This window comes from Sediminivirga luteola (genome assembly GCF_014639315.1).
GTDB lineage: Bacteria > Actinomycetota > Actinomycetes > Actinomycetales > Brevibacteriaceae > Sediminivirga > Sediminivirga luteola.
Genome location: NZ_BMFY01000012.1, coordinates 57,672 through 114,808 on the forward strand (window position 1 = coordinate 57,672; position 57,137 = coordinate 114,808).

51 protein-coding genes, 1 tRNA gene and 1 riboswitch (2 of these 53 cut by a window edge) are annotated in these 57,137 nt (G+C 68.1%); of the genes, 14 read left to right on the plus strand and 38 right to left on the minus strand.

The genetic code is table 11. The annotated features are described in order from the left end of the window. From IEW13_RS12925 to IEW13_RS12955, 7 genes are all read right to left on the minus strand, one after another. Positions 1-312: the 5' portion of an HXXEE domain-containing protein gene (locus IEW13_RS12925; RefSeq protein WP_188551338.1), read on the minus strand. It extends 210 nt beyond the left edge of the window; the window shows 312 of its 522 coding nt (coding positions 1-312); the start codon lies at positions 310-312; its stop codon lies beyond the left edge, outside the window. A gap of 151 nt (positions 313-463) precedes the next feature. Further along, the gene (locus IEW13_RS12930; RefSeq protein ID WP_188551339.1) at positions 464-1,945 is read right to left on the minus strand and encodes a sodium:solute symporter family protein; all 1,482 of its coding nucleotides are present in this window, start codon (positions 1,943-1,945) and stop codon (positions 464-466) included. Then, positions 1,942-2,115 (minus strand): hypothetical protein, encoded by a 174-nt coding sequence (locus IEW13_RS12935; protein WP_188551340.1) that lies wholly within the window; start codon positions 2,113-2,115, stop codon positions 1,942-1,944. The genes IEW13_RS12930 and IEW13_RS12935 overlap by 4 nt, the downstream gene beginning before the upstream one ends. 65 nt (positions 2,116-2,180) lie before the next feature. Then, positions 2,181-3,485, minus strand: coding sequence for a CobW family GTP-binding protein (locus IEW13_RS12940; protein WP_188551341.1), 1,305 nt, complete (start codon positions 3,483-3,485; stop codon positions 2,181-2,183). Then, on the minus strand, positions 3,485-5,161 hold the full coding sequence (locus IEW13_RS12945; RefSeq protein WP_188551342.1) for an amidohydrolase: 1,677 nt from the start codon (positions 5,159-5,161) through the stop codon (positions 3,485-3,487). Before IEW13_RS12945 ends, IEW13_RS12940 begins: the two co-directional genes overlap by 1 nt. A gap of 437 nt (positions 5,162-5,598) precedes the next feature. After that, a complete protein-coding gene (locus IEW13_RS12950; protein WP_188551343.1) occupies positions 5,599-6,519 on the minus strand; it encodes a LysR family transcriptional regulator in 921 nt (306 codons plus the stop codon). Between the two features lie 189 nt (positions 6,520-6,708). Then, positions 6,709-6,799, minus strand: a tRNA-Ser gene (locus tag IEW13_RS12955). Between the two features lie 117 nt (positions 6,800-6,916). Here IEW13_RS12955 and IEW13_RS12960 point away from each other — a divergent pair. Next, positions 6,917-7,636, plus strand: a complete 720-nt coding sequence (locus IEW13_RS12960) for a FadR/GntR family transcriptional regulator (RefSeq protein ID WP_188551344.1) — start codon at positions 6,917-6,919, stop codon at positions 7,634-7,636. Positions 7,637-7,689: 53 nt separating this feature from the next. On the opposite strand, the gene IEW13_RS12965 is transcribed toward IEW13_RS12960, so the two are convergent. From IEW13_RS12965 to IEW13_RS13010, 10 genes are all read right to left on the minus strand, one after another. After that, complete coding sequence (locus tag IEW13_RS12965) at positions 7,690-8,499, minus strand: SDR family NAD(P)-dependent oxidoreductase (protein WP_188551345.1); 810 nt, start codon at positions 8,497-8,499, stop codon at positions 7,690-7,692. Beyond that, positions 8,496-9,518 carry an alpha-ketoacid dehydrogenase subunit beta gene (locus IEW13_RS12970; RefSeq protein WP_188551346.1) on the minus strand — a complete coding sequence of 341 codons (1,023 nt, stop codon included), beginning with the start codon at positions 9,516-9,518 and terminating at the stop codon, positions 8,496-8,498. The genes IEW13_RS12965 and IEW13_RS12970 overlap by 4 nt, the downstream gene beginning before the upstream one ends. Next, positions 9,515-10,495: a thiamine pyrophosphate-dependent dehydrogenase E1 component subunit alpha gene (locus IEW13_RS12975; protein WP_188551347.1), complete on the minus strand. Its 981-nt coding sequence runs from the start codon at positions 10,493-10,495 to the stop codon at positions 9,515-9,517. The genes IEW13_RS12970 and IEW13_RS12975 overlap by 4 nt, the downstream gene beginning before the upstream one ends. 3 nt (positions 10,496-10,498) lie before the next feature. Then, entirely contained in the window at positions 10,499-10,729 is a 231-nt protein-coding gene (locus IEW13_RS12980; protein WP_188551348.1) for a biotin/lipoyl-containing protein, read from the minus strand. A gap of 58 nt (positions 10,730-10,787) precedes the next feature. Further along, complete coding sequence (locus tag IEW13_RS12985) at positions 10,788-11,684, minus strand: PCC domain-containing protein (RefSeq protein WP_188551349.1); 897 nt, start codon at positions 11,682-11,684, stop codon at positions 10,788-10,790. Positions 11,685-11,785: 101 nt separating this feature from the next. After that, complete coding sequence (locus IEW13_RS12990; protein ID WP_188551350.1) at positions 11,786-12,547, minus strand: SDR family NAD(P)-dependent oxidoreductase; 762 nt, start codon at positions 12,545-12,547, stop codon at positions 11,786-11,788. A gap of 4 nt (positions 12,548-12,551) precedes the next feature. Next, positions 12,552-14,030, minus strand: coding sequence for a TRAP transporter large permease (locus IEW13_RS12995; RefSeq protein WP_188551351.1), 1,479 nt, complete (start codon positions 14,028-14,030; stop codon positions 12,552-12,554). Next, on the minus strand, positions 14,027-14,509 hold the full coding sequence (locus IEW13_RS13000; protein WP_188551352.1) for a TRAP transporter small permease: 483 nt from the start codon (positions 14,507-14,509) through the stop codon (positions 14,027-14,029). The genes IEW13_RS12995 and IEW13_RS13000 overlap by 4 nt, the downstream gene beginning before the upstream one ends. 3 nt (positions 14,510-14,512) lie before the next feature. Then, a complete protein-coding gene (locus IEW13_RS13005; protein WP_188551353.1) occupies positions 14,513-15,508 on the minus strand; it encodes a DctP family TRAP transporter solute-binding subunit in 996 nt (331 codons plus the stop codon). A gap of 316 nt (positions 15,509-15,824) precedes the next feature. Further along, the gene (locus IEW13_RS13010) at positions 15,825-16,784 is read right to left on the minus strand and encodes an ornithine cyclodeaminase family protein (RefSeq protein ID WP_188551354.1); all 960 of its coding nucleotides are present in this window, start codon (positions 16,782-16,784) and stop codon (positions 15,825-15,827) included. Between the two features lie 316 nt (positions 16,785-17,100). On the opposite strand from IEW13_RS13010, the gene IEW13_RS13015 reads away from it, so the two are divergent. Further along, the gene (locus tag IEW13_RS13015; RefSeq protein ID WP_188551355.1) at positions 17,101-18,048 is read left to right on the plus strand and encodes a 3-hydroxyacyl-CoA dehydrogenase family protein; all 948 of its coding nucleotides are present in this window, start codon (positions 17,101-17,103) and stop codon (positions 18,046-18,048) included. Positions 18,049-18,320: 272 nt separating this feature from the next. Continuing rightward, the gene (locus IEW13_RS13020) at positions 18,321-18,959 is read left to right on the plus strand and encodes a TetR/AcrR family transcriptional regulator (RefSeq protein ID WP_188551356.1); all 639 of its coding nucleotides are present in this window, start codon (positions 18,321-18,323) and stop codon (positions 18,957-18,959) included. Between the two features lie 43 nt (positions 18,960-19,002). On the opposite strand, the gene IEW13_RS13025 is transcribed toward IEW13_RS13020, so the two are convergent. From IEW13_RS13025 to IEW13_RS13045, 5 genes are read right to left on the minus strand one after another with little or no spacing between them, the layout of a single operon-like run. Continuing rightward, positions 19,003-20,505 (minus strand): tripartite tricarboxylate transporter permease, encoded by a 1,503-nt coding sequence (locus tag IEW13_RS13025; protein WP_188551357.1) that lies wholly within the window; start codon positions 20,503-20,505, stop codon positions 19,003-19,005. A gap of 42 nt (positions 20,506-20,547) precedes the next feature. Then, positions 20,548-21,036 carry a tripartite tricarboxylate transporter TctB family protein gene (locus IEW13_RS13030; protein ID WP_188551358.1) on the minus strand — a complete coding sequence of 163 codons (489 nt, stop codon included), beginning with the start codon at positions 21,034-21,036 and terminating at the stop codon, positions 20,548-20,550. 2 nt (positions 21,037-21,038) lie between these two features. Further along, positions 21,039-22,004, minus strand: coding sequence for a tripartite tricarboxylate transporter substrate binding protein (locus IEW13_RS13035; protein WP_188551359.1), 966 nt, complete (start codon positions 22,002-22,004; stop codon positions 21,039-21,041). 53 nt (positions 22,005-22,057) lie between these two features. After that, positions 22,058-23,560: a flavin-containing monooxygenase gene (locus tag IEW13_RS13040; protein WP_188551360.1), complete on the minus strand. Its 1,503-nt coding sequence runs from the start codon at positions 23,558-23,560 to the stop codon at positions 22,058-22,060. Between the two features lie 16 nt (positions 23,561-23,576). Beyond that, entirely contained in the window at positions 23,577-24,332 is a 756-nt protein-coding gene (locus IEW13_RS13045; RefSeq protein WP_188551361.1) for an alpha/beta fold hydrolase, read from the minus strand. A 500-nt stretch (positions 24,333-24,832) separates the two neighbouring features. Here IEW13_RS13045 and IEW13_RS13050 point away from each other — a divergent pair, with 500 nt between their 5' ends. The 3 genes from IEW13_RS13050 to IEW13_RS13060 are packed head-to-tail and all read left to right on the plus strand — an operon-like array spanning position 24,833 to position 27,866. Next, positions 24,833-25,531 carry an SDR family oxidoreductase gene (locus IEW13_RS13050; protein WP_188551362.1) on the plus strand — a complete coding sequence of 233 codons (699 nt, stop codon included), beginning with the start codon at positions 24,833-24,835 and terminating at the stop codon, positions 25,529-25,531. Positions 25,532-25,542: 11 nt separating this feature from the next. Further along, positions 25,543-26,922 carry an MmgE/PrpD family protein gene (locus IEW13_RS13055; protein ID WP_188551363.1) on the plus strand — a complete coding sequence of 460 codons (1,380 nt, stop codon included), beginning with the start codon at positions 25,543-25,545 and terminating at the stop codon, positions 26,920-26,922. Beyond that, positions 26,919-27,866 carry an NADP-dependent oxidoreductase gene (locus tag IEW13_RS13060; protein ID WP_229745159.1) on the plus strand — a complete coding sequence of 316 codons (948 nt, stop codon included), beginning with the start codon at positions 26,919-26,921 and terminating at the stop codon, positions 27,864-27,866. The genes IEW13_RS13055 and IEW13_RS13060 overlap by 4 nt, the downstream gene beginning before the upstream one ends. A 164-nt stretch (positions 27,867-28,030) precedes the next feature. Here the strand turns inward: IEW13_RS13060 and IEW13_RS13065 are convergent, their stop codons facing one another. The 4 genes from IEW13_RS13065 to IEW13_RS13080 form a co-directional block, all read right to left on the minus strand. Then, positions 28,031-28,702, minus strand: a complete 672-nt coding sequence (locus IEW13_RS13065; protein WP_188551364.1) for an IclR family transcriptional regulator — start codon at positions 28,700-28,702, stop codon at positions 28,031-28,033. Positions 28,703-28,790: 88 nt separating this feature from the next. After that, positions 28,791-30,329, minus strand: coding sequence for a tripartite tricarboxylate transporter permease (locus IEW13_RS13070; protein WP_188551365.1), 1,539 nt, complete (start codon positions 30,327-30,329; stop codon positions 28,791-28,793). A 9-nt stretch (positions 30,330-30,338) separates the two neighbouring features. Beyond that, entirely contained in the window at positions 30,339-31,037 is a 699-nt protein-coding gene (locus tag IEW13_RS13075) for a tripartite tricarboxylate transporter TctB family protein (RefSeq protein WP_188551366.1), read from the minus strand. Then, positions 31,034-32,044 (minus strand): Bug family tripartite tricarboxylate transporter substrate binding protein, encoded by a 1,011-nt coding sequence (locus IEW13_RS13080; RefSeq protein ID WP_188551367.1) that lies wholly within the window; start codon positions 32,042-32,044, stop codon positions 31,034-31,036. Before IEW13_RS13080 ends, IEW13_RS13075 begins: the two co-directional genes overlap by 4 nt. Before the next feature lie 275 nt (positions 32,045-32,319). Here IEW13_RS13080 and IEW13_RS13085 point away from each other — a divergent pair, with 275 nt between their 5' ends. Then, positions 32,320-33,285, plus strand: coding sequence for a hydroxymethylglutaryl-CoA lyase (locus IEW13_RS13085; protein ID WP_188551368.1), 966 nt, complete (start codon positions 32,320-32,322; stop codon positions 33,283-33,285). Beyond that, positions 33,282-34,484, plus strand: a complete 1,203-nt coding sequence (locus IEW13_RS13090) for a CaiB/BaiF CoA transferase family protein (protein WP_188551369.1) — start codon at positions 33,282-33,284, stop codon at positions 34,482-34,484. The genes IEW13_RS13085 and IEW13_RS13090 overlap by 4 nt, the downstream gene beginning before the upstream one ends. A 235-nt stretch (positions 34,485-34,719) precedes the next feature. Here IEW13_RS13090 and IEW13_RS13095 read toward each other — a convergent pair whose 3' ends face one another. Then, a complete protein-coding gene (locus IEW13_RS13095; RefSeq protein ID WP_188551370.1) occupies positions 34,720-35,763 on the minus strand; it encodes an Fpg/Nei family DNA glycosylase in 1,044 nt (347 codons plus the stop codon). 102 nt (positions 35,764-35,865) lie between these two features. Between IEW13_RS13095 and IEW13_RS13100 the strand changes: the two genes are divergently transcribed. Both IEW13_RS13100 and IEW13_RS13105 read left to right on the plus strand, forming a co-directional pair. Then, complete coding sequence (locus IEW13_RS13100; protein ID WP_188551371.1) at positions 35,866-37,080, plus strand: acyl-CoA dehydrogenase family protein; 1,215 nt, start codon at positions 35,866-35,868, stop codon at positions 37,078-37,080. A 36-nt stretch (positions 37,081-37,116) separates the two neighbouring features. Continuing rightward, entirely contained in the window at positions 37,117-40,227 is a 3,111-nt protein-coding gene (locus IEW13_RS13105) for an FAD-binding and (Fe-S)-binding domain-containing protein (protein WP_188551372.1), read from the plus strand. A gap of 249 nt (positions 40,228-40,476) precedes the next feature. Here the strand turns inward: IEW13_RS13105 and IEW13_RS13110 are convergent, their stop codons facing one another. The 7 genes from IEW13_RS13110 to IEW13_RS13140 all read right to left on the minus strand — a co-directional run bounded on the left by IEW13_RS13110 (position 40,477) and on the right by IEW13_RS13140 (position 48,606). Next, positions 40,477-41,577, minus strand: coding sequence for an NAD(P)-dependent alcohol dehydrogenase (locus tag IEW13_RS13110; protein ID WP_188551373.1), 1,101 nt, complete (start codon positions 41,575-41,577; stop codon positions 40,477-40,479). 205 nt (positions 41,578-41,782) lie between these two features. Then, complete coding sequence (locus IEW13_RS13115; RefSeq protein WP_188551374.1) at positions 41,783-42,808, minus strand: C40 family peptidase; 1,026 nt, start codon at positions 42,806-42,808, stop codon at positions 41,783-41,785. Next, positions 42,805-43,935 (minus strand): dipeptide epimerase, encoded by a 1,131-nt coding sequence (locus tag IEW13_RS13120; RefSeq protein WP_188551375.1) that lies wholly within the window; start codon positions 43,933-43,935, stop codon positions 42,805-42,807. The genes IEW13_RS13115 and IEW13_RS13120 overlap by 4 nt, the downstream gene beginning before the upstream one ends. Then, positions 43,936-45,090 (minus strand): DUF819 family protein, encoded by a 1,155-nt coding sequence (locus IEW13_RS13125; protein WP_188551404.1) that lies wholly within the window; start codon positions 45,088-45,090, stop codon positions 43,936-43,938. 199 nt (positions 45,091-45,289) lie between these two features. Next, positions 45,290-45,607 (minus strand): DUF3870 domain-containing protein, encoded by a 318-nt coding sequence (locus IEW13_RS13130; protein ID WP_188551376.1) that lies wholly within the window; start codon positions 45,605-45,607, stop codon positions 45,290-45,292. Positions 45,608-45,695: 88 nt separating this feature from the next. Continuing rightward, positions 45,696-47,177, minus strand: coding sequence for a serine hydrolase domain-containing protein (locus IEW13_RS13135; RefSeq protein WP_188551377.1), 1,482 nt, complete (start codon positions 47,175-47,177; stop codon positions 45,696-45,698). 4 nt (positions 47,178-47,181) lie between these two features. Next, positions 47,182-48,606 carry an APC family permease gene (locus tag IEW13_RS13140; protein WP_188551378.1) on the minus strand — a complete coding sequence of 475 codons (1,425 nt, stop codon included), beginning with the start codon at positions 48,604-48,606 and terminating at the stop codon, positions 47,182-47,184. 469 nt (positions 48,607-49,075) lie between these two features. After that, positions 49,076-49,200, plus strand: a riboswitch (FMN riboswitch). 95 nt (positions 49,201-49,295) lie between these two features. On the opposite strand from IEW13_RS13140, the gene IEW13_RS13145 reads away from it, so the two are divergent. The 4 genes from IEW13_RS13145 (at position 49,296) to IEW13_RS13160 (ending at position 53,741) form a co-directional block, all read left to right on the plus strand. After that, positions 49,296-50,192 carry a riboflavin synthase gene (locus tag IEW13_RS13145; RefSeq protein WP_188551379.1) on the plus strand — a complete coding sequence of 299 codons (897 nt, stop codon included), beginning with the start codon at positions 49,296-49,298 and terminating at the stop codon, positions 50,190-50,192. Continuing rightward, the gene (gene ribB / locus IEW13_RS13150) at positions 50,189-51,583 is read left to right on the plus strand and encodes a 3,4-dihydroxy-2-butanone-4-phosphate synthase (RefSeq protein ID WP_188551380.1); all 1,395 of its coding nucleotides are present in this window, start codon (positions 50,189-50,191) and stop codon (positions 51,581-51,583) included. Before IEW13_RS13145 ends, ribB begins: the two co-directional genes overlap by 4 nt. Before the next feature lie 145 nt (positions 51,584-51,728). Further along, positions 51,729-52,199, plus strand: coding sequence for a 6,7-dimethyl-8-ribityllumazine synthase (ribH, locus tag IEW13_RS13155; protein WP_188551381.1), 471 nt, complete (start codon positions 51,729-51,731; stop codon positions 52,197-52,199). 234 nt (positions 52,200-52,433) lie between these two features. After that, positions 52,434-53,741: an MFS transporter gene (locus IEW13_RS13160; protein WP_188551382.1), complete on the plus strand. Its 1,308-nt coding sequence runs from the start codon at positions 52,434-52,436 to the stop codon at positions 53,739-53,741. Positions 53,742-54,077: 336 nt separating this feature from the next. Here the strand turns inward: IEW13_RS13160 and IEW13_RS13165 are convergent, their stop codons facing one another. The 4 genes from IEW13_RS13165 to IEW13_RS13180 form a co-directional block, all read right to left on the minus strand. Beyond that, positions 54,078-55,295, minus strand: coding sequence for an acyl-CoA dehydrogenase family protein (locus IEW13_RS13165; protein ID WP_188551383.1), 1,218 nt, complete (start codon positions 55,293-55,295; stop codon positions 54,078-54,080). Positions 55,296-55,405: 110 nt separating this feature from the next. Continuing rightward, positions 55,406-55,846 carry a heat shock protein transcriptional repressor HspR gene (locus tag IEW13_RS13170; protein WP_188551384.1) on the minus strand — a complete coding sequence of 147 codons (441 nt, stop codon included), beginning with the start codon at positions 55,844-55,846 and terminating at the stop codon, positions 55,406-55,408. A gap of 73 nt (positions 55,847-55,919) precedes the next feature. Next, the gene (locus tag IEW13_RS13175; RefSeq protein WP_188551385.1) at positions 55,920-56,927 is read right to left on the minus strand and encodes a DnaJ C-terminal domain-containing protein; all 1,008 of its coding nucleotides are present in this window, start codon (positions 56,925-56,927) and stop codon (positions 55,920-55,922) included. 156 nt (positions 56,928-57,083) lie between these two features. Further along, positions 57,084-57,137, minus strand: the final stretch of a protein-coding gene (locus IEW13_RS13180) for a nucleotide exchange factor GrpE (RefSeq protein ID WP_188551386.1). 750 nt of this gene lie beyond the right edge of the window; only the last 54 of its 804 coding nucleotides appear in the window; its start codon lies off the right edge, out of view; its stop codon occupies positions 57,084-57,086.

The following is a 57,137-nucleotide window of genomic DNA, read 5'->3' on the forward strand; positions in this document are numbered from 1 at the left end:
GTTGTACCGGCGTTCGGCGGCGGCCCGGCCGATGTGCACCAGTGCGTTCGCGCCCAGCGCTCCGGCTGCCGCAGCGTGCAAGGCCGTGGCACCGGGTCGCCGGGACGATAGCACGGCGGCGACTGCACCAGTGAGGGCGAGCATGACGGGAGCCAGGCGACGCCGCCCGTAGAGGCCCTCCAGGCGAGGGAACCGCGCCGCGAGTGCGGGCGGGAGCATGCCTCCTCGGTTGAGGAACGTCAGCTCCTCGGCGTTGTGCACCACGAAGACGGCGGCCAGCAGACCGCGTGAGGCGTTCGAGCCCAGCTCCATACCGTCAGCGTAGCCCCGCGCCCCGGGGAGATGGCTGACGTCCGCCCAGGACGGACCGAAGCCAGCGGGAGCCGCAGCAGGCCGGTCCCGCCGCCGAAGCACCGGCGGCGGGACCGGACACAGGCGCACTCGGTGCCGGGAGGGGAACCCCTTACCGGGCCGGATCCTCCGCAGCCGTCTTCTCGTCGGCGGAGAAGAACCGGGCCAGGGTCTCCTTAGAGACCGGCTTGGTCAGCAGCGAGACGATGATGAAGCAGGGGATGTTGACCGCCAGGCCCCAGATGCCCGCGTGGATGCCCAGCGGGTGGACGAACACGAAGGAGAAGAGCGTCGTGACGACGGCGCCGGCGACGAGCCCGACGATCGCACCGGCAGCGGTGGCGCGGGGCCAGAAGAAGATCCCGACCATGATGGCGAACGCCTGGCCGGTGAAGCCGTAGCCGATGAGCAGGATGTATACCAGACTCGCCGGTTCCATGATGGAGATGGGCGCGATGATCAGCGCCATGATCGGGAAGATGAGCCACCGCGTGAGCTTCCCGGTCCTCTCGTCGGAGAGCTTGAAGAGCGGCTGGATGACGTCCTTGCTGTAGGTCAGCGCGGTGGCGTGGATGTTCGGCTCGCTCGACGACATGGACGCCGCGAGCGTTCCGGCTCCCAGCAGGCCCGCGACGATGATGGGCATATTGTCCACCGCCATCTGGATCGCCACCTGGTCCGAATTGGCGATGTCCGGGTAGGCGAAGATGCCGATGAAGCCGACCACGATCATCGGGATCAGAACCAGGTAGTACAGCGGGAGATACGTGACCGCCCGCTTGAGGCTCCGCGCCGACTTCGCGCCCATCCAGGCGATCCAGTGCGACTGCCAGATGGAGAAGAACGAGATGAGGATGGAGGTGGTCCAGAACGCGTAGCTCATATCGTCCAGGGCACCCGGGAGGGTCAGGAACTCCGGGGCCTCCGCGCGGAGCCGCTCGAAGATGGGCGCCGCGTTGAAGCCGCCGGTGAACCAGTTCACGGCCCACAGTCCCACCATCCAGGCGACGACGAACATCAGGGCGCCCTGGAACGCGTTGGTGAAGCCGATCGCCCGCAGGCCGCTGCGGTACAGGTAGATGGCGATGACGCTGAGGGCGATGATCACGCCCAGCCACGTGGGGATCAGGCCGAAGCTCATGACGTTGAGGATGTAGGCGGCGCCGATGGTCTGGATGACGGCGAAGGCGAGCCCGCCCACGGAGCCGACGATGGCGGTCAGCCCGCCCAGGAGCTTGCTCTCGTACCGGTCGGCGATGGCAGTGGACTGGGTGACGTGACCGTACTTGGCTCCCAGGTTCCACACCTTCGGCCCGATGTACCAGGCGACGATCGCCATATAGGCGAGGTAGACGACGACGTAGAGCGCGGGCACGCCCTTGTCGTGCGCCCAGCCCGGTGAGCCCATGAACGTGTAGGCGCTCACGCCGCCGGCCGCCACCAAGAGGTAGACGACGATCGAGTTCATGCTGCGGCCGCCGGCACCCCAGCCTTCGACCGTGCGCATGTTATGTCCGCGGCCCGCGCCCCAGCCGATGATGATCGCGATGAGCAGGTAGGAAGCGGTGATGATGAAGGGAACGTACTGGCTCATCCGCGATCACCCGTGATGACGTTGATGATCACCATCGCCGCCGTGGTGGCGAACAGGATGAAGATCGACCACAGCATGAGGGCGGGAATGCCCAGCGGCAGCGCGGTGGTGTTGAACAGCGCGATGACGGGCCACAGGCCGATGATCAGGACGACGAGGATGATGCCCACGCTTATCCAGCCCCGGGCCGTACGTGGACCTCTGAAACGCATATCCATGGAAGTGGTTCTCCTTCTTACTGTGCGGTGCGACTGTGGCGGGGGTGGACGGGAGTCGGGGAGTCCGCAGGGTGCGGGACATCGGCAGCGGGGCCATCGGCAGGTGTGACGCCAGGGGTGCCGGCGGTGCGCGGGGCGGCGCCGCGTGCGAATCTTGCGGCCGCGTCGTTTGCAAGGCCGGGGGCGACGCCGCTTGCGAGACCGGGGACCGCGCCGGCACCATCGGCGGTGGCTTTCCCCGCGCCCGCCGAGCTGTGAGTGCACGCGTTGGCGCGGAGGGCGTCGGCCACGAAGCGCAGCTTCTGCTCCGCGTGGGGTCCGGCGGCGATGAGGACCAGGGACGACTCCGGATCCTTGGGCTCCGGGAGACCGTCGGGCGCCGGGCGGTCCGCGCGGTCTCCGGAGACCGGTTCTGTCGTGACGACGTCGCCGGCGAGCTGGATGCGGCTCCAGCCGCCCTCGTCGTTCTCGATGATGCCTTTGGCGCGGACGAGCGCCGAGCGGTGGTCCCGCAGCGCCGCCACGATCCGCTGGACAGCGTTCAGGCCGGGCAGCGCCACAGTGAGCGACGCGTGCGCGGAGGCATGCTCGGAACGATCCGCCTCGTGCTGAGTGTCCGGCGCGCTCGGGTCCCTGGATCCAGACCTGCTCGCCGATGCGTCTTGACCCGGCTCGGGGTGCGGGTTGCCCTGAACGGGCGGGGCTGCCGGCTCGCCCTTGGCGCGCTCCGTGAGTTCGCGGATGACTGCCTCCGTTCCTGCGGCATCGCCCGGGCCGGCCTGGTGCACGGAGGCCTCCGGGGCCAGCTGGGCGCACCACCGCAGGCTCGCCTCGCGCTGCGCCGGCGTGGCCAGATCGGTCTTGGTGATCACCAGGATGTCCGCGGCTGCGATCTGCCGGGTGACGATGTCCGCGACGTACTCGTCCGCCAGCCGCCGGGGAGTCACCGCCGCGTCCACGCAGATCACCACCGGTCCGGGACGGAAACCCGGGTAGCTGCGCCAGCTGCCCAGCCGGGCGGGGTCACCGATCCCGCTGAGCTCGCAGACGACGTGGTCGATGTCCTCGCGTGCCGCCAGCGCCGACATGGTGCGCTGGACGTCATCGGTGATCTGGCAGCAGATGCACCCGTTGGTCAGCTCCAGGGTGTCCGCGCCGGCCGAGCTGATCAGGGACGCATCGACGTTCACCGAGCCGAAGTCGTTGACGACGACGGCCACGCGCCCGTAACTCCCTGCGGAGAGGATGTGGTTGACCAGCGTGGTCTTGCCGGTGCCCAGGTAGCCGCCGATCAGGGTGAGCGGCTTTCCAGTCCGGCCCATCAGGACGACCCGACGTTGCTCCGGAAATGCCGGCCGCCGACCACGGTGCCGTGAACGCGGATGTCCCCGATCTCGGCGGGATCGACCGCGAGCGGATCATCGGCGAGCACCGCCATGTCGGCGAACTTGCCGGGTTCGATGGAGCCGATCTCGTCGTCGCGTTTGAGCATGAAAGCGGAGCCGAGGGTGATCGCCTCCAGCGCGTCCTGGGCGCTGATCCTCTCGTTCTCGCCCATGACGCGCCCGGACTGAGTGAGCCTGGTGACGGCGTGCTTGACCGTCTTGAGCGGGCCCAGCGGGGTGACGGGCGAATCCGAGTGGAGGCTGATGGGCACGCCGTGGCGCAGCGCCGTGGCGGCGGCGTTGTTCCGGCGTGCGCGGTCCGGACCCATGGTGAGGTCGAGGTGCTGGTCTCCCCACTGCCAGATGTGGTTGGCGAAGAGGTTCGCGCACGCCCCCAGCGCCTTCATCCGCCGGAACTGCGCCGGGGTCGTCATCTGCGAGTGCGTGCAGGTGTGCCGGTGATCCGGGCGGGGGTGGGCGACGAGGACCTGCTCCAGGGTGTCGAGGAACAGCTGCGTCGCCTGGTCCCCGTTGCAATGGACGTGGATGAGCAGACCCGCCCGGTGGAAGATCTCGAAGGCACGGTGATACTCCTCCGGGCTGACGTTCCACATGCCGTTGGGCTGATCGCCGTAGTAGCCCGGCTCGCGCACCCGGGCGGTGAAGCCCTGCAGGGTGCCGTCGAGCATGAGCTTGACGTTCCCGAAGGTCAGCCGGTCGGTGGAGAGGTCTCGCAGTTCGACCAGGCGCTGGGCGTCCTCGGCGAGGCTGCCGGACACCGGGCCGATCCCGGCGCCGAAGTGGAAGACGTTCAGCCGCGCGGGAAAGCCGTCGCCGACGGTGCCGCGGTACAGTTCGACGCCTTCCTCGCCCATCAGGCGGGTGGTGCCCAGATCCGTGAGCGTGGTGGTCCCCGTGTTCACCGCGTCCTGGCCGAAGCGTTCCAGGGCGGCGCGGTCGACGCTGAGCACGTCGTTCCCGGCGGAGAGTTCCTGCACCAGGCTCATCGCCGCGAACTCGTGGAGTTCCCCGTTCGGCTGCCCGTCGTCGCCGAGGTGGACGCCCTCGACGTGCGACGCCTCGGCCACCCGGCATCGGCGGATGGCGGCGGAGTTGACGGTGCAGGCGTGGCCGCTGGCATGTCCGATGTAGATGGGGCGCTCCGTGGACACCCGGTCCAGGTCCCGTGCGGTCAGATGACGGTCCTGGAAGAAGATCGGGTCGAATCCCCAGGCGATCATCGGCTGGCCGGGGTCGCCGATCTTGCGTTCCTCCCGCTGCAGGCGGGCGATGACGTCGTCGATGGAACGGCAGCCGGGCCAGTGGCGACCCTCCGGGTCTACCCGGTCGACGTACCCGATGTACGTTCCCTTCCAGGTGGTGCCAGTGCCCGCGTGGCTGTGCGCCTCAACGAAGCCGGGGAGGAGGACATCGTCGGCGTAGCGGTCGTCGACGACGGCGCCAGGGTAGGAGAGCAGTTCGTCCACGGTCCCCACCGCCCGGAAGCGGTCGCCCCGCACGGCCACTGCCTCAGCGGTCGGGCAGCTCGCGTTCATGGTGCGGACCAGCCGCGCTGGATAGACGATGGTGGGTTCCGGGGTCTGCCCTGGCATACGTATCTGTCTCCCTTACTTCATCACTTCATCGGAATCCGTGCTCGTCCACGGCATCCGCTGCAAGCCAGCTCGTGCGCCTGGACCGGCGAAGCGCGACGCCCTTCCCGGTGGCCGCCGCGCAGTCCGGCATCGGCGTGAGGAGCCGCCAGGCCAGGCCGGGCGGAGCCGGGACGGCCTGCCGTGTCTCATCCTGGTCTGGAGTTGTTTCGGCTGGACGTTCCTCACGGTTGCGTTCCCGATAACAGCTATTGATTGTTGTGGCGTCCGGCATCACGGCAGTCGATGACAGCCCTTCTAGTCTGGTGGCTCAGGTCACATGCGTCCAATGCATTTATCTGGCGGAGCTCATCACGAGAGTCGATGGCGAGGGTGACAGGGCGATGCCCATCACCGCAGCGGCGGTGCCGGATGCGCCGGACGCCGAGGCCTAAATCTCAGCCGGCGTCGGGACGGATGGCGCGGTACAGCCCCTCGCACACCTCGGCGAAGGCCTGAGCCCTCCGGGTCAGACGAGCACGTTCGGGCCAGGCGAGCACGACGTCGATGCCGGGGACGTCATCGGCGATCCCCAGCGCCGCTGTGCTGCCGCCGGCGGAGGTCGTGGCGGCGACCCGCTGATTGAGCACCGTGTATCCGTGCCCCTGACCGACGAACGACCTCACCGTCTCGTATCCGTAGAACCGGTGCCGGATATACGGGGTCACCCCCGCCGCCCGGAACACCTCCTCGTAGTACTGCTGCGAATACGGCAGGGCGAGCTGGATCATCGGCTCGCTCGCGAAGTCCCGCAGGTGGACGGGCGCGGACCGGCCGGCGGCGGGATGATCGGCGGCGACGAGGACATGCGGGGCGATGGTGTCGACAAGGCGGGTCTCGAACCCGGGGCCGAGACCCAGGGCGTACGTGAGCGCCATCTCGCATTCACCCGCGTAGAGCGCCTTCTGCAGGGTCGCCAGGTCCGCCTCCAGGAACTGCACATGGACGTGCGGATAGCGGGCTTCGAACTCGGCGAGGATATGCGGCAGCCGGAACGGCGCGATCGGCGCGAAGATCCCGACGCTCAACGGCCCGGACAGCGACTCCCCCACGCCTTGCGCCGACTCACGCAGGGCATCGGCATGCTCCAGGAAGACGCCGACATCGGCGGCGAGCCGGCGACCGGCGGCGGAGAGCACCACCGAGCGGTTGCGCTGCCTGATGAACAGCTGCACGCCGAGCGCGCGCTCAAGCTGCGCCATCGCGGTGGAGACCGCCGACTGGGAGACGTTGAGACGCGCCGCGGCCTCGGTCATGCTCTCATGCCGGGCGACGGCCTGGAAGTAGCTCAGCTGCGTCAAGGTGAAGGGATGCGGCACGGCTGATATCGTCTCACGCGCTCCCTCGGCGGCCCACCGGCACAGGTCCGGCGGATCGGGCCCAGCGGGGGCTCAGGCCAGGCCCATGGCGGGCGGACCCGGAGCGGGCACGGGCGGGCGGCCCCGCGACAGACGCGAAGAGGCCCGTTTCCCTGGTCTCACCTGGGAAAACGGGCCTCTTGAGAAACGCGGAGCCGGTGGGATTTGAACCCACGGTCCCGAATAATCGGGACTCCACCTTAGCAGGGTGGTGCACTAGACCAGACTATGCGACGACTCCAGACACATCAGCAGTGCGAGTACCAGGGTATCGCCTCGGCTCACAGTGAGCAAAGCGCCCTGCGGCGCCGCCGGCCGGCTCAGGCGCGCACGCCCCGGCGGCAGCTACGATCGGGGAATGGACCCCGCACCGGACGAGCCGCGCAGCCGCAGCAGTGAGCGGTTCTCCGCCGCACATTTCGGCGACCGCGTTCTCGGTGACCTGGTGGAACTCGTCGGGACGAAACAGCCGGGTGACCGGCTTCCCAGCGAACGGGAGCTCGCCGAGCGGCTCGGCGTGTCCCGCACCGCGCTGCGCGATCGGATCGGCCGCCTGGAGTCGCTCGGGATCCTGGAGCGCCGGGAGCGCGAAGGGACGATCTACACCGGCCTGCAGCCCGAGCGGATGGGCGAGGTCCTGATCCTCGGGTTGATCTCCTCCGAGATCCACGTCGAGTCCCTGGTCTCGGTGCGGCACGCGCTGGAGCGCCAGGCGGCGATCCTGGCCAGCACCCAGCCGATGGACGGCGGTCTGGCAGTGATGCGCGAGGCCGTCACCCGGATGCACGAGACCGATGACGGCACCGAGCTGTACCGGGCCGACAACGACTTCCACCGCGGGCTCTTCCTGGCGTCGAACTCCTCGGCGCTGATCTTCTTCTCCCGCGTGCTTCGTGTCCCACTGACCGGCACCCTGCGGCACCTGACCCTCGCGGCCGAGCGGGACACGCTCCGCATCATCCACAGCGATCTGCTGCACGCCGTCGAGGCCGGGGATCCCGGGCGCACCGGCGCGGCCGTCGACGCCCACTTCGACTGGCTCGACGAGTTGTTCGAGAAGGAGTCGCGGCAGCGATGAGCGCGCCGCCGGCCTCGCAAACGCGACGCCGGCGGCCGCGGCGCACAGGGACGTCAGGGCGCGGTCGGCGGGTTCACCTGGTGGATCAGCCCACCGTCGACCGGCAGGCACACGCCGTTGACGTACCTGGCCGCCTTGGAGGCGAGGAAAAGTGCGGCGGCGGCGACGTCCCCCGGCTCCCCCATCGATCCGGTCGGAGAAAGCCGCTCCCGGTCGGCGCGCATCGCCTCCGGCGAGTCATAGGCCCCGGCGATCTGCCGGTACATCATGGGGGAGGCGATGTACCCCGGCGATATCGCATTGGCCCGCACGCCACGGCGCCCGTACTGGATCGCCAGGCTCTTCGTGAACTCGATCAGACCCGCCTTCGAGGCCGCGTACGCGGGGTAGTCGTAGCCGATGTAGCGCATGCCGCCGACGGAGGCGATGTTCACGATGCTCCCACCGCCCTGCTCGAGCATCACCGGCAGCACGTGTTTGGCCGTGATGAACGCGCTGGTGAGGTTCACCCGGAACGTGCGCTCCCATGCTTCGACGCTCATTTCCAGCGGTCCACCCATCGGGGCGATGCCGACGTTGTTGTGCAGCACGTCGATGCGGCCGAACGACTCCAGGCAGACACGCACGGCGGCGGCCACCGACCCGGAGTCGGTCACGTCGGCCGTGACGGCGAGCACCTCCGCGTCCGGCACCTGCTCCCGCACTGTCTGCCGGGCGCGTTCCGCTCCGGCGGCGTCGATGTCGGCGATCACCACGTTCGCTCCGGCGCCGGCATAGGCGAGGCCGCTGGCCAGGCCGTTGGTGATCTCCCCCGAGGACGAGCCGCCGCCGAACACGACGGCCGTCTCCCCCGTAAGCATCATGCGGGTGTCCCCGCCTCTGCCATGGTGGCACCGCGAACGGCTCGCACTGCGGCGATCATCTCGTCCCGGCCCGGTGTCACGGTACGCTCGAGCGGCTCGCTGTACGGGATGGGCGTGCGCGCGCCGCCGATGCGGCGAGGCGCGGCATCGAGCAGATCCCACGCCTCCTCGGCCACCTGCGCGACGAACTCCGCTCCCCAGCCGTAGTCCCGGACGGCCTCATGACCGACGATCAGGTGCCGTGTCTTCCGGATCGAACCGATGACCGTCTCCATATCGAAGGGGTACAACGTGCGCGGGTCGATGATCTCCGCCTCGATACCTTCCTCCGCGAGCTGGTCGGCGGCCGCGAGCGCGGCGTGCAGCACCTGCTGCGTGGCCACGACCGTCACGTCCGTGCCCGGCCGGGCGATCCGCGCCTGACCGAACGCGACCGGCTGGAAGTCCACCTCTCCCTTGTCATAGTACAGGTTCTTGTGTTCCAGGAAGATGGTCGGATTGTCCGTGCGCACAGCCTGGACCAGTAACCCGTACGCGTCGCCGGGCGTCGCCGGCACTGCGACCTCCAGGCCCGGGACATGCGCGAAGATCGTCTCGAGGGACTGCGAGTGCTGGGCCGCCTTGCCGATTCCCGATCCGCCATTGGTCCTGATCACCAGTGGCACATCAAACTGGCCACCGAACATGTAGCGCGCCTTGGCCGCCTGGTTGATGATCCCGTCGAAGCCGAGCAGGGAAAAGTCGGAGTACATGATCTCCAGGATCGGCCGGGTCCCACGGGCGGCTGCGGCACCGACGGCCGCCAGGAGCACCTCTTCGCTGATGGGGGTGTCACGCACCCGCCCGGGGCCATAGACGTCGACGAGCTTGCGTGTCACGCCGTAGATGCCGCCGCCGGTGCCCCAGGTGGTGATGTCCTCTCCCAGCACGAACGCCTCGGGGATGTCCGCGAGGATGTCATGGAGGGCGGAGTTCAGTGCCCGCCAGGTGGTGAGGTTCTTCGGTGTCTTCTCCGTCATCGTCCTGCCCATCCTTGCGTCGCGTAGACATCGGTGTGCGCGCTGGCCGGGTCCGGCAGCGCCGAGGCCCGGGCGTACCGTTCGGCTTCGTCGATCTCCGCGGTGATCTGTTCCTGGGTGCGCTCCCACTCCCCGGCTGCGAGGATCCCGGACTCCTCCAGCCGGGTCCGCAACCGGGTGAGGGGGTCACGCGTGTGCCATTCCCGGACCTCGTCCTTGCTGCGGTAGATCTCCGTGTCCCCGGCCATATGGCCCAGGTAGCGGTAGGTGTCGGCGACGATCATGCTCGGTCCTTCGCCGGCGCGGGCTCTCGCGACGGCGGTCTCGGCGGCGTCGTACACCGCCGGCAGGTCCATTCCGTCGACGGCAATGGCAGGTACCCCGTACGCCTCGCCCCGGCGGGTGAAGTCGGGCTGGGCGACCATCTGCTCGATCGCCGCGGACTGTGCGTAGTGATTGTTCTCCAGCACGAAGAGCACCGGCAGCGACCAGATCGCCGCCAGGTTGAGGGCCTCGGCCAGGACGCCCTGGTTGGCGCCGCCGTCGCCGAAGTACGCCACCGCGACGCTGCCGTCGCCGCTCACCTGCGCGGCGAGGGCGGCGCCGGTGGCGATGCCGATGCCGGCGCCGACGATGCCGTTGGTGCCCAGCACGCCCAGTTCGGCGACGCCGATGTGCATCGAGCCGCCCTTGCCGCCGCAGTAGCCGTCCCTGCGCCCCAGGATCTCCGCCATCGTGCGGCCGAAATCGGCCCCCTTGGCGAGGGTGTGGGCGTGTCCCCGGTGGTTGCTGGCGATGGCATCGCGGGCCTCGAGGTTCATCGAGACGCCCACTGCGACGGCCTCCATCCCCACCGAGGGATGGGTCGAGCCGCGGATGAGCCCCTCCTGGGAGAGCGCCGGCAGCCGCTGCTCGAATTCCCTGATCTTGGCCATCAGGCGAAGCCCCTTCAGGCCGTGCTCATGCAGATCGAACATCGCTCACTCCTCCACGACGGCGATGACCTGGCCAAGTTCGACCACATCGCCCTCCTCGGCGCGGTGCCGCAGTGTTCCCGCGGCGGGTGATTCGACATCGACGACGACCTTCGAGGTTTCGATCTGAGCGACCGTCTGCCCCTGGGTGACGGTGTCGCCGTCCGTGGCGAGCCACTCCACCAGGTCGCCCTCGGTCTCCTCGCCGAGCAGGTCGGCGGACAGGGTGATGTCCATGAGTACTCCTTCGTTCTAGGTGGTTGTCGACTGGGTGGTCGCGGTCCGTGCAGACCGGTCAGCGTGCGGGTTGCACCGCGATCTCGAACGTGACGGCGACCGGGTTCGCGCCCGGAACTAGGACGCCGGTGTGGACGTCTCCGTGCCGGTCCACGAGCGTGCAGGTGAGGGTAGCGTGCAGCCGGTCGTCTTCACGCGTCACGAAGCCGGTCAGGCTGATGACCTCGGTCCCGGGCCCGTCCACCTCGCGGATGCCCCCGGTGCGGTGGTCCCGGAAGCGGGCGCCGATGAGGCTCCCGAGCCCGGCGCGCACGACGGCCTTGTCGTATCCGGCCGCGCGGCACGCCTCGAGCACCGCGTCGGTGATGTCCTCGTTGGGCAGCACCCGTGCCACCGTCGTGGTGGTGAGGGAATCGTCCATGACTCGGTCCTTTCTCTGCACGGGGTGGGGTTCGAAGGCCGGCATGCCGGTCTCGGGATCGTCGGTACTGATCCAGCCGGCGTCCAGAAGCCCGAAGACGGCCGCGACGGGAGCTGGATCACCGATTCGGGTCTCCGGCCAGATATGCCCACCTCGGACCAGCCCGTCCGGCTCCATCCAGCTGAAATGACCGTGGACGAACGGTTCGCCGTCGCGAGTGCCGATGGTCGCTGAGCCGTAGAGCAGCCCGGCCCTCCTCCTGATGCGGGTCGGCGAATAGGACACCAGGTGACGCTCATCGCCTGCGCCCGGCACGCAGTAGTGCACGGGCGTCATGGTTCCGGAGAACACCTCCGCGTAGCCTCCGACAACGCCCATGGCCGCCGTGATGCGGATTAGTTCCGCGGTGAGGGGTTCGCCGGGGTGCAGGGCTTGCACGGTGCTGACCACCCGGCTGCGCTGGGTCTTCAATCTGGGCCAGCCGCGGGGCCCCGGGTGCCGGAGCCGCGGAGCTGGCAAGTCTTCTGTCTGCATCGATACCTCCTCGATGCCGGCGGGGTCTCCGCCGACTGGTAGTACCAGGCTGGGTCTAGGTGTGCCCGCCTGATCCACGCGTACGCCGATGCTGCGACGGCTCAGCCGATCGCGGCACCTCCGCACACCTTCAGGGTCTCCCCGGTGACGAAGGACGTTCCCGGACCGGCGAGGTAGGCCACCGCGGCGGCGATGTCCTCGGGACGGCCCATCCGCTTGATCGCCTGGCCGCCGAGCGGGTAGTCCATCTTGTCCGTCATCGGCGTCGCCACCGCGCCCGGGGCCACGGTGTTCGAGGTGATCCCGAGGGTGCCGACCTCCTTCGCCACCCAGCGGGTGAACGCGATGATGCCGCCTTTGGAGGCCGCGTACGCCGGCCCGGAACGACCTCCGGACTCGCCACTGGCATCGAGTCCGCCCATGATGCCCGAGACCGAGCTGATGTTCACGATGCGCCCGGACCCCTGCGCTTTCATATGCGGGTAGATGGCGGCCTGGGTGAACAGGAAGGTCCCGGTCAGGTTGGTGGCAATATCGCGCTCCCAGGTGGCATCGTCCATATGCTCCAGGTCGATGCGGCCGCAGGTGCCGGCATTGTTGACGAGGACATCGATCCGGCCGAAGCGCCCCACGACGCCGTCGACGCAGTGCCGCACCTGCCCCCGGTCCCTCACGTCGGCCTGCCAGCCGGCGGCGCGGATCCCCTGCTCCTGCAGCGTCCGCACCGCCGCGTCCGGATCCAGGACATCGACGATGGCGACATCGGCGCCCCGGGAGCACAGTTCCCGCGCGATCGCCAGGCCGATGCCGCGGGCGCCGCCAGTGACGAGGCAGACCTGGCCGGCGAGTTCAGTTCGAGTCATGACGTCACAGTCCCATCAGATCGGGCAGCCAGTTGCTCAGCTGCGGAATGAAGGTGATCAGCAGAAGCACGAGGAGCCCCACGCCGAGGAAGGGCCAGATGCCTCTGACCGCTTCGCTGAAGGGGATCTTGGCGATGCCCGCGGCCACGAAGAGGTCGATTCCTACCGGTGGCGTGACGAGCCCGAGGGCCAGATTGATGGTCATCATCACTCCGATCGTGGTGATGTCCATGCCGAGTTCCAGCAGAACCGGCACGAAGATCGGTACGAAGAGGTAGAAGGCGGAGACCGCGTCCAGGAACATCCCCGCGATAAGCAGGCTGAGGTTCACCAGGAGGATGATCAGCACTGTGCTGTCGGTGATGGCGAGGATCTGCTCGGAGACGCGCGAGGCGATCCTGTTGCGGGTGATCACATAGGCGAACAGCGAGGCCGCCGCGATGATGATCATGATCCGTGAGGACTGCACGCCGGCCGTGGTGAATACCCTGGCCACGTCCCTCAGTTTCAGCTCGCGGGTGAGTGCGAGGCCGACGACGAGAGCGTAGACAGCGGCGACCGCAGCAGACTCCGTCGGGGTGAAGATACCTCCGTAGATACCACCGAGGATGATCACCGGGACGAGCAGCCCCGGCACAGCCCGTAGGAAGGCCCTCCCGATCTCCGGCCAGGGCGCGCGTTCGGTACGGCGCCCGACCTGCGCATTAGGGTCGATGGTCTCCTCCAGCGTGATGACGCCTTCGGTGGCCCGGGCTCCGGACGGGGACGCGCCGCCGGGGGAGGCGGTTCCTCCGCCGGCGGTTGTGGTGGGCACCCCGGCCATGCCGAGACGTCCCAGGCCCTTCCGCACATGGGCGTCGGCGTTCTCCTTCATCTGATCCATATGCCGCGGCAGGTAGCGGGCGACCAGGTAGAAGGCAAGGGCGAGCAGCACACCGGGCAGCACACCGGCCATGAACAGCCTGGCGATCGAGATCCGCTCGTACTCGCTGGCGACCACGGCGAAGACGATGAACGCGATGCTCGGGGGCAGTACGATGCCCATCTCCCCGGCGCTGGCCACCAGGGACGCTGCGTGGCGCTTGCTATAGCCGTGCTTGGCCAGTGCCGGGATCAGGATCGCACCCAGGGCGGCCACAGTCGCCGGCCCTGACCCTGAGATCGAGGAGAACAGCAGCGCGGTCAGGATGGTGGTCAGCGCCAGGCCGCTTTTGCGGTGCCCCACGCACTTGTCGGCGAGGTCGATCAGGCGAGCGGAGATGCCGGTCAGCTCCATGATGACCCCGGCCAGTATGAAGAAGGGGATCGCCAGCAGCGTCTCGGAGGACATCGAGGCGTACATGACGCCCGCAGCCGGGTTGAATGCGGAGACACCGCTAGAGACGAGGATCGCGGCGAAGGCGGCGATTCCCATAGAGAAGGTCACCGGAACGCCCACGAAGAGCAGCACGAGGAACGTACCGAAGAGTACCGCTTCGATCATGATGCCTCCTCCTTCCGGACCCTGTTCACCTGCACGACGGCGACCTGCACCGCGCGAATCGCACCGAGCGCGGCTCCTGCCGGCAGCGCCAGCGAGAACACCCACTGCGGCCAGTGCAGCGCAGGCGTGAGCCGTCCCGTCGCCATCTGCCGGGACACCATCTCGAGCCCCAACCAGAGGAACATCAGGAAGAACGCCAGCGTCGCCAGGGTGATCAGGGCCACGAGCACGGTGCGCAATGCGCCGCGGGAGATGGTCGGCAGGACCTCGAAGCCCGGATGCGTGCCGAGCCGGACGCCGGCGGCGGCGCCGACCATGGTCAGAAGCACTGCGAGATTGATCACCAGTTCGGTGGTGAACGACATTGAGCCGTGCAGCAGGTAGCGGCTGACGACATTGACGAAGGACAGCACCGTGATCGTGCCGAAAGCGGCCACGATCAGGGTGTTCTCCAGCCGGGTCAGTATTGTGTCGAACATGCCCTACTCCGGCGAGACGGCCTGGAAGAGGTCCTCGGTCCAGCGGTCCATATGCGCCTCGCGCACCGGGGTGAGCGCCTCGCGGAACGCGTTCACCTGGTCGGGGCTCAGCTCGGTGACCTGCATGGTCTCCTCAAACTCAGCGAGCTGTTCGGCCTCGCGCTCACGGTTGAGGTCGATCTGGAGGGCATTGGCCTCTTCTGCTGCCTCGTCCACGAGAGCGCGGTCCTCTTCGCTGAGCGAGTCGTACAGGTCCTTGTTCATCCCGAGGATCAGGGGGTCGTAGACGTAGTTCCAGACGGAGAGGTATTCCTGGACGTCGGCCAGGCCGTTGGAGTGAATCACGTCGAAGGGGTTTTCCTGACCGTCGATGGTGCCCGTCTGCAGTGAGGTGAACACCTCGGCGAAGTTCATCGTCACCGGATCGGCACCCAGCTCTGAATAGATGTCCAGGAAGAGACTGGAGCCGGGGACCCGGACCTTCAGGCCGACGAGGTCATCGGGAGCTCCGATGGGCGTCTTGCTGTTGGTGACTTGGCGGAAGCCGGATTCACCGAATCCGAGCATCTCGACGCCGACCTCACGGCTGAGTTCCTTGTATGCGTCCAGGCCGCCATCGGCGATCGCCTGGTCGGCGACCTCATAGGAGTCATAGAGGAACGGCGCGTTGATCGCCGCGAACCGCTCGTCGATGCCGGAGTAGATGATCGTCGAGTTGTACGAGAAGGCCTTGTCACCGTTCATCAGCTGCTCGACCCCGGCGGCGGGATCGCCACCGGAGAGCTGCTCATTCGCGAAGATGTTGACGACAATCCGGCCGTCGGAGCGGTCCTCCAGAATCTCGGCAAATCGTTCCGCACCGGCGTACCAGGTGGAGGCGTCGCTGACGGTGATGGTGAAGTCCCAGTCGTAGGTGTCACCAGCAGCGGCTCCCCCGCCACAGCCCGAGACTACAAGTCCCGCGGAAGCGAGCATCGCAAAGGGCATGGATCGTTTCATAGCTCCTCCTTGAGCGTCATGAACGTGAGCACGCAGCAGGTCATGAGGCGTGCGGCGATAGTGCGAAGACCGGTTCTCGGCACTGAGGCGTCCTCGCGGTCTGTGAAGCATGTCACAGCCTGGTATTACCAGTCAAGAGACGGCGATTCACGCGGCGGAAGAAACCTGTTTTAGCTGGTCAAGCGTCACATGAGACGAAGCGGGCAGAGAAGCCCGCGTGCAGATATCCATGCGCGCATGCCTTTAAGCCGCATCGAACGCATCGGAGTCTTTTCAGACTTCGGGCGACGGCTGAGCCCTAGCCGCCCACCGGCCGTTATTCCCAGGTCCTCCCCTGGGCCGCCACGACCGCACCGGCGACGACCACGTCTTCCCAGGCCATGCCGACGCTCTTGAACAGCACGGGCCGGTCCACGCGGTGAGACCCTTCCCGTGCGATGTCGGCGAAGGTGACGAAGTCCTCCGGCGCGATCACGCCGGCTTCAACGGCCAGCACCACATCGCCGGCCTCGCGCATGGCGTTGTCCCGGTCCTCCACGATCACCCGGGACCGGGCCACCAGGTACTCGTCGACTTCACGCGCATCGGGCTCATGGGAACCCATCGCCACCACGATCGCGTCGTCGCGGACCAGCGCCGAATCGAACAACGGCTCGCGGGCGGAGGTGGCGCAGTGGATCAGCCCCGCCTGGCGGATCGCCGCATCGGCGTCGGGGGTGCCTGCCTGGACCACCCGCACGGGTAGCCCCGCCACCTCTTCCGGCAGGCTCGCCGACTGCGGGGACCGTACCGCGAACGTCACCGAGCCCAGCGGCCGGTGGCCATCGAGCACATCGGCGGTGACGGTCGCATGCCTGACCGCCTGGATGGCACCGCCGAAGATCAGCAGGTCCAATGGGGAATCGTCGGCCAGCAGATGGTGACGTATGCCGGCCAGCGACACCGCGGGGGTGCGCAGCGCGGTCAGTTCGGCGCCGTCCAGCACCGCCCGGGGTGTGAGCGTCTCGGCGTCGAACAGCAGGAACAGTCCCTGAATGCTCGGCAATCCGCGCTCCGGGTTGCCCGGGGCCAGCCCCAGAACCTTCACGCCGGCATCGGCGCCGTACTCGGCCGGCATCATCAGGAACGCACCGTGTGTCAGAGGCGCCCGCGAGCGGGGCGCCCCGGCGCTTGTGTCAAGACCTCCGCGGAGCGCGTCGATGAGTGCCTGCACTGCGTCGCGCGGGCGCAGGCGGGCGACCGCCTCGGCGTCGAGGAACGGGATCTGGGAGCTCATGGCGGCTTCCTCATTGGCTTCGGGTACGCGGTCAGTGCCTTCGAGCCTAGCGTGGCCGGCGTCACAGCGTGCGACGCCGAGTTGCCGCCAGCGGGACAGGGTCAGCGGGATAGTGCCGGCGGGACGGAGGCGGATAGCCCAGCATTCCGGTGCGATGCGCGGACCGCCGCGGGACCGCACTGCGGACGGGCGAACGAATCGGGACACGGGCATCGGGCCCGGCATGCTGGGGATGCCGGGCCGACCATGTGGTGCCTCACTATGCTGGTAGGGGCGCCGAGGGACGGCTGCCGTCTTCACACAGCGAGGTGCCACGATGGAACAGGTTCCGCAGGACCGCACAGCCGTCGCCGTGCTCGGCGCGGGCCTGATGGGACACGGGATCGCGCAGGCGTTCATGACCGCCGGGTTCGAGGTCTCCCTCTGGGATCCCGACGCCGATGTGCTGAACTCCGCCCCGGATCGCATCGCCGCCCATCTCGAAGTCGCCGGCATCGAGCGCGAGGTCGATGTGCGGCTGGCACGGACCTTGCCGGAGGCGGTCGATGGCGCCAGCCTGGTGATCGAAGCCGCCCCAGAGAAGATGCCGATCAAGCAGGACCTGGTGCGGCAGGTGGAGGACGCGAACGACGAGTGCATCCTCGCCTCCAACACCTCCGTGCTGCGGATCACCGAGATCGCCGAGGCAGCCCGGCACCCCGAGCGCGTGGTGGGCACGCACTGGTGGAACCCGCCGTACCTCATCCATCTGGTGGAGGTCGTCCGCGGGGAGCGGACCGCCGATTCGACGGTCGAGCAGGTCAGCACGTGGCTGCGCGAGGCCGGCAAGACCCCGGTGGAGGTGTACAAGGACGTGCCGGGCTTCGTCGGGAACAGGATGCAGTTCGCCCTGGTGCGCGAGGCCGCGCACATCGTCGAAGAAGGCATCTGCAGTCCCGAGACCGTGGATCTCGTCACCCGGATGACCTTCGGCCGCCGATGGCCGGCGGTCGGCCCGCTGGAGAACTCCGACTTCATCGGCCTGGACCTGGTCAAGGCGATCATGGACTACCTGGCGCCTTCCCTGTCCACCGCGCAGTCGGCCCCCGCGCTGTTCGAACGGCTGCTGGCGGAAGGCCACTCCGGAGCACGCGCCGGCAAGGGCGTCTACGAATGGCCCGAGGGCACCCGGGACGAGGTCGAGCGGCGGCTGCTGGATCACCTGCTCGCCACCGAGACATCGGGTCGCCCGGAGGACGACACCGGCACAGACCAGTCCCGGTAGCGCGCAATACCCCGGCTGCCGGGTCGGCCACCTGTCGTTGCCTCCGGGGTTGTGCACCGCCCCCGGACTTACTTCCGGCGCTGTGCACTATTTCCGGGTGAGCTCACGCGGAATTAGCGCACGACCCCGGAACCAAGCAGCAGCCCAGGGAAGTGGTTGTGCGCAGCACTTTTAGGCCATGAGCATGTTCTAGGGACGTACTATATGAGGAAGCCTCTAGGTGCCCCTGCCGAGAGAAGAATCACGCGGACCACAGCGGAGTACACGTCCCCATGAGCGCACGCGAAGCATCCAAACGGGAACGCACCGTGCGCATTCAGCAAGCGGCGGAACGCCTCCTGCGTACACGGAGCATCGAAGACGTCACCACCAGAGAAGTGGCTGAGGAAGCCGGCGTCGGCGAAGCGACTCTGTTCCGTTATATCGGCTCAAAGCATGAGCTTTTGTTCATGGTGTACGGGAACCGGATGGACGAACTACTGTCCGCAATCGAGCAGCATGATGCCATGACCGCCATTGCCGCCGCGTCCGCACCGAAGACAGGCGAGCACTATCTGGACCGCATACTGAACGCATATCGCACACGATGTGACTTTTATCTGGAAAATCCTGAGAATGCCGCAATCTACCTTCGCGCGGGTTTCGATACGAAGAATCCCGGCCGCGGCAGAAATCTCGCCCAGGGAGATCGTTCCATACGTTTGACGACCGCGATCCTCACGGACGGCCAAGCCGAGGGCGTCCTCGACTCGCGCGTGGAACCACGCCTGGTCGCACAGAACTGCCATGCCATCTATATGCACGAGATCGACAGAACGCCCACCCGCGGTTATGCACCGGACACCATCTGGGACAGGGTCAGGCCCCGGCTGCATGCGCAGCTGGATCTGCTTGTCATAGGGCGGCCGTAGCCGGGCGCACTTCTCATGCGCGGAATATTGAGACCTGACGTTTTCAGCCAATCCGCTGAAGGGAGGGCCGCCGCTTCGTGATCGCGCTGACCGCGATCCACGCCACCGTGGCAAGCAGCGCGAGGAGGATGCCCAGAGCGGCACCGCGTTCCACGAAGATGCTGAACGACCCTTCGGACATGATCATCGTCCGCCGCCACTGCACCTCCAGCAACGGTCCCAGAATGAACCCGAGGATGAGCGGTGCCAAGTTGAAGTCAAAGCGACGCAGGAAGAACCCCGCCACGCCGAACGCGAGCATCAGCCCCACATCGAACATGCTGTTGGAGACGGAGTAGACGCCGCAGATCGCGATCAGCACGACGACTGGTCCGAGCAGGTTGAGCGGGATCCGGAGAATGGTGACGAATACCCGGATCAGCGGAAGATTCAGGATCAATAGGATGATGTTGCCGATGTACATCGAGGCGATGACGCCGAAGAACACGTCCGGATGGTCATCAACGAGCTGCGGCCCGGGTGTGATGTTCTGAAGCAGCAGCGCACCGAAAATCAAAGCCAGGACCGGGTTCGGCGGCACACCGAGAGTGAGCAGAGGGATGAACGCGGAGTTCGATGAGGCGTTGTCCGCCGTCTCCGTCGCAGCCAGACCGTCGATCGCACCCTTGCCGAACTTTTCCGGGTTCTTCGAGAACTTCTTCTCCATGCCATAGGCCAGCACGGAGGACACCGTGCCACCGCCGCCGGGAAGGATGCCGAGGACGAAACCCACAACCGAGGCGCGCGCTATCGCGGCACGTGAGGCGAGCCAGTCAGCCCAGCTCGGCATGACGTTCGACACCTTGGTCACGGCGATGTTCCCGGCCTGCCCCTTGGCGATGTTGTTCAGCACTTCGCCGATTCCGAACAAACCGATCGCCAATGGGACGATCCCCACTCCGGCCGAGAGCTCTGCACTACCGAACGTGAGCCGTTCGGTACCTCCGATCGGATCCATCCCGATAGCGGCGATGAGGAATCCCGCCGCCGCCATGCAGAGGCTTTTGACCATGGAACCGGACCCGATCAGGACGATCATCATCAAGCCGAAGAGCATCAAGAGGAACAGCTCGGGCGCAGCGAACATCCTGGCGCCGTCGGCCAATAGCGGGGCGAGCACAGTCAGGCCGATGATGGCCACCGTGCCGCCGAGGAACGAGCCGATTGCCGTGATGCCGAGCGCCGAGCCCGCCCGTCCCTGCTGCGTGAGCGGGTACCCATCCAGCGTTGTGATCACCGAGGACGCATCGCCGGGGAGCCTGATGAGGATCGCCGGGATTCGCCCCCCGTACATACTTCCGTAATAGATGCCGGCGAGCATGATCACCGCCGTCGCGGGATCCAATGTGAAAGTCAGGGGCAGGAGCAGCGCCACCGCTGCGGTCGGGCCGATACCTGGCAGCAGACCGAAAACGGTGCCCAGCAGCACTCCCGCGGTGACATACAGCAGGTTGATAGGACTCAGCGCGACCTCGAAGCCGGCTACGATTCCCTGGAGTATCTCCATCGAAAATTCCTTATGAGCTGCGGCTGTCTTCAGGTCCGGAAATCAAAGCGAGACCCGGAGATAACCGGCGAAGAGATAGTAAAGAGCCATCGGAACGACTACCGCCGTCACTCCGGAACTCACCCACGGAGCGCCTGCAGCGAACCGCAACAACACGAAGGCGAGGGGAATCGCGGCCAGCAGGAACCCCGTCAGGGGATACACCGCCAAGAATGCGCTGATGGCCACGGTGAAGACCGCTACCCGACCCCACGACGTCTCCGCGAACGGATCGGCCGGGCACCGCTGTCGGCCGAGAACGATCAACCCAGCCAGCGAGAACGAAAGGATGCACCCGGCGGTGCCGGCAAGGGCAGGCCACCATCCGGGGCCGGGAGAACTGAGACCGCCGACTTTCGTAGACAGGGCGGCGGCAAGACCCGCAGCCGAGCATGCGAACAGTATCGCGGCCATCACCAGCGACGGCCAGGTCTCCGTCAATGGCTGGCGTACCCGCGCTGCCGGAATCGCCGCGGCGTTTCCCTGGCTCATTTCTACCCTGCCGCTTCCTCAACACCGGCCGCAGCGAACGACTCACGTGTCCACTCCATATCGTCTGGCACGTACTGCGCGAGGAAATCATCACCCACGTACGCCGGGTCCTGCAGCAACGTGCTTGCCGCGTACTCGCGCCAGCTGTCCGCTTGCATGGCTTCCTCCCCGGCGGCACGCAGAACCTCCACGACCTCCTCAGGCGTTTCGGCCGGCACGGAGACGGCGACACGTGAATAACGGTCGTGTGAGCGTTCGAAGCCCTGTTCGGCGAATGTGGGAACGTCCGGCAGTTCTTCGAGCCGCTCGCTGGTGGCAATCGCGAGGGGAATGACCTCTCCGGCTTCGATCTGCGGCAATGCGATATTGGCCTCGACTCCGGCAAGATCCGCGTCCCCGTTCGCCACCGCCATCGTCGTCTCGCTGGACGAATCGAAGGGGAGGGCCTCACTCGTGTAACCCGCTTCATCGACGAAGTTCGAGGCGACCAGGTGCAGCACGTTGCCGACGGATGTCGTCGCGATGGTGAGTGTCCGGTCGGCTTCGACGTCGTCAAGCGATTCCCAGCCAGTGTCTGGGTTGGCTACCAGCACGATCGGCTGATCTCCCAGACTCACGACCGAGCGGAAGTCTTCGGCACTGAAATTGACCTCCTGCCGCAGAGGCACCGTGATGAACGTCGATGCGGATGAGTGCAGGAGTGTGTACCCATCCGCTTGGGCCCGTGCAGCCTCGGCAGCGCCGATGGCCGAGCCGCCGCCAGGACGATTGACCACCAGCACGGACTGACCGAGCGCCTGCTCCAGTGGTTCGGCGAAAGCCCGGATCAGCACGTCGCTGGAACCGCCGGCACCCCAGGGCACGATGATCTCGACGGGCTGACTCGGATAATCCTCCGCCGCTGCATTGCCCACGCATCCTGCGGTGACCAGAGCCACGCCGGAAAGCGCGGCGATAACAGTGCTCACTTTTCGTGTTCCCACGGTCTAACTCCCTTGTTAGTCCAATGATGCGCAAACCATTAATGGTGACGGGTCTTGCCGGCGGCCACGGTATGCGGCTCCGCAACGACAAGATAGTCGTCAGGTTCGAACCGACCGAAGTCCGAGCGATACCGGTTCATCATGTCAGGCCAGATAGTGGTCAGACGGCCGCTTCGCGGATCCAGGTACCACGAATCACAACCACCAGAAGTCCACACTGTCCCAGTGGCCCGGCCCGCGATAAACTCGACGAACTCATTCTGTCTTTCGCTGCGCACTTCGACGCGGCCGATCTTCCTCTCCACGATGTGCTGGACGGCGTCCGCCACATAGTTGGCCTGAGTCTCGATCATGAAAATGATCGATCCGGCGCCGAGACCCACATGCGGACCATTCATGAAGAACAGATTGGGGAAGCCGGCCACGGACACGCCGCCGAACGCTTCGCTGCCCCGGCTCCACACCTCATCCATCCGGAGCCCATCCACTCCGCGGATCCGTTTCGCGACTGGCAGCTCGGATGCCTCAAATCCTGAACAGAAGATCACGCAATCGACGTCATGAGACTGCCCTGTCGCATCGACGACAGCCTGCTCCGTGAACCCCTTCACTGGCCTGGGCACCAGTTCGACGTGAGCCTTCTGCAACGCGGGGTACCAGTCGTTGGAGAGCAGGATCCGTTTGCAGCCGATGGTGTAGTCCGGGGTGACCTTGTCCAGGAGCACCGGGTCCTCGATCTGCGCGCGCCGGTGGGCTTCGGCGACGGCCTCCACCTCCTTAAGGAATTCCGGCACCATCATGCGCTGCGGGAACCGGGACTCGTTGGCCCAGAACAAGAAGTCGCGAAATCCTTGAGCAGCCTCGGGGACACGCTCGAACATCCGTTTCTGCGCCTCGGTGTAAATCACGTCCTGCCGTGGGATCACATAAGGAGCACTGCGCTGGAAGACAGTGAGCGAGGCCACCCGGTCTGCGATGGCGGGTACGACCTGTATGGCCGATGCTCCGGTACCGACGACCGCCACGTTCTTCCCGTCGAGGTCGTACTCGTGATCCCATCTGGCCGAATGGAAGGTCTTGCCCTTGAACGCTCCGAGGCCTGGAAGATCAGGAACCCTGGGATCCGAGAGGTGTCCCGTCGCGAAGATGACGATTCCCGCCTCGAACGTCGCGGTGTTCGTCTTCACCGTCCACGTGCGGTCTTCCTCGTGCCATGTGGCCGATTCGACCTCCTGACCGAACTCCGCGTGCTCGTAGAGTCCTTCTTCCCGCGCAACCCAGGTCAGGTAATCGTGGATCTCCCCTTGCCCGGCATAGGTCTTGCTCCAACGCGGGTTGGGGCGGAAAGAGAAGGAATAGAGATGGGACTGGATGTCGCACTCGGCGCCGGGGTAGGTGTTGTCCCGCCAAGTGCCGCCGAAGTCGTTCCCACGGTCGATAAGCCTGAATCGCTCGAAACCGCACCGTCTGAGTCGAGACGCCAAGGCAATGCCTGAGAACCCCGCACCGATGATCAGAACATCGTGAATGTTCCGTGTCATGCTCACTCTCCATTCATCACGGAAGAAACGACTTGATGTACTGCCCCGCCTTGTACCGGCCGCGGAGGAAATCGGCGTAGCAGCCGTAGACCTGGCCCAGCCGTTCCTTCAAGAGCGCGTGCCCGGCATCCATCGGCGCGAACGCGGCGGTGCTGATCGTGCCGAACAACTCGTATGCCGCTTCGATCGAGACCTTGGCGTCCGCCGTTCCGGCGATCAACAGCGTAGGCACCTCAATATCCGCAGCATGCCGAGAGCTGTCCAGGAGACGATTGATCTCCACCCTGCGGCGGATCTCTTCGTCCGGCGTGGCAGGCGTCAGTCGTGCCGCAGTCTGCTGCTCTGCGAGATATCGACGGTACCTCGGGGAGTACTGGAGCAGATGGGACAGCCTGCCGGCAAGTCGCGGTTCCTGGTCGTAGAGGTCCAACCAAAGCTCGTGCCGAGAACGTTGCAGTTCATCGGTCCGGAGCCAGCCACCCGCCAAGGCAAGAGAGAGCACCCTAGAAGATTCCGTTGCCGCGTAGCGCAGAGCTATGTGAGCACCGAGTGAGTAACCGAACAGATGGACAGGACGGCCCAGTTCGGCGATCGCCACCCGTAGCTGTTCGTGATATCCCTCTAGCACAGCGTCCAGGTCTCGCTGAGACTCGGACGTGTAGTCGAACAGTACGACGCGATGATCGCGTTCGAGCAGAGGCTTGAGTCCCGCGAACGCAACGTCAGCCGGCGTCTCCGTACCTGGTATCAGTACGATCGTCTCTTCTGTCATTCACACGGTCTTTCTTCTCGCCCACCACGCGCGGCACTGCGGGAACCGCGCCTACCCCCATGTAGACGGCAGCATCACCGCATCCGATTCAGCACGCCATTGTGATAGTGCACTATCAGTTTCTTCTGACTGATCGTAGAGGCGTCCTTGATGTGAGTCAAGTAACATTTTTCACTCAAATCGCGCGAACGCCCTGAACGAATGAGATGCAACAGGATTACCCGAGCACCACCTCCTCATCATGCGCAACCATGTCCACCGAAACTTGTTCAGGTCTATTGATAGCGCACTCCACTTGGCGTACTCTTCATCCCAAAGCTCATCACGGGTGACCAGCTGCAGACGCCATGTGGCCAGCCTGTGGCTCGCGGGGCAGAAGGACAACGCCGTCCGGTCAGTCCTTCCCCGCTGCGGAGTCCCGCGGTGATGAGTAGCCGGGCCGGCCACTCATCCCAACGTGGGGCGGGGAGCCAACGCACTTGTCAAAAGTTGGAGGAGACATGACGGAACGTGTGCTCATCACCGGGGGCGGGGCAGGTATCGGCGCGGCGATCGCCGAGCGCTGCCGCCGGGAGGGTTACGAGACCGTGACGGTCGACCTACACCACGGAGATCTGGCGGCAGATCTCTCAGACCCGGACCAGGCTCGCGCCGCCTTCAAGGAGGCCACCGCTCGGGGCCCTATCCATCGTCTGGTCAACAACGTGGGATCGATCGATGTCGCCTCGATCGAGGACCTCACCCTCGATCAGCTGGATCATGCCGTCGGTATCAATGTGCGGCCAGCTGTCCTCGCGGCCCAGGCTCTCGTCCCGGGGATGAAAGAGCGCCGTTTCGGGCGCATCGTGAACGTCGCCTCACGGGCAGCGCTGGGGAAGGAAGGGCGCACCACATACTCGATAGCCAAAGCAGGCGTGCTCGGCATGACCCGGACATGGGCGCTCGAGCTCGGACGCCACGGTATCACCGTCAACGCAGTAGGGCCCGGCCCTATCCGCACCAGCCTCTTCGACGCCGCCAACCCGCCCGAGGCGCCGGAAACGCAGAGGATCATCGATTCGATCCCGGTGAAGCGGATGGGTGAGCCGGCAGACATCGCCCACTCTGTCGCGCATTTCCTCGACACGCGAGCCGGCTTCGTCACCGGGCAGACGTTGTACGTCTGCGGTGGCAAAACAGTCGGACTCGCTGCGCTCTGAGGAGATCAGATATGGCATCGCCCACAGTCCCGGCTGCAGCGCCTCTGACCGACAGATTCGCGGCGTTCTCCGACGATCTGGAGAACCTGCCCGCCGGCATCATGACGACGGCTGCACGGATCTTCCGGCATAACCTCCTAGTGGCCCTAGCCGCCCGGCCGATGCGGGTCCCAGGGGCGTGTGACGAACCCTGGCCAGAAGGTCTTCCACGGCAAGCCCGAGCACGACGTCTCTCCGACTGCGAGGTGGTGCCGGCTGAACGGGCAGTACTGAGCAATGCTCTGCTGATGGGGGCGCGCGCTCAGCATGATGAGGTTCCGGGAGCCATCAGCCATTTCGGCAGCACAGTGATCCCTCCCCTCCTCGCGGCGGCTGAGCAGCGGACTACAAGCGGGACAGAGTTTCTCACCGCGCTGGTGATCGGGTATGAGATCGCGGAACGGCTTGGTCGCGCCACAGTCGATCACGTCAGATCGCGCGGCTTCCGTCCCACCGGGATCTTCGGCCCCATAGCCGGCGCGGCAGCAGCTTCACGCATTCGCAGCCTCCGCGGAAGCGAATTCGCTTCAGCCCTGGCACTGGCGGCGAATATGTCGGCGGGGCTGTCCGAAACGTGGCGCAGTGGAACGGACGAGTGGACCTACCAGACAGCTCTGGCGGCGAGGAGCGCCCACACAGCCGCAGAGCTGGCTGCGCGAGGAGTACAGGGATCCCGCAACACATTCGAGGCGCCACACGGTTTCATCCGTGCATTCGCCGGCGCTCAGGATCTCTCGCTGAGCATGGAAGACCTGGGGTCTCGCTGGGCGACAGCGGATGTCGTGCTGAAGCTCTACCCGGTATGTGTCTTCAACCAGGCCGTCGTCCAGCAGGTCGTCTGGCTGCGCGACCGGCTTGCAGGGCCAGTGGAGAGTATCGAGATCAAGATGCACCCCCGGGACGCCGAATACCCCGGGGTCGACAATCCGAATCCGGCACCTCGTCAGGCTTCAGCCCTCATGAGCGCCCAACTGTGCGCGGCCATCGCTGCGGTGAACGGCACCGTGGACGTGCCCTCTCTCAGCGCACCCCCTACTGACGAAGTTCAGCACCTGGCGCGCACGACGACCCTTGTCCGAGACACCGCCGTTCCCAGCCACGGCGCTGCAGTGACCCTGAAGTCCGCCGACGGCGTTCACCACGTGGCGCCACCCAGTATCGCCACGATGGACGAGACCACGCTACGTCACTCCTATGAGGCGCTGTACCCGCTCATGGGAATCTCTATGTCACAGTTCTCGACCCTCCTGGACCTGCCGGACGACCTCGCGTCGTATCGTGACATCCTCGACGTCTACCGCGTTGTCGCTCCGACCGCATCGCGTGCCCATGAAGAAGGAGCAGGCAGATGAGATCGATGACCGCCGTCGCCGCTCAGAGCTGGGGACCACCTGACGTCCTGGTTCCCGTCAGACTGCCGGTACCAGAGCCATCCACTGGTGAGATACGTGTTCGCGTGCATGCGGCGGGCATCAACCCCACCGACCTGAAATCCCGTGCGACCGGCGGCAGGATGCTCTGGGCGGATCCGCCGGTCCTCGGCTACGACGTCTCGGGCACCGTGGACGCGGTGGCGGACGGGTCCGTCCTGCACCGGCCCGGTGACGAGGTGTTCGGCATGCCCCGCTTTCCTTATCAAGCCGGCGCCTATGCCGAGTTCGTCACTGGGCCGGCAAGGCACTTCGCGCCTAAGCCAGCCACTATCAACCATGTCGAGGCTGCCTCTCTGCCGTTGGCCTCGTTGACCGCGCTCCATGCGGTCCAGGACGCCGCCCGGCTCGTCCCGGGGCAGCGCCTTCTGGTATGCGGTGCAGCAGGCGGCGTGGGTCAGCTCGCCGTGCAGATCGCACATCTGCTGGGGATCTCCGTGACGGCGAGCGCGCGGGGATCCCGCCGATCACTTTGCATGCAACGAGGCGCCGAGGCATTTATTCCGGCCGACGAGGACGGGCTCCCGCAAGTACCTGGGCAATTCGACTGCGTCCTGGACCCATTCGGCGGTGCACGGGTGGAGAGGCTCCTCGAGTACGCGACGCCAGGCGGGACAGTGGTCTCGTTGATTCCACGCGCTTTCGGTCCCGCTGAACGCCGCGCCGACGAGCGAGGTGTCCGGCTGCTCCGTGTGATCGTGGAACCCGACGGCCACGGGCTCACGCGAATCGCCTCGTGGGTGGATAGCGGACATCTGCTCCCCCGAGTCGGCGCGGATTTCCCACTGGTCGAAGCAGCTGCGGCACATCAAGCGCTCGAAGAGGGGCGCATCGACGGCAAAGCCGTCCTCATCCCTGTGCCGTGATCCAGTACACCCTGACCATCCCGGCCACCTGTCGTTGCCTCCGGGGTTGTGCACCGCCCCCGGACTTACTTCCGGCGCTGTGCACTATTTCCGGGTGAGCTCACGCGGAATTTGTACACGACCCCGGAACCAAGCAGCAGCAGCCCAGGGACGCGACTGGCCGGTTACGGGCCGAACAGCTGCGCCGCGCCGGCCCGGTTGTCCTCCAGGGTCTTGGCGATGGCCTCGGCGGTGGCGACCACGCGTTCGCCGAAGAGCTCTCCGGGGCCGACGCCGTCCGGGCGGATCGGGATCGACACGCACAGCGCCGCCGCGACCCGCTCGCCGACGACCACCGGGGCGCTGACCGAGCAGGCACCGGGCACCCGGCCGCCGTAGGACTCGATCCACCCCTTCCCGGGTGCGACCGGCCGGCCCAGGAGGACATCGGCGGCCGATCCCCCCGTGTCCAGGGGAAGGAACACGCCGGCCGGCACCGAGACGCGGACTTCGCTGAGCGCCTCCACCTCGAAGACGCACAACCGCTGATCGCCCTGCCGGGTCCACAGCTGCGTGGAGGCGCCCGTCTCATCGCGCAGCCTCGTCATCAGCGGAACCAGCAGCCGCGTCGTCTGCGTCGCCGAGACGCGCGGACCCAGCTTCAAGGTGCCGTCGCGCTCCTTGACGAGGAAGTCGAGCGTCTGAAGCGCTCGCACCAGCCGATGCGTCGTGGAGACCGTCATGTCCATGCGGCGGGCGAGTTCCGCGGTCGTCATCGGGTGCATCTCCACGATGTCCAGAATCGCGGCGGTCTTGTCCAGCACGCCCACGCCGCTGATTCTCCGGTTCTGGCTCATGAGGATGAATCTAGGGTGGGCACTTCGGAACCGCAAACATCCGGTTCCGCGCTACTCCAGACGGTGATCCGCGCGCCGTCCACGAGGTTCAGGCGGGCACCTCCACCTTCTCCTCACGGCGGTCACCGCGACGGCGCAGCAGCCGCACCATCGGCGGAAGTGCCACGCAGACGACGGTGAAGATGATGATCGTCAGCGAGACGGGGCGCTGCACCAGGACGCTCAGGTCCCCGCCGGAGATCTGCATCATCTGGCTGTAGTTGCTCTCGATCAGCGGCAGCAGGACGAGCGCCAGGATCGCCGGGGCCAGCGGGATGCCGAATTTGTCCATCCCGTAGCCCAGGATGCCGAACACCAGGATCAGCAGCAGACCCGAGAGGCTGTACTCAATGGCGTAGGCACCGATCAGCACGAAACAGAGAATTGCGGCATACAGCACCACCGGCGGAATGGTCAGCAGCTTCACGAAGAGACCCACCAGCGGCAGGTTGAGCACCAGCAGCGCCAGGTTCCCGATGTACATGCTGGCGATGATGGTCCACACCAGGGTGCTTTCCTGCTCGAACATGAGCGGGCCGGGCTGGAGGCCGTACATGATGAACACCACCAGCAGCAGCGCGGTCGTCGCGGAGCCGGGGATGCCCAGGCTCAGCAACGGCACCATGGCGCCGCCGACGCCGCCGTTGTTGGCGGCTTCCGGACCGGCGACTCCTTCGATAGCGCCCTCGCCGAAGCGCTCTTTCCGGCCGCGTGGCCGCCACTCGAAGAGGCGCTTCTCCATGACGTAGGACATGAACGCCGCCAGGGTCGGGCCCACGCCGGGCAGGACGCCGATGACGAACCCCAGCCCCGAGCCCCGGGCCCAGGCCGGTGCCGCGCGGCGCCAATCCTCGCGATTGAGCATGGGGCCCTTGCGGATGGGCACCGGCTTGCGGAATCCGCGAGGATTCCCCAGATGACGGATCGCCTCCGGCACCGCGAACAACGCCATCGCGAAGATGGTGAACTCCACGCCGTCGCGGAGCATGTCCAGCCCGAACGTCTGCCGGGGAGCACCCATCTGCGGGTCCAAGCCGATGGTGCCGACCGCCAGGCCGATGAACACCGCGATCCCGGATTTGAGCCATGAGCCAGTGACCAGGGTCGACGCCAGGACCAGCGCGAGCAGCATCAGCAAGAAGTACTCCGGTGAGGCCAGCACCCGCGAGACCTGTACCAGGACCGGTGAGAGGAAGGTCAGTCCGATGACGGCCAGCGTCCCGGCAATGAAGGAGCCCAGGGCCGCAGTGGCCAGCGCGGTCCTGGCGCGGCCCCTCCGCGCCATCTGATAGCCGTCGAGGGCCATCACCGCATTGGAGATCTCGCCCGGCGTCTTGATCAGCGCGGCGCTGATGGAACCGCCGTACATGGACCCGTAATAGATGGCGCAGAGCATGATCAGCCCGTGCGCCGGGTCGAGCCCGAACGACACCGGGATGAGGATGGCGATCGCCGTGATGGGGCCGATGCCCGGCAGGGTGCCCACAATGGTGCCGATCAGCACGCCGAGCAGCGCGAACGCCAGGCTCATCGGGCTCAAGGCGTTGAGGAAACCGCCACCCAGATCGGAGAGGGTCTCGAAGAACATGTGTACCGCCTAGAAGATGGGCAGCGGCGTGATCCCGCTGGGCAGGTAGACGCCGAGGCCGTAGATGAACGCGACGTACACGACCAGGGTGAAGACGACCGCCACGATCGCGTTGCGGACCTTCTTCTCCGGCTGCGCGAACGTGGTCATGACGAACAGGAACACCGCAGTGGAGAGCAGGAAACCCACCGGTATGAACGCCAGGACGTAACCGGCGAAGAGAGCGAAAGCCGCCAGCACCCGCCAGCCGCCACGGAGCCTGCGGGCCCCGGCGGCGGGTGCCGCCGCTTCCGTCGGCCCCGCAGCCCGTTCCGGAACGCTCATCTCCGCCGGCGCGGACGCGTCGGCGACCTGGACCGCGACCCCGGCATCGGCGCCTGGCCTTCGCTCGTCCAGGATCGCGCTCTCCCCGGCTGTGACCGGGCCCTCTGCGAGCGGACCGCGCAGGTTCCGCAGGAGCGACTGGACCATCAGCGCCAGGCCCAGTAGAGCCAGACCGGCGCCGATGAGCGTCGGCAGGGTCCCGGGGCCCACCACCAGCTGCGGAGGATGGGCGATGCCGCGTGCCGAGACGAAGAATGCCGTACCGGCGACCGCGACGACGGCGCCGAGCAGCGTGTCGGAGGCCAGCGCGGCGTCCCGCCAGGAGGGACGGCGGACGTCACCCCCCGGCGGGACGTCCCCGGACATTCCGGCGGTCTGGGTCACCCCTGGTCACCCGCCGTCTCCTGGACGCCGAGGTCCACCAGTTCCCCGGCCTCGGTGATGTACTCGAGCATCTCATCGCCGCCGAGGACGAGCTCGCCCCACTGGTTCTGCGCGACGAGCTGCTGCCAGGTCTCGGTCTCGGTGAGCTCGTGCAGCTTCGCCTGCCAGTAGTCGACCGCCTCCTGGGGCATCTCGGGCGGTCCGTACACCCCACGCCAGTTGGCGATGGTGACGTCATAACCGAGATCGGTCACCAGGGGCACATCGTCCAGCGGGGCCTCAAGGGGCTCCTCGGCCATCGTGCCCAGCGCCCTGAGCTCGCCGGCCTCGATCTGGGCGCGGAACTCGCTCACCCCGGCCACGGCCACCGCGATGTCCCCGTTGAGCAGGGCGGTGTTCTGCGCGCCGCCGCCCTCATAGGAGACGAAGTTGATCGCCGAGGGGTCTCCGCCGGACTCCATCACGGTCAGTGCCAGCGGCAGCTGGTCGTCACCGCCAGCGCCGATGGGCACCCCGCCGGGATCGCTGTTCATGGCGTCGAGCAGATCGTCCAGGGTCTCGTACTCGGAGTCGGCGGCGGTGACGATGATGTAGTGCTCGACGATGAGCGTGCTCAGCATCGTCACATCGTCGACGCTGTACGCGCACAGGCCCCGCGCCTCATTGGACTGCGTCGCCATGGAGGTCATCGCGATCTGGTCGTCGGCACCGGCGTGGCTCTCCACCATCTGCGTCATCCACGCGCAGCCGTCACCCCCGGGCCGGTTCTGCACCGGCAGGGGCGAGTCACTCAGGTCCTCCTGCTCCAGCGTCTGAACGATCGCCCGCGCGGTCGTGTCCCAGCCGGAGCCGGGATCGGCCGGCGCGGTGATCGTGACCGGGCCGGATGGATAATTCGCGCCGGGGCCCGTGGCCGCTGCGCCGCAGCCGGCGATGAGGCCCAGCGCCGCCGTCCCGCCGAGAACCCCGAGGGCTCGTGTGAATGAGTCGTCGCTCCATCGCGCCATGTGTGATTCCACTCCCTTGAGAGCTGCGTGGGCGTCGTTGCCCACGCAGCCCTGACCGTATAAGCCTGCGTATCCTCCGGTGGCCGTCCCAGGCGTCCGGTTGCCTGCTGCGTCGGCCATATCACTGCTGCGTCTGCTGCGGCCGGTCCGCCGAAGTGTGATACACACTACACAACTGTCACTATTTGGCACAAGGTTCCACATAGTAGTAATTGCTGCTACCGTGTGAACCACCATTCGACGTGCTCAACGGCGAGCCGAAGGGAAACACGGTCATGAACCCCACATCCACCACTCCAGCGCACCCCGGTCTGCCCGGGCATGTGGAGATCACCGAGACGCTGCTGCGGGACGGACTCCAGATCGAGGACCGCATCGTCCCCACCGAGAAGAAGATCGACATCGCGCGTGCCCTCCTCGCGGCGGGTTTCGCCTCCCTGGAGATCGGCGCATTCGTCCATCCCGAGCGGGTACCGCAGATGGCCGACACCGACCAGTTGCTGCGCACCCTCCTGGACGAGACCGACGCGCCGCTGTACACGCTGATCTTCAACGAGCGCAGCGCCATACGCGCCATCGACGCCGGCGCCCGCCACGCGCGGCTGGTGGTCTCGGCGACGGATGGCCATTCGCGGTCGAACTCGGGGCGCAGCGTGGACGAGGCCCTGGAACGGCTCGCCGTAGCGGCCGAGCGTCTGACCAACGCCTCCGTCCATCTGGAGGCGGGCGTGGCGACCTCGTTCATCTGCCCGTTCGACGGGCTCACCCCGCCGGAGAACGTGCTGCGGGTCGTCGGCCGGCTGCGGGAGTTCGGCGTGCAGCGCGTCACCCTGGCCGACACCATCGGCAATGCCGTCCCGCAGCAGATCAGGGAAACGGTCACCGCCGTGCGCCAGGCGTTCCCGGACCAGGAGATCGGCCTCCATCTGCACGACACCTATAACGTCGGCATGGCCAATGCCTGGGAAGGGCTCAACCTGGGCATCGCCCACTACGACGCCGCGCTGGGCGGACTCGGCGGCTGCCCGTTCGCCCCCGGTGCCTCCGGGAACATCGGCACCGACGATCTGCTGCACCTGCTACATCGCACCGGCATCCCCACCGGCGTCGACCCCGCCCCGCTGCCGGCCCTGCGCGAGGAGATCGCCGAGGCCGTCGGCCATCCCCTTGCCTCGTCGCTGGCCGGCATCCCGGCGATGCCCTCGCCGCTCCTCCCCTCGGCCTCCGGGACGGTCTCGTGAGCGAGGAGACCACGCTACCGCTGGAGGGCATCCGCGTCGTCGAGTTCTCGCATATGGCGATGGGCCCCTCGGCGGGCCTGTTGCTGGGCGACCTCGGCGCCGATGTGGTCAAAGTGGAGCCGCCCGGAGGCGATAAGACGCGCGCTCTGCCGGGTTCGGGTTCGGGGCTCTTCCCGGCGTTCAACCGCAATAAGCGCAGCCTGCAGGTGGATCTGAAGAGCGATCGCGGCAGGGAACTCGTCGGCCGGCTGGTGGACTCCGCCGATGTGGTGACGGAGAACTTCCGCCCCGGCGCCCTGGGCAAGCTCGGACTGGACTACGAGACGCTGTCCCGTCGGCACCCCCAGCTGGTGTACTGCAGCCTCAAGGGCTTCCTGCCCGGTCCCTACGAACGGCGCACCGCCCTGGACGAGGTCGTGCAGATGATGGGCGGGCTGGCCTATATGACAGGTCCCCCGGGTCGCCCGCTGCGCGCCGGGGCCTCGGTGAACGACATCATGGGCGGGATGTTCGCGGCCATCGGGATCATGGCGGCCCTGCGCCAGCGCGAGCACACCGGACGCGGGCAGCTGGTGCGCAGCTCGTTGTTCGAGAACAGCGCCTTCCTCATGTCGCCGCATATGGCGCAGGTGGCGATCTACGGGCAGGACGTCGCGCCGATGCCGGCACGCGAGGCAACCTGGCCGGTGTACGACATATTCGTCGCAGGCGACGGACGGCAGATCTTCCTGGGCGCGGTCTCCGGCACCCAGTGGCTGTCGCTGTGCGAGGGGTTCGGGCTGACGCATCTGCGCGACGACCCCGGGCTGAGCACCAACGAGGAGCGGGTGGCGCGCAGAGAACACGTGCACCGCGAACTGCAGCGCGCCCTCGATGCGCTCTCCTATCCGGAGATCGTGGCGATCTGCGAACAGCAGGGGCTTCCCTTCGCGCCGGTCGCCACTCCGGCGGACCTCCTGGAGGATCCTCATCTGGCCGAGCCCGGCGCCGGGCTCGAGGTGACCCTGCGCACCGGCACGCGCATGCGGATGCCCGCCCTGCCCCTGGAGCTGGACGGACAGCGCCTGGGTCTGCGGCGGGACATCCCGCAGGCCGGGGAGCACACCTACGAGATCGCGGTGGAACTGGGCTACTCCCCGGCCGAGGCCGCCGATTTCGCCGAAGCGGCACCATCAGCTCAGGCGAGCACGAAGTCCTGAGCACGACGGCCCCTGTGCCGCCCGGCGCCGGCTTCGCGCACCGTCGGCGCGCGTACCTCCGGGGTCATGCAACGTTCACTAGAACCCAAGCGGCTTACCTCCGGGGTTGTGTACTAATTCCTGGTGCGCTCACCCGGAATTTGTACCTCAGCCCGGAACCAAGCAGCAGCGAACCAGGGGACGACCGGCCGGTCACGCCGGAATCAAGCGACAGCGCGGCGCGGCCAGGAGAAGATCAGTCCGGCTGGCAGGCCGGGCACCAGTAGAGCTTGCGGCCCTGCATCTCCGTCAGCGCGATGGGCGTGCCGCAGGTCCGGCAGGGCAGACCCGCGCGGCCGTACACCCAGTGCCGGTCCTCCCGGTTCCGCAGGGCGTTCTCCTTCGCTTTGCCGCGCAGGCCGTCGATGGTCATCATCTGACCGACCTCCACACCGACCTTGAGCAGCTTGGTCCAGTCCCGCCACAGCTGGCGCGCCTGTTCCTCGGTGAGCGTGTTGCCCGGCTGGAACGGGCTCAGCCGCGCCCGGTAGAGCATCTCGGCCCGGTAGATGTTCCCGATGCCGGCCACGACGGACTGGTCCATCAGCAGGATCCCGATGGGAGTTCGCCGTTTGCGCACCGCCTCGACGAACCGGGCCTCACCGTTCTTGCCGCGATCCACGAGCGGATCTGGGCCCAGGCGGGCCAGCTGCGCGTCCACCTGAGCGGGATCCAGCACCTCGCATGCGGTGGGCCCGCGCAGATCGGCGCAGGTGGCTTCCGTCAGCAGCCTCAGCCGCACCGCGCCCACCGGTTCCGGCGGCCACTCGGACAGCTCGGTCGTCGCGCTCTCCTGCTCGGCCATCCGCATCCGCGCCCGCCTCGGCGCGCCGATGGAGGACAGAGACGTCTCGCCGCGGGAATCGTGCATCTTGGCGCGGGCGCCGTCACGGTGCTCCCCGCCGCCGTCACCATCGTCGTCCCCGCCTGCGTCGGCCGCCTGAGTCGCCGGGGACGGAGAGGGCCGTGAATACTCCCCGGTCTGGCCCAGCGTGGTGCTGACCTGTCCGGCGAAATCCCAGGCCCCGTAGATCCCCAGATGAACCCGCAGCCACAGATCGTCCTCGAACTCGGAGAACATCTGCTTGCCGACGGCGAAGGTCCGCAGCATGGTCCTGCCGTCCAGCTTCGCGGCGCCCTCGGCGAAGCGGCCCTGCGGCGACGACGCCCGGACGATGCGACCGGCGAAGTTCGCCTCGAACTGCCGGGCGACCCGGTGAATGGAATGCCCCTCAGGCATGCCGATGTCCTCTCCTCGCGACGATGTCCACCGCCACACCCTACCGGCGCGCCCTCCAGCAGGACCGGGGCTGCTGTCCGGGCGAGGTGCGAGAATCGGGACATGAGCGCTTTCCTCGACGATGAGCTGCTGGCGGCGATCCGGGAACGAGCCCCGCGCTACGACCGGGAGAACTCGTTCTTCCATGAGGACCTTGCCGGATTGCGGGACGCCGGCTACCTGGGCGTGCTGGCCCCGGCGGATCTGGGCGGGGCGGGACTGTCCCTCTCACAGCTGGTGACAGAGCAGCGCCGGCTCGCGGCGGCGGCCCCGGCGACCGCCCTGGCGGTGAACATGCACCACGTCTGGGTGGCCATCGCGCTGGCCCTGCACCGGCAGGGCGTGCCGGCCGCCACCTGGGTGCTGCAGGAGGCCGCAGCCGGAAAGCTCTTCGCCTTCGGCTTCTCCGAGCCCGGAAACAACGCGGTGCCGCTCGTCTCCCTCACGAGGGCAGACGCCGATGGCCAGGGCGGTTACCGCTTCACCGGTACGAAGGTCTTCACCTCGCTCAGCCCGGCCTGGGATCACCTCGGCCTCTTCGGCACCGACGGCGCCGATCCCGAACAGCCGTCCATCGTCTACGGTTTCGTCTCCCGCAAGCAGCCCGGCTACGAGATCCGTGAGGATTGGGACACCCTCGGCCAGCGCGCCACCCAGAGCAACACCACGACGCTCGACGGCGTCCACGTTCCGCCCGCCCGGCTGCTCTGGCGCGCGATTCCCGGCGAGCACGATGCGCTCACCCAGGCGCTGTCGTTCTCCTTCGCCACCCTCATCGCCTCCGTCTACACCGGCATCGGCGACCGGGCCCTGGACCTCGCAGCCCGGGAGGCCGCTGGGGCCTCGCCGAAAGTCCTGGACCGTGGCGCCGCCCGGGAGGAGAACCCCTACGTGCGGCAGCATCTAGCTCAGGCCTTCATCGCGCTCGACGGGGTCCGGGCCCAGCTAGAACTCCTCGCCCTCCGCTATGACGAGGCCGTCCTCGGCGCCCCGGCCAGCACGGAAACAGGGGCAGATCCCGCCGGCGAGCCACTCATCGGCAGGCAGCTGGCCGGGCGCAGCCTCGGCTTGAAGATCCGCGCCACGGAGACCGCGCGCGAGGTGGTCGATCACGCCCTGCGCCTGGCCGGCGGCGGCGCCTTCGCCTCCGGTCACGAACTTAGCCGCCTCTACCGCGATGTGCTCGCAGGGATCTTCCATCCGGCGGACTATCAGGCCGCGGAGAACTCGCTGGCCGAGGCACTGCTGGCGCCACACCGGAGGGACCCTGCATCATGACAGAACCTGAAGCCTGATGACGCGCCAGGAGAGCCGATGACCGTCACGGAGACCGCGCAGGTGCCCGGCACCGCCCAGGCGAGTGCTCGCATCAGGGCGCTCCGGGAACGGCTCGGCCCGCTCCTGCGGCAGGATCTGACCACCCGCGGCGCCTATGTCTCCGACGCCTCCCTCTACCGCCGGCTGCCCGCCGCCGTCCTGGAACCCCGCGATGCCGGCGACATCCGCGCCGGACTCGAGCTGGCACAGCTGCACGGCTGGTCCGTCGTCGCCCGCGGCGGCGGCACCTCCGTGGCCGGCAACGCCATCGGCGAGGGCCTCGTCATCGACACCTCACGGCACCTGGACCGCATCCTGCAGATCGATCCGCAAGCCCGCCTGGCACGCGTCCAGCCGGGGGTGGTCTGCGACCAGCTGCGCGCCGCGGCGGCTCCGCACGGCCTCACCTACGGGCCCGATCCGTCCACGCACTCGCGCTGCACCATCGGCGGGATGGTGGCGAACAACGCCTGCGGCTCCCACTCGGTGGCCTGGGGGACCTCCGCGTCAAACCTGATCTCCGTCACCCTCATGCTGGCTGACGGCCGCGAGGTCACCCTGCGGGCGGGCGGCACCGGCGACGAGACGCTCGATGCCGGGCTGCGGCAGCTGCGGGAAGAGAACCTCGCGCTGCTGCGCCTGGAACTGGGGCGTTTCCCCCGGCAGGTGTCCGGGTACGGCCTGCACTACCTGCTTCCGGAGCACCATTTCGACACGGCCAAGGCCGTGGCCGGATCGGAGGGCACCCTCGGCGTCATCACCGAGCTGACCGTCTCACTCGTCGAACGCCCGCTGGCGACCGCGCTGGCCGTCCTGGCGTTCCCCACCGTGTTCGACGCGGCCGCCGCGGCCCCTGCACTGCGCCGGCCCGGTGTGGCGACGATCGAGGGCATGGGCGGCGATCTGCTCGACGCGCTGCGGTCCCAGCCAGGAAACGAGGACGCCGGCGCCGACCTTCCCGGCCTCGGCGCGCTCGGCACGGCGATGGGGCGCCCGGCGGACGAGGAGGGCACCGGCGGCTGGCTGTACTGCGAGACGACGGGCGCGACGCCGGAGGAGGCGAAGGACCTCGCCCGGCGGCTGGTCGCGGACACACCCCAGGCGGCGGAGTCGGTCGTCGTGACCGATCCCGCCAGAGTCCGGGCGCTATGGCGCATCCGGGAGGCCAGCGCGGGCATCGTCACCAGGTTGCCGGACGGGGGCGAGGCGTGGCCCGGCTGGGAAGACTCGGCTGTGCCGCCGGAACATCTGGCCGACTATCTGCGCGATCTCTACGCTCTGATGGCACAGCACGGCCTGCGGGGCATCCCGTTCGGCCATTTCGGTGAGGGATGCGTGCATCTGCGCCTGTCCTTCACACCTGGCACGCAGGAGGGCGTGGCCGTGTTCCGCGCGTTCCTCCAGGACGCAGCGGCGCTGGTCCACCGGCACGGGGGCTCGCTCTCCGGCGAGCACGGCGACGGCCGTGCCCGTTCCGAGCTGCTGGCCACCATGTACAGCCCGGAGGCGCGTGAGGCGTTCCGGCGGTTCAAGGCCGTGTTCGACCCCGGGAACGTCTTCAACCCCGGCGTACTGGTGGACCCCGAGCCGCTGGATGAGCGCCTGCGGCCCGGTCCCGGGCAGCGGACGTTCGAGCTGCGGCCGGTCCATGCGCTGTCCCGGGACGGCGGATCGCTGGTCAACGCGGTGAACCGGTGCGTGGGCGTGGGCGCCTGCCGCTCCATGGAGGGAGCCATGTGCCCCTCGTTCCACGTCACCCGGGATGAGGTGCATTCCACCCGCGGCCGGGCCCGGCTGCTCTCGGAGATGTTGCGCGGCGAGTCCATCCCGGACGGCTTCCGTTCCGCGGAGGTCAAGGACGCGCTCGACCTGTGCCTCTCGTGCAAGGCCTGCGCGAGCGAGTGCCCCGTGAACGTGGACATGGCCACGTACAAGGCGGAGTTCCTGCACCGGCACTATGAGGGCCGGGTCCGGCCGCTGGCCCATTACTCGATGGGATGGCTGCCGGCCGCCACCCGTCTGCTGCACAAGGTCCCCGGCGCGGCGGCCGCGGTGAACGCGGCGATGCGCGTACCCGGTATCGAGTGGCTGACCAAGACTGCCGCCGGCGTGGACCGTTCCCGCCGGATGATCTCCTTCGCCCCTCGTTCCCTGCAGGAACTGTTCCTGCGTCGCCGGACCGGTGGACGAGGCCGGGCCGCGCCGGACGCTGCCCGCGCCGCCGCGGCCGCCGCCGACGCCAGGCCGGCCGTGGTGCTATGGCCGGATTCGTTCACGAACCATCTGGACACGGGTCCGGGGCAGGCGGCCATCGAGGTCCTGGAGGCACTGGGCTACCGGGTGGAGATGCCGGCCGGTGCCGTCTGCTGCGGCCTGACCTGGCACTCCACGGGGCAGCTGGGCATGGTGAAGCGGGTGCTGGCGGCGACGCTGGACGTGATGGAACCGTATCTGGCGGCCGGGCTGCCCGTGATCGGGCTGGAACCCTCTTGCCACGCGATGCTGGCGCACGAGGCGGCGGAACTGCTGCCGGACGACCCGCGCGCGGCGCGGCTGCAGGAACTGGTCGCCCCCTTCGCCACGGTGGTGGCGCGGCACCTGCCCGGCTCGGACCTGCGCCTTGATGGCATGGCCCCGCCGGTGAACGCCACAGTCCCTCCCAGCGCGAACGCGCGTCCTGGCGAAGACGGGGCGCCTGTGAGCAGGAACGAAACACCGACGCGCGGGGACGTGGCACCCGGGGACCGGAGCGCAGCTCAGTGGCCGTTCGGGCGCCTGGACATCCGGGCGGTGGGCCAGGTGCACTGCCACGAACGCTCGGTCGGGGACCACGACCCGGCCTCTGAGGTACTGAAGGCCATCGGCGTCGACGAACGCACCATTGAAACCGGCTGCTGCGGGCTGGCCGGCAACTGGGGCTTTGAACCGGGCCACGCCGAGCTGTCCCTCCAGCTGGGCGAACGAGAGCTGTTCCCGGCCATCCGCAAGCGCGGCGCGGGCGACCTCATCCTCGCCGACGGGTTCTCCTGCCGGACACAGGTGCGGCAGGGAACCGGAGCCGATGCGCTGCACCTGGCGGAGGTGCTCCGGCGCGCCCTGCTCCGCTGAAACCGTTCACCCCGCTAATTTCTCATCCGCAGCGTCACTCAACGAAACGCCATACCTATCGCGGCACGGCAGGATCGCCGGCACGAGAGGCGAAAACCACGGCTGTTTCGAATTCCCACCGCCGATCACTGGTGGGTTTTCAAAACAGCCGTGGCTTTCTCGGCTTGCTACAGACCGGGCACGGCCCAGGACCCTACCGGATAAAGTCCGGTCTTGGCCTGCTGCCGGCCAGGCACGGCCCAGCGCAGCTCAGTACAAGAGGACCGGCTTGATGGTCTCGCCCGACTCCGAATCGGCGAAGGCGGTGTTGATGTCGGAGAACCCGTACGTCTTCACCAGTTTGTCGAACGGGAACAGGCCGCGCTCGTAGAGCGAGATCAGCTTGGGGATGAACTCGCGCGGCACCGCATCGCCCTCGACCACCATGGAGACGGTGATCCCGCTGACCAGGAGGGTGCCGATGTCGAACGGCGCCTCCGTGCCGAGCTTCGCAGCGCCGACGAGGGCGCCGTGACCGCGCAGCGCGAGGGACTTGGTCATCTGGGAGAACACCGGCGGCACTCCGGTGGTGTCCAGGGCATAGCTGACGCCGCGGCCGCCGGTGATCTCCCGGATCCGCTCGACCGCGTCGTCCTCCCGGGAGTTGACCACATGCGTGGCGCCGAGTTCCTTGGCGAACTCCAGCCGCGAGGGGACGATGTCGACCATGATGATCGTCGTGGCGCCGGCGGCGATCGCCGCGAGCATCCCGGCCAGTCCGACCGCTCCGGTGCCGAAGATGGCGATCGATTCGCCGGGGCCGGGCTTGAGCACGTTGAGCACCGCGCCGGAACCTGTCATGATGCCGCAGCCCAGCGGGCCGAGCAGTTCCAGGGGCGCGTCATCGGCGACCTTCACGGCGTTCCGTGCCCGCACGTTCGTGTACGAGGCGAATGACGACTGCCCGAAGAAGTTCGAGGAGACCGCTTCCCCGTCCTGGGTGAAGGCGACGGAACCGTCGGGCCGGGTCCCACCGAAGTTGTAGGCGTAGAAGTCGACGCAGTACTGCGGATGGCCGGTGATGCACTGCTCGCACACCCCGCACGACGCCGGGCCCAGCACGACCTTGTCTCCGACCTTCAGGTCCGTCACGGCGGATCCGACCGCTTCGACGATGCCGGAGCCCTCGTGCCCCAGGACGGCCGGCAGCGGAGTGGGATACCACTGGTCGCGGACGATGGCATCGGTGTGGCATACGCCGGAGGCGACCAGCCGCACGGTCACCTCGTCGGGGCGCGGCTCATCGAGTTCGAGTTCGCGGATGTCCAGATCCGTCTCGGGTGCGGTGGCGACTGCTGCTGTGATCTTCATGCTGTCCCTCTTCCTCGCACGGCGCCGCAGCTCGAGGCCGGTCACCACGCACCGCGGCATATAGAACGCATAGATGTTCGTCTATGCCTGCTGTGAGCCTACGCCCGCCGCTGCAGGTCGCACCAGGTGGGCTCCGTCACAGCACTGGACCGGCCCGCACCGGCGGCGATGAGGGCCGGCCCGTGTCAGACCCGCTCCGCACGGATCAGATCATCCGGCGCGCTCCGGAGAACTCATCGGCGGCGTCCCAGTCCTGCCAGTCCACGATGGAGACGGACTCCGCGGCGTTCGGCGCGTGGATCATCCGCCCGTCGCCGATGTACATGCCCACGTGGTGCACCCGGCCGACTCCACCGGGCTCGGCGAAGAACAACAGGTCGCCGGGCTGCAGATCTTCCACCGCCACCTCCTGCCCGGCTTCGGCCTGCACGCCGGAGTCACGGGGGATGTCGATGCCGTGGGCACGATGGACGCTGTAGGTGAATCCTGAGCAGTCGAAACCGTACGAGGACACGCCGGCCCAGAGGTAGCGCAGCCCCAGGAACTGTTCCGCGGTGGCGACGAGGTCGTCCCCACTGGGCTGAGCCGGATCCTGTCCGGGCGCGTAGACATCCACATCGGCGGCGTCCAGCCACGCGCCGCCGCCTCCCGGGAGCGCGACCCGCACTGCACGGGGCGTGCGGGCCAGGACCGGGAGCTCGGTGTTGAAGCTCAGGTCCTGCAGCACCCGATTCCCCTTGGGATCCGCAGCCAGCGCAGCGCGCTTGGCCGTCACCACCGCCCGGCTGCGCCGTTCCTGCAGCCGCTCGAAGCGGTCGTCCTCGCGCAACTGCGCGGCCGGGAGCCAACCGGGGTAGCCGCGCTCGTCCCGCGGAGTGGACTGCTCGGCGACGGCCACATGGGCCCAGTCGCCTTCGATGTCGAGGACTTCCACCCGGGAACCGTAGACGGCTTGGGTCTCCAGCTTCCCGGTGAGCCAGCGTCGCAGTTCGGTGTCCTCAAGGTTCTCGTTCCACCGGTCCAGGTCCACGGGGTCGCTCAGGGAGGGCGCGTCGATGTCGCGGGCCAGACCGGGTTCCACCCACAGCGTCGCCGCGGTGACGCCGATGAATGCCGTGTCCCCGGCAGCGAGGGCGTCCTCGCTGCCGGCCGGCCCCGTTGCCGCTGCGGGCGCGGCGACGGCCGTCAGCGAGGCTGCCAGGAGTCCGCTGATGAGCGTGGCGATCTTCATGGGGTCGTCCTTTCCGTGTCTCTTTCAGGGGCGTTCCGGCCGGAGGAGCTCCGGCCGGCCTGGAACCCGAGGCCCGGCGCCGACGGAAGCACCATCCGCGAGCCGTGCATCGTGTATCCACCTGCCGGTCCGTTCTCGGCCATCCATTCGGCCGGGTCAAGATCGATCAGGGTGATCGCCAGGTGCGCAGCGGCCAGATGAGCGGCGGCGGTGATGGAGACGCGGGGTTCCATCATCGCGCCCACCATGCAGGGGATCCCGGCGGCGTGAGCGATGTCCGCGATCGCGAGGGCCTGCCGGATGCCACCGCACTTGGCGAGCTTGATGTTGAACAGGTCCGCCGCCCGCATGCCGGCCAGGCGGAGCGCATCGGCGGGCGAGGTGAGCGCCTCATCGGCCATCACCGGCGTCATCACGGCGGCAGTGACCTGCCTCAGCCCGTGCAGATCCTCCCGGTGCACGGGCTGCTCGACGAGCTCCACCGGGAAGCCTTCATCCTCGATCCGCCGGATCGCACGGATGGCGTCCTTGACCGTCCAGCCCTGATTGGCATCCAGGCGCAGCGAGGCTTCCGGAACCGCCTCGTTGACAGCGCGCAACCGGTCCATATCCGCTGACCAGTCGCCGCCGAGTTTGATCTTCAGCGTGCGGTACCCGTCTTCGGCGGCGGCCACGGCGTCGGCTGCCATGGTGGCGGGGTCCTGCAGGCTGACGGTCATATCGGTGCGGAGTTCCGCCGCCGGATCACCGCCGAGCGCCGTGGCCAGCGGCACGCCGAGGCCGCGGGCCCATGCATCGTGCAGGGCGATCTCGGCGGCCGCCTTGGCGCTGGTGTTCGATGCGCAGCTGGCTGCGATGGCCTCGGCATGCCCGGTGAGTGACCGCTCGGCACCGGTCAGCGCGGCGGCGATGGGCCCATCCAGGGCCGCGGCCATGGAGGCCGCGGATTCCCCCGTCACCGCGAAAGTCTCCGCCGCGGTACCGATCCCGGTAGCGCCACCGGCGAGCCGGAGTTCGACGGTGACGACGGTGACGCTCTCGGTACGCCGGCGAGATGTGATGAAGGGACGCTTCAGCGGGATCGCACCGATCCGCGTGCTGAGCGCCTCGATCCGCAGTCTGCTCATCTACAGCACCGCCAGGATCTGACCGGTCAGGAGGCCGACGAAGGTCCCGCCGAACGCGCCGATGAGCGCGAACAGGACGCCGACGGGCACCAGCTGGCGGTTGAAGGCGCCGGCCACGACAGGTGCGGAGGCCACGCCGCCGATGTTCGCCGTGCTGGCCACCGCGATGCTGAACAGCTCGGTCCGGGTGAGCTTGGCGTAGATAGCCATGATCAGGCCGTGCACGATCACGACGACCAGGCCGGCGAGCAGGTAGAGGGGCGCCTCGGCGATGGAGCTGAAGTCGGAACCCGAGGCGATGATGCCGATGATGACGTACAGCATGATGGTCGCCACCTCGGTGGATCCGGCGGTCTTCCCCAGCCGGGTGGAGCCGATGATCAGGCCAAGGACACTCACGATGAGGATGGTCCAGGTGGTGCCGGTGACGACGATGCCGATCTCCGGCAGGACCCCGCCGATCTGCCAGGCGATCGCAGAGACGAAGAGGCTGAAGGCAATCAGCGTCATCAAGGACGCCAGGTCGATCGGCCGGGCCTCGTCCTCGGTGTCCGCAGCAGCGTGAACATCCAGGTGACTGGTGTCCGCCTTGGTCCAGCGGTTGAACCGGTCGGAGAACGCCACGGAGGAGAACATCACCAGCAGCCACAGCGAATAGACGATCGTGTCGACGATGAGCACATGGCCGAAGATGTTCTCCGGCGCCTCGAGGATGCCCTGGACAGCCACCATGTTCGCCGAGCCGCCGGTCCAGGAAGCACTCAGTGCCGCCAGGCCCCGCCAGGATCCTTCGTCCAGCAGTCCCTGGAAGATCAGGTAGCTGACAATGAAACCGATCACGATGCTGACCGCGGTCACCGCGAAGGTGAGGAGCAGCTTGGGACCGAGCCGGACGATCTTGCGGACATCGCAGCGGAACAGCAGGAGCAGGATCATCGCCGGCAGCAGCGCGTCCTGGACTCCGGATCCCACAGTCTCGATGGACTCGGAGTCGCCGAATACACCGGCGGTGTTGAGCGCCGCCGCGCCGAGGTAGAGCATCACGAATCCCGGCACGTACCGGAACAGCGCGTACTGCTTGCGTCTCTCCACGTAGACGATGACGCCCGCCATGGCGAGCAGCACCCCCAGGAAGAGGAACCCATCGGTGATCATTGCCGTTTTCACGTCCTTCCTCGAACTGCCTGCATGCCCGTTCTCGGGCACGAAAAAAGCCGGAAACAGCCCGGACGGCGCGCACTCGCGTACGCGCCCGTGCTGTCCCCGACTGGATCTCGTCCGGCGAAGGACTAAGGCAATCGGTGCGGTCGTGCACTGGCGGCGGGGGCTGCTTGGCGTCCCCCGGGCCGGTGTGTCAGCCGGGCAGGCCGACGATGCCGCGGTACTTCACGACGGCGCTGTGATACGCCGCGATGAGTGCCCGCTGCGAGGAGCCGTGATAGCGCTGGGTAATCTGCTCCGTAAGGCGACCTTCCTCTGCGATGCTCGCTCCGACGAACAGGTCCCTGACGAAGGAGTTCGTCAGGGCCAACGTCGCCGTGCACTCGGCATCCAGAATGCGGTGGGTGTCGTTGTCGATCACGAAGGCGATGTAGAACAGACCGTACTGCGTGGTGATGGCGTTGTTCGACGGTGCCTTCGCCTCGCCGGTGACGAAGATCGATGACGACATGGCACGATGTTACGCAGCTCACCCCGGCCGCTCAACAGCCGGGCGGCCAAAAGGCCCCGGAGCCGGCTGCCTGCCACACGGCGCGCCGTCACTCATCGCGCGATCGCGTCTCCACCTCCACGGCGCAGATGAGCCCGAAAGGGTCCGTTTTCGCAGTGACCGTCCGAGTGCCGGCCGGGCCGGTCACCGTCCAGCGGGCCTGGCTGGCAGAGAGGAACTCCACCTCGAAAGGGGCGTCCGCTGCCTCACCGGTCCGCTGCCGCGCGCGGGCGTGGAGTTCGCGTCGCTCGGCCCGGCTCATGTCCAGATCCATATTGGCGCTGAAGATCGCGTCGGCGCCCGCATCTGACCAGCTCCGGATGAGCGTTTCCAGCTGGTGCATCCGCTCCCTGACCTCGGCAGGCACGGGGTGCGGGTGGAGCGGACGGGCCGCCTTGGGCGCCACCGGCGTCGTGCCCGGCGAGGCAGCCGGGTTCGTGGCGGACCACGCCGCCGTGATCCGGCCGAGGGCCTCCCGGGCGGGGGCCGCTGCGTCGAAGTAGGTGGTGTTCCCCATCACGATCACCCCCGTTCCCGACGCCGGGTGCCATCGCATATGCGAGCCGAATCCGGGATAGCCGCCAGAGTGGTAGAGGATGTCCCCGAGCACGGGTTCGTGCCGATGGTGGAGGCCGTAGCCGTAGCTTTCCACCGCGACGGCCTCTGGCCGCTGCTCCAGCCGGTAGAACCGCTGAGCCTGCTGCATGTCCCGGAATATCCTCGCCCAGCCTTCCTCCGCAGCGGGCAGGGCGCTCATCAGCACCGTCATCCAGCGCGCGATGTCGGCGACGGTGCTCAGCAATCCGCCAATGGGGCTGAAGGCTCCCGGCGGCTGCCACGGCTCGGGGACCCGCATCCCGTCCAGGCCCCGGCGGAATCCCGGCATCAGCCTGTCCGCCGGCAGCGCCCGGTAGTCGAGTCCCGACTCGGAGAGCCCGAACCGGGCAAGGATCTCCTGGTGTACGAGGTCGCGGAACGTCCTGCCGGTCACTTTCTCCGCCAGGGCGCCGAGCAGCGCGTACGCCAGATTGGAGTACTCGTAGGCCGTCCCGGCCCCCGCATTCGTGACGAGGTCCCGGTCCAGCAGCACCGCGAACTCCTGCCGGCCTAGGCTCTCGAGGCGGTCCGCCCAGGGGTCGTCGGTCGGCAGTCCGGTGGCCATCGTCAATGCGTCCCTGACGGTGATCGCACGCAGTTCCCGGCGGGCCATCGCGGGGATGACCGGCTGGAGATAGCTCCGCAAGGTGCGGTCCAGATCCAGCGGTTCCAGTGACCGCACCAGGCCGTCCCTGAGCCCGAGCACGAGCGCCGCCGTGAAGGACTTCGTCATGGAGGCGACTCGGTAGATGTGCCCGGAACCGCCACCGGCACAGCTCAGCCCGCCGCCAGCGACGAGGCCGTATGCCATCGTCACGCCTCGTTCCCGTTCCTCCCGCACCCGGGCGTCCAGGTACTTCGCCGCGAGGCGGACGGCCTCGCCGAGTTGTTCACCGCGCCCCGGTGCCGGGTCCGGGCGGCCCGCATCCGTCATCCCCTCAGCCTTCATGGCCCCCGCGCCGGTCAGCGCCCGCTGCCGTCGAGCCGGTCAGGGACTGCAGAGCCTCCGCATCCGGCTTCCGGGCGCCGCCCAGGTAGAGCACGAAGCCCAGGGCCAGCCATGCGAGCAGGATGATGTACTCCGCGGGCCACACCAGTGATGAACCCGTTCCGGGGAGCAGGGCGAGCACGATGACGAACAGCGCCCCGGCGGCGCCGATCCCGGGCAGCGCATTCTCCCACCAGGGCGTCGCTCCACGGACCTGCGGGTACCGGCGCGGGGCGCGATAGTAAGCCAGGGTCACGGCAATCCACACCACGCCGAGATAGATGCCCCCGGTATCGAGGAACCACGTAACCGCGCCCGGGCCCAGCCAACCGAGCGCGAGGGTGATGACGGTGACGAACACCAGTGCGATGTGCGGCGTGCCTCGCCGGGGATGCACCGCCGCCAGCGCCGAGGGCAGGAGACCGGCGCGGCCCATCGCCACCATGACGCGCGAGCATGCCACGAACAGACCTAGGAAGCTGGTCAGCAAGCCCAGCACGGCGATCAGATAGGCCACCGCGCCCAGCGCGGGGAACCCTGCGGCACGGAACGCATCGACGGTCCCGAGATCCATCGCGGCCACCTCCTGCCACGGCAGGACCCATGCCGTCGCCAGCAGGACCAGGAGGTAGAAGCCGCCGGCGAGGAGCACCGTCAGTACCACCAGGCGGCCTGTCTTGGCCGGCGCGATGCGGGCGTCCTCCGCCAGCACGGCGACGAGCCCGAAACCGGCCAGGAAGGTCATTCCCGGGATCACGAACCGCATAGTGTCGGCGAACGGCGCGGCCTCGGGGCCGAAGGCGGGGATCAGGTTACCGGGCGAGCCCGCGCTGAAACCTGTCACGGCGAGCGCCAGCCCGCCGGCGATGATGGCCAGGAACATCAGGAGTTGCACCTGCGCGCCGATCTTCACGCTGAACCAGTTCAGGGTGAAGTACACCAGCGTGAGCACCACGCCAACGGCGAGCACCGGAAGGTACACCGTCTCGTCGTTGATCGTGTACAGCGGGATGGTGTTCATCCACGGGAAGAAGTTCCCCAGCAGGTAGCCGAAGGCGGTCACGTAGAAGGCCAGGGAGGAGACATAGGCGCCGAGGAGCATCCATCCCGTCAGGAAGCTCGCGCCGCGTCCCAGCGTGGCGTAGGCGAACACGACCTCGCCGCCGGCGCGCGGGAACACGGCGGTGAACCGGGAGTAGGCAGAGGCGATGCACGCCGCGAGCGCCACACCGATGGCAAGCCCGATCAGGACGCCGCCGGCTCCGTACAGATCGAAGAACGCGGAGTTGGTGTAGATCCAGCTCGCCCCCACGACACCCGCGACGCCGAAGGCCAGCAGCTGCCATGTTCCCAGGGTCTGTTTCAGGTCGGTCATGGTTCCGTCCCTCCCGGAATACTCTTTTGGTTCGGAAAACATACCATATGCCGTGATCCGCGTCACGGGGGCGCCCTCACCAGGGCCGCCCGTACCGGAGGGATCCCCCGGGAGACAACACCACCTGCCGGTCCTGCTGCTCGCCTGGAACAAAGAGCCCTGTTCTAACCGGCGCCCCCACGCCGTAGGACACTCTCGCACGCCCTTGCAGCGTCATGCCCGCAGTCGGGTCAGTTCCGGGGGTGACCCCGCCCGGCCGCGCCGCTTGCGGACGAGGTCAGAACACCCGCGGCCGAAGCCCCGCGGCACTCGTGCCACCGCACCCGGCGATCCCTACCCGGATGGGCATGCCGCTTGCGCTGAGACGGCCGCACGGGCCACCACCATCAAGCCTCCTCGGGGAGTCGCAGATGTCGCCGTGCGACGCATGCCCTGGTGCTCCGGGGTGCACGTCTCCTATAGTGAAAGGCACATGTTCCGGGGACGGTGAGATTCCGTGCCGGCGGTATAGTCCGCGACCCGTCTGCAGCGCAGGCGGTGGACTCGGTGAGATTCCGAGACCGACAGTGAAAGCCTGGATGGGAGGAACATGGCGCACGAGCGCACCCGTGTAGGCGTGCCCGCGCGTCCGTAGGCGCCCCTGCCGGGCGCCCGCTGTCTCCTCTCTCCCGGCGAGCTAAGGAGGAGACGTGTTCACAGGCATCATCGCCGAGCTGGGTTCGGTCGTTCGGATCGAGGACCTCGGCGGCAGCGCCCGCATCACGGTGCGCGCCGGCGCTATCCTGGAGGATCTTCCCGGCGGCGGCTCCCTCGCGGTCAACGGCGTCTGCCTCACCGCGGTTCCCGCCGGCGTCCCGCTGGATGACAGGGCTTCCGTGCACCCCCGCGACGGCGAGCACCTCTTCACCGCCGATGTGATGGGCGAGACCCTCACCCGCACCACTCTCGGCCGGCTCGCCCCCGGCCATCGGGTCAACCTGGAACGCTGCCTTCCGGCGCACGGACGCCTCGACGGGCACATCGTCCAGGGCCACGTCGACGGCATCGGCCGGATCGCCGAAGTCGAGGAGTACGGCAGCTGGCGGCGCGTCCGGGTGGAGATCCCGGAGGACCTGGCGCCGCTCATGGTGGAGAAAGGCTCCATCGCCCTGCAGGGAGTCTCCCTGACCCTGACCGCCGTCAGCCCGCCGCACGCCTCCCCCGCCTGGGTGGAGGTCGGGCTCATCCCCGCGACGCTCGCGGCCACGACCTTCGGCGAAGCCGGTCCCGGCGAGGAGGTCAACGTCGAGGCCGATGTGCTCGCCAAGCACGCCCAGCGGCTCTTCCTCTTCCACACCGCAACCGGAGGCCCCGGTCTCGCCCCGGCAGCGCCACGGCCCGCAGCCACGCCGCCCGCAGGTGGCGATGAGATTCCCGGCGGCCACGCCTCCTCTCGCGACATCTCAGCCACCAGCACCGATGTGCCGCGCGTCGTACCCGGTACGGAGCCACCCGGCGATCACGTCCCCGCCGGGGACGTCTCGCTCGCCACCGGGGACGGGTTACGCGCCGATGCGTCCGCCGGAACCGGGGAGGTGCGGGCATGAGCTTCAGCACCGTGCACCAGGCGGTAGCCCAGATCGCCCGCGGCGGGCTCGTCGTGGTCGTCGACGACGAGGACCGCGAGAACGAGGGCGACCTGATCATGGCCGCGCAGACCGCCACCGCCGAGTCGCTCGGCTTCATGATCCGCTACTCCTCCGGGGTCGTCTGCGCGCCGCTGCCCCGGAACCACGCCGAGCGCCTCGAGCTGCCGCCCATGGTCGCCCAGAACCAGGATCCGCGCGGAACGGCGTACACGCTCAGCTGCGATGCCCGCGAGGGCGTCTCCACCGGCATCAGCGCCGCCGACCGGGCCCGCACCGTGAACCTCCTGGCCGATCCCCTCACCACCGCCGATGACCTGGTCCGGCCCGGTCACATCTTCCCCCTGATCGCCCGTGACGGCGGCGTCCTGGAACGGCCCGGCCACACCGAGGCCGCCGTGGACCTGGCCCGGCTGGCGGGCCTGCAACCGGCCGGAGTCATCGCCGAACTCGTCCACGACGACGGATCGATGATGCGGCTGCCGGCCCTGGAGGAATTCGCCGCCGAGCACGACCTGCCGCTCATCAGCATCGAGCAGCTCGCCGGCCATTTGCAGACCATCGCCGACACGGCGAGCAGCACCACACCGGGAACCGATGCGTCCCCGCCGCCGGTCCACCTCGACTCCGGCGGTGCGGACACCATCGCACCAGCGCCTCGCCCGGCGACGACAGCCGCCTCCGACGGTGCCATGCGGCCAGGCGCAGAACCGACCCTGGCACCTGCAACGGCATCGGCTGCGGACCCGGATGCCTCGCTGCCAGCCCTGCCACCGACGGTGAGCCTGCCGACCGCCCACGGCGATTTCCACGCCCGCGCCTGGCGCATCGGCGCGCACGAGTACCTGAGCCTGAGCCGAGAGGCACGCGACGCCGCCGCCGACGCCCTTCCCCTGGTCCGCGTGCACTCCGAGTGCCTGACCGGCGACGTCTTCGGCTCGTACCGGTGTGACTGCGGCGAGCAGCTGCACGAGGCGCTCGCCCGCATCGCCGGCGAGGGCGGCACCCTCATCTACATGGCCGCCCACGAGGGACGGGGCATCGGCCTGGTGAACAAGCTCGCGGCATACCGCCTGCAGGAGGAGGGTTACGACACGGTGGATGCGAATCTCCGCCTGGGTCTGCCCGAGGACTCCCGCAGCTACGAGGCCGCCGCGGTCATCCTGCGCACGCTCGGGCAGACCCGCATCCGGCTGCTGAGCAACAATCCCGCCAAGGAACGGGCGCTGCGCGGCCTGGGCATCGAGGTGGCCGCGACGGAACAGCTGGAGGTCCCCGCGCGCCCGGACAACGCCCGGTACCTGACCACCAAACGGGACAGGATGCACCACCAACTCAGCGGCCTGGCATAAGGCCGCCCGCACACATTGACGCACCCACGCACCCTGGCGCCGGCGGTGATCACCGAACGCCACGCCGAGCTGTGACACGAGCCCACCCGCACAGCCGAACCAGCAGACGAACCCCCGCAGACGAACCGAAGGAACAGGAGCACCCATGGCCGGTCACGGCGCCCCGCACATCAGCATCGACGATTCCTCCCTGCGCCTGGTCATCGTGGCCGCGCAGTGGCATCAGCAGGTCATGGACGGCCTCATCGCCGGAGCCCTCCGCGCCGCGAGCGAGGCGGGCCTGGCCGAGGACCAGGTCCGGGTGCTCCGGGTGCCGGGCAGTTTCGAGCTGCCCCTCGCCGCGCAGGAGGCCGCGCGGGACGCCGATGCGGTGGTGGCGCTGGGCGTCGTGATCCGCGGCGGAACTCCCCACTTCGACTATGTCTGCCAGGCGGCGACCACGGGTCTGACCCAGGCGACGCTGGCGACCTCCACCCCCATCGGCTTCGGGGTGCTCACCTGCGACGACGAAGAACAGGCCCTGGACCGGGCCGGCCTTGCCGGTTCACGTGAAGACAAGGGCCACGAGGCGACGGTGGCGGCGCTGGCGACCGCTCAGGCGCTTCAGGACCTCTGAGCGGCAGAGTTCCGCGCTCCCTTTCGGCAGGCGGAGCGACCGGCCGCTCTGTTCACCCGTTCCAGGAGCGATGCGCTGATTCCTGGTGAGTTCAACGCCCCGCGGTCCGGTGGCTCGCAGCGGCACTGCCAAGGTTGCCGGTATCGAAGGGGCTGGTGACGGGCACCGCGCAGGGCGGCGGTTGCCGCCACCCCGCACCGCATCGGGCGGTCCGGCACTGGGATAATCGGCCCCGTGCCCGTCCGTCGCAACGCCCCTTTCCTGCTGGTCCTCGCCGCGCTCGTCCTGCTCGCCCTGAATCTGCGTGCGCCTTTCGTCGCGCTGGCTCCCGTCATGCAGGACATCCAGGCGGGCCTGGGCGTGAGCGCGGCGACCGCCGGACTGCTCACCAGCATCCCGGTGCTGTGCTTCGCGGTGCTCACGCCGTTCTCGTCGGCGCTGATCGGGCGCACCGGCCCCGAACGCGCGGTCGCCGGGACCATCTGCGGCGTCCTGCTCGGCACCATCCTGCGGTCCCTCGGCGGACCCGAGACCGCGTTCGCCGGCACGGTCATGATGGGCGCCGCCATCGCGATCGGCAACATCGTCGTCCCGATCATCGTGCACCGGGACATCCCCCGGGAGCGCATCGGGCTGGTGATGGGCGTGTACGTCGCGGCGATGAACATCGGCACCATGACGGTCACGATCGGCATGGCTCCGCTGGCGGAACTGCTGGGCTGGCGCCTGGCGCTGAGCGCCTGGGCGGTCATGGCGGTGCTCGCCGCGATCGTCTGGACGCCCGCCTTCGGCTGGGGCGGGCCCGGCCGCCGGCCCGCGAACGCCGATGCCGATGCCGATGCCGATGCCGATGCCGATGCCGATGCCGATGCCGACCATAGCCCGGCGAGTCCCGCGCCCGCAGACGGACTGGCAGAGCCTGCCGACGACGCCGGGGCCGGGCCGCCCCGGATTGAGGACCGCACCACCCGTCCTTTCCGTCCGGCCTGGAGGAGCCTGACCGGATGGCTGCTGGCCATCGCCTTCAGTGCCCAGTCCTTCTCCTACTACGCCTTCTCCGCCTGGCTGCCCTCGATCCTGAGCGACACCGCCGGGATGGGGACCGTACAGGCAGGATCGGCGGCGTCGATCTTCCAGGGCGTGGCCATCGCCGGCGCCATCGGCACACCGCTGCTGATGCGGCTGCTGGGCGCGACCGGTGCCGCTGCCTTCATGTCCGCCTGCTGGCTCTCGGTGCCGCTGGGCCTGCTGTTCCTGCCGCAGCTGTGGTGGCTCTGGCTGTCCCTGGGCGGGGTTGCGCAGGCGGGGATCTTCACGGTGCTGCTGACCGTGATCGCGCAGATCTCGCGCAGCGCCGCTCAGGCCGCCAGCCTTTCCGTGCTCATGCATGCCGTCGGCTACGCCGTCGCCGCCTTCGGTCCCCCGGTGCTCGGCGGCGTGCACAGCGCGGCCGGCGACTGGGTGGCACCGCTCGGCCTGGAACTGGGGCTGCTCGCGATCATGACCGTTTGCCTGATCGGCGCCACGCTGCGCAACCGCTGAGCGGAGCCGGCACCGACCTCAAATCCACGACGGCTCACAAATCCACCCGCACACCCACCGATCACGCGTGGAGTTTCGAACCAGACGCGGGTTTCCACACAGCCGCAGGCGGATGCGGCCTTACATCGTCAGCGCGCCCGTAGGTCGTCACTTCCCAGGCATGGGCAGCGACGATATACGGGCGCAGTGACGACGTAACTGCGGGTGGACCACATTCCGGGTTGTGCACTCACGCGGCGTGAGCGCACCTCACACAGGCGATGAGTGTCGAAATCAGGCGTGGGCTTCCACCAAGGAACAGGGCAGGTCGTCTCGGCACGGAACGACCGGTCTGCTTCAGGCGAACGCCGAATATCCGGTGATGTCGCGGCCGATCAGCAGGGCCTGCACCGTCTCGGTGCCCTCGTAGGTGTGCAGGGCCTCGACATCGGCGAAGTGCCGCGCCACCCGGTACTGCAGCAGGATCCCGTTGCCGCCGAGCAGATCGCGCGCATTGGCGACGATCTCCCGCGCCGTCCGGGTGGCGGTGTACTTGCCCAGCGCGGCCTGTGCTCCGTTGAGGTCGCCCGCCACATCCTGGCGGGTGAGCTGCATCAGCAGGGTCTGCAGCCCGGTGAGCGCGCTGAGCATCCGGCTGAGCCGCTCCTGCACGATGGCGGAGGCCGCCAGCGGCCGGCCGAACTGGATCCGCTGCCGAGCGTAGTGCACCGACGTCTCATAGGCCGCGGTGGCATGCCCGAGCGCGGACCACGCCACGCCCAGCCGGGTCGTCTTGAGCACCCGCGCGGTGTCCTTGAAACTGTTGGCGTTCTCCAGCCGGGCGTCCTCGGGGACGAAGACCTCGTCCAGGGTGATGAACGTCTGCCACAGGGCCCGCAGCGAGGCCTTCCCGGCAATGACCTCCGCGGTGTAGCCCTCGGCGTCCTGCGGCACCAGGAAACCCTGCACCTGCCCGTCGTCGCCGCGGGCCCAGACGACGGACACCCCGCCGAGGTTGCCGTTGCCGATCCACTTCTTGTGCCCGTTGAGAACGTAACCGCCCTCGACGCTCCGCGCCGTCGTCTCCAGGCTCACGGAATCAGAGCCGTGGGTGGGCTCGGTGAGCGCGAAGGCGCCCATGACGGTGCCCTCGGCCAGCGGCGGCAGCCAGCGTTCCTTCTGCGTCTCCGAGCCCAGCAGGGCGATGGACCGCAGTGCCAGGGCACCCTGGACGCCGACGATGGTGCCCACGGAGCCGTCGCCGCGACTGAGTTCCATCTGGACCAGATTGGCCGCCAGCGGGCTCTGCGGAGGCTTGCCTGGGACATCGGCGCCGTCGCGCAGGAGATCGAGCTCCCCGAGTCGCCGGACGAAGTGAACGGGATACTCCGCTTTCTCCCAGTAGCCGTCGATCACGGGCGCCACCTCGTCCTGCACGAAGGCACGGGCCCGTTCCCAGTAGGCGCGGTCCTCCTCGGGGATCCCCTTGAAGACGCCTGCGGCGTCGGGGTCCAGGGGCTCCCACAGCCGGTACTCCGGCTCTGCGGTCCCTACCGGCTGGATGCGCTCGCTCATTTCCCGTTCCGCCCTCTCCGTCGTCGGCGCCGATGAGTGCCTCCCAATCTACTGTGATCAGGAGACCTGCGGCAGCGCCCGGGACGCGCTCGCGACGCAACGGCCGCCGCTCAGCGGAACTGCGAGGGGAACGGCGTCCACCGCACCAGCGCGGCGGAGCGCTGCACCGTGGGGCGCTGGCCGGGGCGCACGGTGGTGACATCGCCCGAGGCGGCCGCGGCGAAAATGCGGCGGCTGGCGCCGGCTGCGCTCTCTGCGCGGTCGAGGCGGTCCCGGAGCTCGGCGACCTCCGCCTGCAGTTCCTGCACGCGGTTCTCCAGCTCCATGATGTGCTTGATGCCGGCCAGGTTGATCCCCTCGTCCTGCGAGAGCCGCTGGATCTCCCTGAGCCGGTCGATGTCGTCGGCCGAATAGCGGCGCCCGCGCCCGGCGGTGCGCCGCGGCGAGACCAGCCCCAGTCTGTCGTACTGGCGCAGGGTCTGCGGGTGCATCCGGGCAAGTTCGGCCGCCACCGAGATCACGTACACCGGTGAGTGCCGGTCGATGTGCATTCGAAGCCTCCCTCCGAAAAGTCCTCCCCCGGGGCCGGCGGACGGCCCGCCAGCCCTCACCCCCGCGCGGGCGTCAGCTGGCCCGCGCGCGGGAGTACAGATCGCGCCTGGGATCCTCGCCCTGGGTTGCCTTGGCGAAGTCCTCCACCGCGGTCTTGGCCTTGCCGCTGAGGTTCTGGGGCACCACGACCTCGACCGTGACGAGCAGGTCGCCGGTGCGGTCCTTGGTCTTGACGCCCTTGCCCCGCAGCCGCAGCACACGACCGGATGGCGTCCCCGCCGGGATCTTCAGCGTGACCGGCTGGCCGCCCAGCGTCGGCACCCGCACCTGGGCGCCCAGCGCCGCCTCGTCGAACGTCACCGGAAGGGTGATCCGCAGATTGTCGCCGTCCCGGGTGAAGACCGGGTGCGGGTCGACGTCCACGGTCACGACCAGATCTCCGGGGGCTCCGCCGTCGGGGCTCGGCCGGCCCTTGCCCCGCAGGCGGATCTTCTGGCCGTCCTTGACTCCCGGCGGAGTCCGCATTGTCACCTGGAAGCCGTCCTGGCCGGTCAGCTTCACCGTGGAGCCGTTGATGGCCTCGGTGAAGCTCAGCCGGGTACGGGCGGTGACGTCACGGCCCTTACTCGGGCCGGGTGCCTGCCCGAAACCGCCGAAGCCGCCGAGCAGGTCCGACAGATCGGGCGGGACGGTGCCGGCGCCACCGGGCCCCCTGGTGGTATATCCACCGGTACGCCGCGTGGTGTACCCGCCGCGATTGAACAGGTCGCTGAAGACGTCCTCGAAGCCGCCGCCACCGCTCGGGCCGCCGCTGCCGGCGGTGAACCGCGCGCCGGAGCCCATGGCCCGGACCTGGTCGTACTGCTTGCGTGCCTCGGGATCGGACAGCACCTGGTAGGCCTGGCCGATCTCCTTGAACTTCCGCTCGGAGGCCTTGTCATCCGGGTTGGTGTCCGGATGGTGCTTCCGGGCCAGCTTGCGGTAGGCCTTCTTGATGTCCTGCTCGGAGGCGTCCTTGCTGACGCCGAGCGTGGCGTAGAAATCCTTCTCGAACCAGTCGTTCTGTGGTCCGGTGTTCACCTGACACCTCCCTTCTGCTTTTTTCTGTCCTCGATTGTCGTCCCCGTCGGCGGTGCGAGGGCCTGGCGGATCCGGCCGGCCGCCGCGCAGAGGCCTGGGACCTCCCGCGTGGCGGCCGGCGCGATCAACCGCTCAGTACCGCTCAGTCGTCACCGCTCAGTCGTCCTCCGGCGCCAGCACGCCCACCCGCGCGGCCCGGACGACACGCTC

Excerpts from the sequence above, each read along its gene's own strand:
- IEW13_RS13025 (WP_188551357.1), bottom strand. The coding sequence starts at position 20,505 with ATGGAGATACTCCAGGGAATCGTAGCCGGCTTCGAGGTCGCGCTGAGT.
- IEW13_RS13120 (WP_188551375.1), bottom strand. The coding sequence starts at position 43,935 with ATGAGCAGACTGCGGATCGAGGCGCTCAGCACGCGGATCGGTGCGATC.
- IEW13_RS13015 (WP_188551355.1), top strand. The coding sequence starts at position 17,101 with ATGGAACAGGTTCCGCAGGACCGCACAGCCGTCGCCGTGCTCGGCGCG.
- IEW13_RS13140 (WP_188551378.1), bottom strand. The coding sequence starts at position 48,606 with ATGACCGACCTGAAACAGACCCTGGGAACATGGCAGCTGCTGGCCTTC.
- IEW13_RS13105 (WP_188551372.1), top strand. The coding sequence starts at position 37,117 with ATGACCGTCACGGAGACCGCGCAGGTGCCCGGCACCGCCCAGGCGAGT.
- IEW13_RS13020 (WP_188551356.1), top strand. The coding sequence starts at position 18,321 with ATGAGCGCACGCGAAGCATCCAAACGGGAACGCACCGTGCGCATTCAG.
- IEW13_RS13065 (WP_188551364.1), bottom strand. The coding sequence starts at position 28,702 with ATGAGCCAGAACCGGAGAATCAGCGGCGTGGGCGTGCTGGACAAGACC.
- IEW13_RS13050 (WP_188551362.1), top strand. The coding sequence starts at position 24,833 with ATGACGGAACGTGTGCTCATCACCGGGGGCGGGGCAGGTATCGGCGCG.
- IEW13_RS13135 (WP_188551377.1), bottom strand. The coding sequence starts at position 47,177 with ATGACGGATGCGGGCCGCCCGGACCCGGCACCGGGGCGCGGTGAACAA.
- IEW13_RS12980 (WP_188551348.1), bottom strand. The coding sequence starts at position 10,729 with ATGGACATCACCCTGTCCGCCGACCTGCTCGGCGAGGAGACCGAGGGC.
- ribH (WP_188551381.1), top strand. The coding sequence starts at position 51,729 with ATGGCCGGTCACGGCGCCCCGCACATCAGCATCGACGATTCCTCCCTG.
- IEW13_RS13000 (WP_188551352.1), bottom strand. The coding sequence starts at position 14,509 with ATGTTCGACACAATACTGACCCGGCTGGAGAACACCCTGATCGTGGCC.
- IEW13_RS13095 (WP_188551370.1), bottom strand. The coding sequence starts at position 35,763 with ATGCCTGAGGGGCATTCCATTCACCGGGTCGCCCGGCAGTTCGAGGCG.
- IEW13_RS13080 (WP_188551367.1), bottom strand. The coding sequence starts at position 32,044 with ATGGCGCGATGGAGCGACGACTCATTCACACGAGCCCTCGGGGTTCTC.
- IEW13_RS13100 (WP_188551371.1), top strand. The coding sequence starts at position 35,866 with ATGAGCGCTTTCCTCGACGATGAGCTGCTGGCGGCGATCCGGGAACGA.
- IEW13_RS12995 (WP_188551351.1), bottom strand. The coding sequence starts at position 14,030 with ATGATCGAAGCGGTACTCTTCGGTACGTTCCTCGTGCTGCTCTTCGTG.
- IEW13_RS13165 (WP_188551383.1), bottom strand. The coding sequence starts at position 55,295 with ATGAGCGAGCGCATCCAGCCGGTAGGGACCGCAGAGCCGGAGTACCGG.
- IEW13_RS12970 (WP_188551346.1), bottom strand. The coding sequence starts at position 9,518 with ATGACGGAGAAGACACCGAAGAACCTCACCACCTGGCGGGCACTGAAC.
- IEW13_RS13010 (WP_188551354.1), bottom strand. The coding sequence starts at position 16,784 with ATGAGCTCCCAGATCCCGTTCCTCGACGCCGAGGCGGTCGCCCGCCTG.
- IEW13_RS13005 (WP_188551353.1), bottom strand. The coding sequence starts at position 15,508 with ATGAAACGATCCATGCCCTTTGCGATGCTCGCTTCCGCGGGACTTGTA.
- IEW13_RS13085 (WP_188551368.1), top strand. The coding sequence starts at position 32,320 with ATGAACCCCACATCCACCACTCCAGCGCACCCCGGTCTGCCCGGGCAT.
- IEW13_RS12945 (WP_188551342.1), bottom strand. The coding sequence starts at position 5,161 with ATGCCAGGGCAGACCCCGGAACCCACCATCGTCTATCCAGCGCGGCTG.
- IEW13_RS13030 (WP_188551358.1), bottom strand. The coding sequence starts at position 21,036 with ATGAGCCAGGGAAACGCCGCGGCGATTCCGGCAGCGCGGGTACGCCAG.
- IEW13_RS12965 (WP_188551345.1), bottom strand. The coding sequence starts at position 8,499 with ATGATGCTTACGGGGGAGACGGCCGTCGTGTTCGGCGGCGGCTCGTCC.
- IEW13_RS12975 (WP_188551347.1), bottom strand. The coding sequence starts at position 10,495 with ATGTTCGATCTGCATGAGCACGGCCTGAAGGGGCTTCGCCTGATGGCC.
- IEW13_RS13045 (WP_188551361.1), bottom strand. The coding sequence starts at position 24,332 with ATGACAGAAGAGACGATCGTACTGATACCAGGTACGGAGACGCCGGCT.
- IEW13_RS12990 (WP_188551350.1), bottom strand. The coding sequence starts at position 12,547 with ATGACTCGAACTGAACTCGCCGGCCAGGTCTGCCTCGTCACTGGCGGC.
- IEW13_RS12960 (WP_188551344.1), top strand. The coding sequence starts at position 6,917 with ATGGACCCCGCACCGGACGAGCCGCGCAGCCGCAGCAGTGAGCGGTTC.
- ribB (WP_188551380.1), top strand. The coding sequence starts at position 50,189 with ATGAGCTTCAGCACCGTGCACCAGGCGGTAGCCCAGATCGCCCGCGGC.
- IEW13_RS13070 (WP_188551365.1), bottom strand. The coding sequence starts at position 30,329 with ATGTTCTTCGAGACCCTCTCCGATCTGGGTGGCGGTTTCCTCAACGCC.
- IEW13_RS13125 (WP_188551404.1), bottom strand. The coding sequence starts at position 45,090 with ATGATCACCGATGGGTTCCTCTTCCTGGGGGTGCTGCTCGCCATGGCG.
- IEW13_RS13170 (WP_188551384.1), bottom strand. The coding sequence starts at position 55,846 with ATGCACATCGACCGGCACTCACCGGTGTACGTGATCTCGGTGGCGGCC.
- IEW13_RS13110 (WP_188551373.1), bottom strand. The coding sequence starts at position 41,577 with ATGAAGATCACAGCAGCAGTCGCCACCGCACCCGAGACGGATCTGGAC.
- IEW13_RS13130 (WP_188551376.1), bottom strand. The coding sequence starts at position 45,607 with ATGTCGTCATCGATCTTCGTCACCGGCGAGGCGAAGGCACCGTCGAAC.
- IEW13_RS13115 (WP_188551374.1), bottom strand. The coding sequence starts at position 42,808 with ATGAAGATCGCCACGCTCATCAGCGGACTCCTGGCAGCCTCGCTGACG.
- IEW13_RS12930 (WP_188551339.1), bottom strand. The coding sequence starts at position 1,945 with ATGAGCCAGTACGTTCCCTTCATCATCACCGCTTCCTACCTGCTCATC.
- IEW13_RS12940 (WP_188551341.1), bottom strand. The coding sequence starts at position 3,485 with ATGGGCCGGACTGGAAAGCCGCTCACCCTGATCGGCGGCTACCTGGGC.
- IEW13_RS13055 (WP_188551363.1), top strand. The coding sequence starts at position 25,543 with ATGGCATCGCCCACAGTCCCGGCTGCAGCGCCTCTGACCGACAGATTC.
- IEW13_RS12985 (WP_188551349.1), bottom strand. The coding sequence starts at position 11,684 with ATGCAGACAGAAGACTTGCCAGCTCCGCGGCTCCGGCACCCGGGGCCC.
- IEW13_RS13040 (WP_188551360.1), bottom strand. The coding sequence starts at position 23,560 with ATGACACGGAACATTCACGATGTTCTGATCATCGGTGCGGGGTTCTCA.
- IEW13_RS13060 (WP_229745159.1), top strand. The coding sequence starts at position 26,919 with ATGAGATCGATGACCGCCGTCGCCGCTCAGAGCTGGGGACCACCTGAC.